Here is a 56,008-nt window from a genome sequence, read left to right as displayed (position 1 = left end):
CCCGGAGCTCCTGAAGGCGCTGGTTCAGCGCCTCGGAGACCGGAGCCTTGGTGCCGGTCTCGTAGGAGAACGTGACGATCAACGAGGTTCCGTCCGCCGCCACGGCGCCGTGCTGGTGGCTGACTGCCCGGTAGAGCATCTCGAACCGGTCCTCCCCGACCTCGCCGATCCGGGCGCCGACGGTGACGGTGTCGGGGTAGGTCAGCGGGATCCGGAACCGGCAGCTGGCCGAGTGCAGGATCGGCCCGACTCCTCCGGAGCTCTCGATCGCACCGAGGCCGAGCTCGCCGAAACAGCTGATCCGCGCGGTCTCGAAGTAGCGGAAGTACGTCGTGTTGTTGACGTGTCCCATGGCGTCCATGTCGCCCCAGGCAACGGGGATCACGACGCGGACCGGGAAGTCGGCCAGCAGCTCGGTGATGCGGTTCTCGTCGGTCACGCGGACAGGCTAGAGCAGCGGCTTGAGCGCCAGCAGCGCGATCACGATCGCGGCGACGACACCGGTCGCGCGTCGTCCGCGCGGACCTGAGATCCACCTGCCCAGGCCGGATCCGAGGCTGGCGACGAAGACCTGCCAGCTGGCGCTCGCGACGAACGCGGCCGCGACGAAGACCGTGCCCTGACCCGGCCCGTCGATCTCGACGGTGCCGCCGAGCACGATCGCCGCGAAGTAGATCACCGTCGCCGGGTTCACCGCGGTGATGCCCACGAAGGTCACCCAGGCCTTGACGGCCGACCAGGCCGGCGCCTCGCTCTCGTCGGCGGCGGACGGCCGCAGTGCGTGCACGAGCGTGAGTGCCGCGATGCCGAGCAGCGCGACGATCGAGATGACCTGCAGGGTGTCCTCGATCGGCCCGAGCGCATCGGCGACGGCCTTGCCTGCCAGGACCGCGACGAGCGCGTAGACGCCGTCGACCGTGGCGACCCCGAGTCCGGCTGCTGCGCCGACACGCCAGCCGTCGCGTGCCGAGAGTGCGACGATCAGCGCGGCCACCGCCCCCACCGGGACGGCGATCGCGTAACCGGTCACCAGGCCGGAGATCAGGACGTCGAGCATGCGGGAGATGTTTGCGGTCCCGAAATCGGTTGCGCAACGGGTTTGCCCAGATCGCGGGCGCCCGGAGGGCCGGGCTTGCGGGGCCAGGGGTCTGGGTAGGTAGAGGATCGACGAAAGGGACGGGTTCACCGTGAGCCACCAGCGAGGTCGTACGACGCAGCACCCTGCCACGGCGATTGCCGGCGTTCTGCTAGCGGCGCTGGCCGTCGTGCTGGCGACCACCGCGGGTACTCCCGTGACGGCTGCGGCGCCGACGGGAGCAACGCCGTCGGCTGATGTCTGGCAGCCCCGCACGGTCCTGCTGGGTCGTTCGGTCCAGGGTCGCGGCTTCTACGCCTACCAGGTGGGTGATCCGCAGGCCTCGGAGACGATGGTCATCCTCGGCCAGATGCACGGCGATGAGCACGCCGGCGTCGACATCACCCAGGCCATCCGGCACGGGGCCCAGGTCCAGGGCATCAACCTGTGGGTCGTCCCGACGATCAACCCCGACGGCAACGCCGGTCACGTCCGGAGGAACGCTCACGGCGTCGACCTGAACCGCAACTGGTCGTGGTCGTGGAAGAGCTCGGGCAGGTCGTCGGCGTACTACTCCGGCCCCAAGCCCTTCTCCGAACCCGAGACCCGCGAGCTCGCGGCTTTCCTCCGCTACGTCAAGCCGCACTGGGTGGTCTCGCTGCACCAGCCCCTGTACGGCGTCGACAGCAACGGCGTGAAGAGCCTGACCCTGTACCGGCACCTGATCGACGAGCTGGGGCTTCCCGCCAAGCCGCTGCGCTGCGAGGGCGTGTGCCACGGCACGATGACGGGCTGGTTCAACCACACCCAGTCCGGCGCGGGGATCACCGTCGAGCTCGCGCGCACTCCGTCACAGAGCTTCCTCCAGCGAGCCCCGACGGCGCTGGTGACGGCGCTCCTGGGCCACTACTGACCGGCTGGGCGGAAGGTTTCGACAGGCTCAACCAGCAACCAGCAACCAGCAAGCAGCTGGTCAGGCGAAGGCGTAGTCGGTGAGCGAGAAGCTCTCCACGGACTTGCGGGCGTTGCCCGACGAGGTCGGCCGGAGCAGCACGGCGTCGCCCTCGTTCGTGTAGTAGTAGCTGCGCGCGGTGCCGCACGAGCCCTGGTTGAACACGGTGTCGTCCATCCGCTCGAGCATGTGCTCGAGGAACTCGGCGTCGGCCTGCGGGGTGACCTCGAAGGTGTCGGCGTTGCGATCCTTGAGCTCCCCGAAGAGCCGCTCGATGTGCCGCATCTGTACCTCGATGGTCATGAAGTAGCTCAGGCCCGAGTACGAGTACGGCGAGTTGAGGCTGACGAAGTTCGGGAAGCCGGAGACGGTGACGCCCTCGAACGCGTGGTAGCCGGCGCTCCGCCAGGACTTCCCGAGGTCCTTGCCCTCGCGCCCGATGATCTCGATCGCCGGGAAGTTGGTGTCCCAGAGGTTGAAGCCGGTCGCGAGCACGAGCACGTCGATCTCGTGCTCGACCCCGTCCTTGGTCACGATCGAGGTGGGCGTGATCCGCTCGATCGCCGTGGTCTCCAGCGCGACGTTCTCGCGGTTGAACGTGGGGTAGTACTCGTTGGAGAACGTGGGCCGCTTGCAGCCGAAGCTGTAGTCCGGGGTGAGCTTGGCGCGGGTCTCCGGGTCGTTCACCTGGCGACGCAGGTGCGCGGTCGCGAGGCGGGCCGCACCCTGGTTGAGGAACTTGGCCTGCTTGTAGTGCAGGACCGCGGTGACCATCATCCCCTCGAGCCAGAGGCTGTTGGCCTTGCGTGCGGCGCGCTGCGTCCACGGCGCCGAGGCGAAGAGCTGCTGCACCGGACGCGGGATCTTGAAGTCGGTCTTGGGCGTGACCCAGATCGGCGTGCGTTGGAAGACGGTGAGGTGGCGGGCGCGCTTGGCGATGTTCGGGATCAGCTGCACAGCGGTGGCGCCGGTGCCGATCACCGCGATCCGCTTTCGGTCCAGGTCGACGGAGTCGTCCCACTTGGCGGTGTGGATGACGGTGCCGGCGAAGTCCTCGACGCCGTCGATGTCCGGGAGCTTCGGTTGGGAGAGGAAGCCGGTCGCGGTCATCAGGTGCTTGGCGGTCCGGGTCCGGCGACGGCTGCCCTTGGCCAGGCCCTTGGTCGTCAGCACCCAGTGCTGCTCGTCCTCGTCCCAGCGGGCGCCCTCCGCCAGGACTCCGAACTCCATGTGCCGGCGCAGGTCGTACTTGTCGGCCACGTGCTCGGCGTACTGCTTGAGCTCGGCCCCGCGCGCGAACCAGTGCTTCCAGTACGGGTTCGGCTCGAACGAGTAGGAATACGTCACGCTGGCGATGTCGACGGCGAGCCCGGGGTAGTGGTTCACGTGCCAGGTGCCCCCGAGGTCGTCCTCACGCTCGAGGATCGCGATGTCGGAGTAGCCCAGGCGCTTGAGGCTGATGGCCGCCCCCATGCCGCCGAAGCCGGCTCCGATGATGATGACGTCGTGGTCTGCCATGGGTCCTACTCCTTCTTGAACCAAGTTCAATAAGCGCACCCTAGTCTGGCGGTATGCGGATCATCAAGCACGGGCATGCCTGCGTGACGCTGGCCACAGCGACCGCGACGATCGTCATCGACCCCGGGGTCTTCACCGCTCCGGGGGCGCTGGACGGGGCCGACGCGGTACTGATCACGCACGAGCACCCGGACCACTGGACCGCCGAGCAGCTCGGGGCGTCCGACGCGCCGATCTTCACGATCCAGGCGGTGGCCGATCAGATCCGCGCCGCGGACCCGGCGATCGCCGAGCGCGTGGCCGTGGTCGGTCCGGGTGACCGCTTCGAGGCGTTCGGCACGGCGGTCACCGTGATCGGTCAGAAGCACGCAGTGATCCACCCCGAGCTGCCGCACTTCGACAACAGCGGCTACCTGGTCGAGGCGGACGGGGTCAGCGTGTTCCACCCCGGCGACGCGCTCACGACCCTGCCGGCCGCGCCCGACGTGCTGCTCCTGCCGGTGAGCGCCCCCTGGCTGAAGATCAGCGAGTGCATCGACTACGCCCGCGAGGTCGCTGCGCCGACCTCGGTCGCGATCCACGACGCCGTCTACTCGGAGGCCGGTCTCGGGATCGTCGACGGCCACCTCGCGCGGTTCCTGGAACCGCGCGAGGCGACCTACCGACGGTTGAAGGTCGGTGACGAGCTGACCCTCGGCGGTTAGAAGCCGCCGAGGCCGTTCGGCACGCCGAGCCCGGTCGGACCGTCCCAGCCGGCGCGGGCGTTGCACCACTGAGTGGTCGGGCACGAGCCGTTGCTGCCGGCCGTCACGTCGCGCAGCGAACCGGAGTGCGCGTACGGGACGCTGTTCGCCTGGACGCCCGCACCCGGGCCGCCGGCCAGGGCGAAGACAGCGGCGATGATCGGCGACGACTCGCTGGTGCCACCGACCTGTGCCCAGGTCGAGTTGCGCGAGCTGGTCGGGTAGTACACCGCCATGCCGCCCTTGCCCGGGTCGGCCGCTGCGGAGACGTCGGCGATCGCGCGCTTGGCGCACCCGGTCGCGAAGCTCGCGGCGCCCGCGAGCGCGGTGTTCACCGTCGAGCAGCCGCTGCCGGCTCCGCTCCACGCGGTCTCCGAGACCCGGGTCGTGCCCGACATCGTCAGCGAGGTGCCGCCGACCGCGACGACGTACGCGGAGGAAGCCGGGAAGCTGCCGCCCTTGTAGCCGTTGTCACCGGTCGAGGCGGTCACCGCGATGCCCGGGTGGTTGTAGTAGCTGCCGTAGCTGGCGTCGGACAGGTCGCCGCCGCCGTAGCTGTTGCTGATCGCCACCACGCCGGCCTGGCGCGCAGCGGTGGCCGCAGCGGCACCGAGGTCCGGGATGTTCGCGGACTTCGCCTGCACCACGACGATCTTGCAGCTCGGGCAGATCGCCGAGACGGCGTCCACGTCCAGCGCGGTCTCGCCGGCCCAGCCGGTGTTGAACCGCGGCAGGTTGGTGCCACCGTTCTGGTCGAGGATCTTCAGGCAGCCGTTCGCCTTGGTGCACGCGGGCAGGCCGAACTGGGTCCGGTAGACGCCGAGGTCGCGCTCGAGGTTCGGGTAGCCGTAGGCGTCGACGATCGCGACCGTCGAGGTCGAGTCGGTCGTCAGCCCGTACGCCGCGCGCAGCTGGGTCGGGGTCAGGGCGCTGGCGGCCGGGGTCGTCGAGGCCGGCACAGCACCGGTCTTGTCGTTGACCATCACCTTGGCGCTGCACGAGGCAACCGTCGCCTTGGTGGAGGCGGCGCAGACACGGGTTGCGTGCCGGCCGTTGCCCGCGGCGTCCGCGGGCGACGTGGCGGCGAGGACTCCGGCGACCAGGGTGATGGCGCCGAGGCTCGCGGCCAGGATGGATTTCTTCACGAGTGCTCCCACTTACTACTCAGGTCCGGTCCCTCGGCCGGACGACCAGGACAACTGTGCGCCTGTTCGGGCGTAGTGATGAGGGGAACCGATAGGTCCGAAATACGTAGTGCAGGAAAATGCAGGAATTGCGGCTCAGGCGCCGGCCAGCGAGTCCCGCACCGGGACGAATTTCGCCTGCGCCTCGGCCAGCTCGGCCTCGGGGTCGGACCCGGCGACGATGCCGCACCCGGCGAAGAGCCGGACCCGGGCGCCGTCGATCTCGGCCGAGCGGAGGGCGATACCGAACTCGCCGTCGCCGTGGGCGTTCATCCAGCCGACCGGGCCGGCGTAACGACCGCGGTCCATGCCCTCGATCTCGGCGATCATCTCGACCGCCAGCTTCGTCGGCGTTCCGCCGACGGCAGCCGAGGGGTGCAGCGCGGCGGCCAGCTCCAGCACGCTCGCGCCGCTGTCGTGGGCGACGCCGGCAACGTCGGTGGCCAGGTGCATCACGTTGGGCAGGTGCAGCACGAACGGAGTCTCCGGCACGTTCATCGACGTGCAGTACGGCTCCAGCGCCTCGGCGACCGAGCGGACGGCGTACTCGTGCTCCTCGAGGTCCTTCGAGGACCGGGCCAGGGTCGCCGCCAGCGTGAGGTCGTGCTCGTCGTCCCCGGTACGCCGGATCGTGCCGGCCAGCACCCGGGAGGTGACCAGGCCCTTCTCCCGGCGTACCAGCAGCTCGGGGGTGGCGCCGAAGAGGCCGTCGACGTGGAAGGTCCAGCACATCTCGTACTCGCTGCCGAGGCGACGCAACGGCCAGCGGACGTCGATCGGCGCATCCGCGGTGGCGATCAGGTCGCGGGCGAGCACCACCTTGTCGAGCTCGCCGGCGTTCAGGTGCAGCACGGCCTCCCAGACCACGCCCTCCCACTCCGCGCCGGAGAGCGCGCCGTCGGCGAAGACCAGGTTCACCGGCGGTTCTGGTGCGTCCTGCGTCTCCAGCCTCGGGGTCTCCACGGCAGCAGAGCCGATGGTGGTCACCCAGAACCGGTCGCCACGACGGCCGACGACCACCCGCGGGATCACCAGGACCGAGTCACCGGGCTCGTCGGCGAACGCGAAGCTGCCCAGGCAGATCAGGCCGCTGCCCGGAACCTCGACCTCGTCCGCGACGGCGGCCACCCGGACCACGTTGCGCCACCAGGTGGAGGCGTCGGAGAACCGGGCCTCTCCTGAGGTGCGGCACTCGGCCGCAACGCCCCAGGTGATCACACCCTCGCCGCGACGCAGCCAGGTCATCGGCGCGTCGACAGGAAGCAGGTCGAGCAGCGGACCCGGGTCGCTGATCTCCTGGGTGCGCGCGACCAGCCGCGGCACGGGGGAGGGCTCGTGGGTCACGCCACCAGACTACGACCAGTAAATAACCACCTTGTCGCCGACCTTGACCTGGTCGAAGAGCCACTTGATCCCGTCGTAGTCGCGGACGTTGACGCAGCCGTGGCTGGCGCCGGCGTACCCGCGGGCGGCGAAGTCCGAGGAGTAGTGCACCGCCTGGCCGCGGCTGAAGAACATCGCGAACGGCATCGAGGAGCCGTACAGGCTGGAGACGTGGTCGCGCGACTTCGACTCGACGTGGAACAGGCCCTCGCGGGTCGGGGTGTAGGCCGCGCCGAACCGCACCGCCATCGTCCGCTGGACGTCGCCGTCGATCACCCAGCGGATGGTGCGGCTGGTCTTGTCGATGCACAGCACGCGGCCGGTCAGGCAGCGGGCGTCGAGCGGGGCATCGGTCCAGCTGCCGTCGGTCGGGCGGTTCTCGAGCTCGGCCTTGGTCGGCGTGTGGGTCATCTGCACCAGCCGGTTCATCGTGGTCCGGTCGACCGCACCGGTGACCGCGAAGCCGCGCTTGGCCTGGAAGCCCTTCACCGCCGCGGTGGTCTTGGGTCCGTAGCTGTCGGTGACGTCGCCGAAGTACCACTGGAGCTGCTTGAGGCGGGCCTGCACGGCCCGCACCTGCGGTCCGGAGTCGCCGGTCTTCAGCAGTGCGGGGCCGGCCGTCGGCGTCGGCGTCGGGGTGACCTCCGGCGACTCGCTCTGCGTCGGCGTCGGGGTTTCGACAGGCTCGACCGGCACGACAGGGGTCGGAGTCACGACCGGCGTCGGTGTCGGAGTGACCGGCACGGTCGTCTGGGTTTCGACAGGCTCAGCCAGCGAAGATGGGCGGTTCGAAGCCCCGTTCGCCGTGCCCAGGTAGCCCGTGGCGCGGCCGACGCCGAACCCGAGCGCGCCGATCGCGAGCACCAGCACGGCGAACATCACCACACTGGTCCCTCTGGACACTTCCTTCGCCACCGTTACAGGGTGCCTGTTCCCGAGCCTCATGCCTGTCAAGACGCTCCAGCAGCCTGCGAGGTTGCATCGGCTGCGTCGTCTTCTGGGAGGTCACCTAGGGTTACGCCCGTGACCCGCGCTGACCTGGAGAAGAAGCCCGCCGAGGTGCAGGCGATGTTCGACGACGTCGCCGCCCGGTACGACATCACCAACGACGTGCTGTCGCTGGGCCAGGACCGCCGCTGGCGCAAGATCGTGCTGGACGCGGTCGACCCGAAGCCGGGGGAGCTCGTGCTCGACCTGGCCGCCGGAACCGGCACCTCGAGCCAGCCCTTCGCGGACCGCGGCGCCACCGTGCTGCCGTGCGACTTCTCGGTCGGCATGCTCGCGGTCGGCAAGCGCGCGAAGCCGCACCTGCCGTTCGTCGCCGGCGACGGCACGAAGCTGCCGTTCGCCGACAACACCTTCGACGCGGTCACCATCTCCTTCGGGCTGCGCAACATCGTCGATCCCGACGCCGGCCTGCGTGAGCTGCTCCGTGTGACCAAGCCGGGTGGCCGGGTGGTCGTGTGCGAGTTCAGCTCGCCGACCTGGAGCCCGTTCCGCACCGTGTACATCGAGTACCTGATGAAGGCGCTGCCCGCGGTGGCCCGCGCCGTCTCGTCCTCGCCGGACGCCTACGTCTACCTGGCCGAGTCGATCCGGGCCTGGCCCGACCAGGCCGGACTCGCCGCTCGGCTCCAGAAGGCCGGCTGGGGCACGGTGAAGTGGCGCAATCTGTCGGGCGGGATCGTCGCCCTGCACCACGGCACCAAGCCCTGATCCAGACCCTGATTTAGGCAACGTCCCTGTTGCTTAAATGCCCAGGTCAGAGCCGTTTTCACGAGTTCTGACCCCGGGGTCGCGGACTGTGACGCACGCCTCTATGCTGCGTAGGTCACAGTTCGTGAAGTTGTTCACAAGGGCACAAACAGGCCCTCGGTGAGCACCGCAGGAGGGTGAGGGATGGAGCTCTACACACCGGTTCTCGCACTGCTGATCCTGGCGTCCTTGTTCGCCATCGGCTCCGTCGCGATGAGCGCCGGCGTCGGCCCCAAGCGGTACAACCGGGCCAAGCTCGACTCCTACGAGTGCGGCATCGAGCCGACCCCCCAGCCGGTCGGCGGCGGTCGCTTCCCGGTGCGCTACTACATCACCGCGATGCTCTTCATCGTCTTCGACATCGAGATCGTGTTCCTCTACCCGATCGCCGTGGCCTTCGACGCGATGGGCACCTTCGCCCTCGTCGAGATGATCCTCTTCATCGTCCCCGTCTTCGTCGCCTACTGCTACGTGTGGCGCCGCGGCGGACTCGACTGGGACTGACAGGAGTTAGCGAAAACCAATGGGTCTGGAAGAGAAGCTCCCCTCCGGCGTCCTGCTGACCACCGTCGAAGGTGTCGCGGGCTACATGCGCAAGGCGTCGTTCTGGCCGGCCACCTTCGGCCTCGCCTGCTGCGCGATCGAGATGATGACCACCGGCGGTCCCAAGTACGACCTGGCCCGCTTCGGCATGGAGGTCTTCCGTGCCAGCCCGCGCCAGGCCGACCTGATGATCGTGGCCGGCCGGGTCAGCCAGAAGATGGCCCCGGTCCTGCGCCAGATCTACGACCAGATGCCCGAGCCCAAGTGGGTGCTCGCGATGGGTGTCTGTGCCAGCTCCGGTGGCATGTTCAACAACTACGCCGTCGTCCAGGGCGTCGACCACGTCGTGCCCGTCGACATGTACCTGCCGGGCTGTCCGCCGCGGCCGGAGATGCTGATCGACGCGATCCTCAAGCTGCACGACCAGGTCCAGCACACCAAGCTCGGTGCGAACCGCCTGGCCGAGATCGAGGCCAACGAGGCCTCTGCCCTCACCGCGCTGCCGACCAGCCAGATGAAGGGCCTGCTGCGATGAGCGAGGCTTCGACAGGCTCAACCGACGAGGGCAGCAAGGACGTCGTCGCCGCCGCGACCTCCGGCGAGGCGCCTGGCGAGGTCATCGCCCGGCACGAGGGCATGTTCGGAGTCTCCGGCACCGGCGACACCTCCGGGTACGGCGGGCTGACCCGCACCGTCGAGCTCCCGGGCTCGACCCCCGGCCCGTACGGCGGCTGGATGGACACCGTCGCCGAAGCGCTCGCACCGTCGACGGAGAAGGTGGTCGTGCACCGCGGCGAGATCACCTTCTTCATCCGCCGCGAGGACCTGCTCGCCGTGGTGAAGCTGCTCCGCGACGAGGAGAAGCTGCGCTTCGAGCTGTGCTCCAGCGTCAGCGGCGTGCACTACCCCGACGACGCCGGTCGCGAGCTGCACGCGGTCTACCACCTGCTCTCGATGACCCACAACCGCCGGATCCGGCTCGAGGTCACCTGCCCGGACGCCGACCCGCACATCCCCAGCGTGTGCGCGACGTACCCGACGGCCGACTGGCACGAGCGGGAGACGTTCGACTTCTTCGGGATCGTCTTCGACGGTCACCCGGCGCTGACCCGGATCCAGATGCCCGACGACTGGCCGGGTCACCCGCAGCGCAAGGACTACCCGCTCGGCGGCATCCCCGTCGAGTACAAGGGCGGCACCGTCCCGCCGCCCGACCAGCGGAGGTCATACAACTGATGGTTTCGACAAGCTCGACCAACGAGACTTCTGACCCGTACGCCGCCACCGAGTCCGAGACGACCGAGGGCAAGGTCTACACGGTCACCGGTCAGGACTGGGACACGATCGTCTCCGGCATCGCCGAGGACCACGACGACAAGGTCGTGGTCAACATGGGCCCGCAGCACCCGTCGACCCACGGTGTGCTCCGCCTGATCCTCGAGCTCGAGGGCGAGACGGTCACCGAGGCCCGCTGCGGCATCGGCTACCTGCACACCGGCATCGAGAAGAACATGGAGTTCCGCTCCTGGACGCAGGGCGTGACGTTCTGCACCCGGATGGACTATCTCTCGCCGTTCTACAACGAGATGACCTACGTGCTCGGCGTCGAGCGGCTGCTCGACATCGAGGACCAGATCCCGGAGAAGGCCCAAGTCATGCGGGTCTTGCTCATGGAGCTGAACCGGATCTCGAGCCACCTGGTCTGCATCGCCACCGGCGGCATGGAGATCGGCGCGCTGACGGTGATGACCATCGGCTTCCGCGAGCGTGAACTGGTCCTCGACCTGTTCGAGCTCATCACCGGCCTGCGGATGAACCACGCCTTCATCCGGCCCGGTGGCGTCGCCCAGGACATGCCCGCCGGGGCGCTGGACGAGATCCGCGACTTCGTGGCGCTGTTCAAGAAGCGCCTGCCGGAGTACGCCGACCTCTGCAACGCCAACCCGATCTTCAAGGCCCGCCTCGAAGGCGTCGGCCACCTCGACCTCGCCGGCTGCCTGGCACTCGGCATCACCGGCCCGCCGCTGCGCTCGACCGGCTACCCGTGGGACCTGCGCAAGATGCAGCCCTACTCGGGCTACGAGGACTACGACTTCGAGGTCCAGACCTGGGACACCGCCGACTCCTACGGCCGCTTCCGGGTGCGCCTGAACGAGATGCACGAGTCCCTCAAGATCGTCGAGCAGTGCGTCGAGCGCCTCGCCGGCCTCGAGGGTGCGCCGGTGATGGTCGCGGACAAGAAGATCGCCTGGCCGAGCCAGCTCGCCATCGGCAGCGACGGCATGGGCAACAGCCTGGACCACATCAAGCACATCATGGGTGAGTCCATGGAGGGCCTGATCCACCACTTCAAGCTGGTCACCGAGGGCTTCCGGGTCCCGGCCGGCCAGGCCTACGTGCCGATCGAGTCGCCGCGCGGTGAGCTCGGTGCGCACGTCGTCTCCGACGGCGGCACCAAGCCGTTCCGGGCGCACTTCCGCGACCCGTCGTTCACGAACCTGCAGGCGACCTCGGTGATGAGCGAAGGCGGCATGGTCGCCGACGTCATCGTCGCGATCGCGTCCATCGACCCCGTCATGGGAGGCGTCGACCGGTGATTGATCAGAAGACGCGGGACGAGCTCGCGGAGATCGCGGCCCGCTACCCGGAGAAGCGCTCCGGCCTGCTGCCGATGCTGCACCTGGTGCAGAGCGTGCTGGGCCAGGTCACCCCCGAGGGCATCGAGGCGTGCGCGGAGATCCTGGAGATCACCCCGGCCGAGGTGAGCGGCGTGGCGACCTTCTACACGATGTACAAGCGTCGTCCGGTCGGCGACTACCACGTCGGCGTCTGCACCAACACGCTGTGCGCGGTGATGGGGGGCGACGCGATCTTCGCTCGTCTCAAGGACCACCTCGACGTCGGCAACGACGAGACCACCGAGGACGGCAAGGTCAGCCTCGAGCACATCGAGTGCAACGCGGCCTGCGACTACGCGCCGGTGATGATGGTCAACTGGGAGTTCATGGACAACCAGACCCCGTCCTCGGCGGTCCAGCTGGTCGACGACCTGCGCGCTGGCAAGGAGGTCCGGTCCACCCGCGGCCCGAAGATCTGCACCTGGCGCGAGGCCGAGCGCGTGCTCGCGGGTTTCTCTGACGGGCTCGTCGACGAGGGACCTGCTGCGGGTGAGGCCTCCCTGGTCGGCCTGAAGCTGGCCGCCGACAAGGGCTGGACCGCGCCGAAGGGAGCTGACCAGTGACCACAGCGCCCAACCAAAGCGTCTTGACTCCCGTCCTCACCAAGAACTGGGGCGACGAGCAGAGCTGGAAGCTGTCGGCCTACGGCGACTACGCCGCCGCCAAGAAGGCCTTCGGCATGCAGCCCGACGACGTCATCACCGCGGTCAAGGACTCCGGTCTGCGCGGTCGTGGTGGCGCCGGCTTCCCGACGGGGATGAAGTGGTCCTTCATCCCGCAGGACAACCCAAAGCCGAAGTACCTGGTGGTCAACGCCGACGAGTCCGAGCCGGGCACCTGCAAGGACATCCCGCTGATGATGGCCAACCCGCACGTGCTGGTCGAGGGCGTGATCATCAGCTCCTACGCCATCCGCGCGAACAAGGCCTTCATCTACATCCGCGGCGAGGTGCTGCACGTGATCCGCCGGGTCCAGGCGGCGGTTGCCGAGGCCCACGCGGCCGGCCACCTCGGCAAGGACATCCACGGGTCGGGCTACGACCTCGACATCGTGGTGCACGCCGGTGCCGGCGCCTACATCTGCGGTGAGGAGACGGCGCTGCTCGAGGGTCTCGAGGGCCGTCGCGGACAACCGCGGCTGCGTCCGCCGTTCCCCGCCGTCGCCGGCCTGTACGCGAGCCCGACGGTCATCAACAACGTCGAGTCGATCGCCTCGGTGCCGAGCATCATCGCCAACGGCGCCGACTGGTTCTCCTCGATGGGCACCGAGAAGTCCAAGGGCTTCGGCATCTTCTCGCTCTCGGGTCACGTCGCGAAGCCGGGCCAGTACGAGGCTCCGCTGGGCATCACGCTGCGCAAGCTGATCGAGCTGGCCGGCGGCATGCGGGCCGGCCACGAGCTGAAGTTCTGGACCCCCGGTGGTTCGAGCACGCCGCTGCTGACCGCCGAGCACCTCGACGTCCCGCTCGACTTCGAGGGCGTCGGGGAGGCCGGCTCGATGCTCGGGACCCGCGCGCTCCAGCTCTTCGACGAGACCACCTGCGTGGTCCGTGCCGTGCTGCGCTGGACCGAGTTCTACAAGCACGAGTCCTGCGGCAAGTGCACCCCGTGCCGCGAGGGCACCTGGTGGCTGACCCAGACGCTGAGCCGTCTGGAGCAGGGCCAGGGCTCGGCCGAGGACCTCGACCTGCTGGTCGACCAGTGCGACAACATCCTGGGTCGGTCGTTCTGCGCCCTCGGCGACGGTGCGACCAGCCCGATCACCTCCTCGATCCAGTACTTCCGCGAGGAGTACCTGGCCCACCTCGAGCAGGGCGGCTGCCCGTTCGACCCGGAGGCCAGCACGGTGTTCGCCACGGCAGGAGCGAAGGCATGACCGCGACCCAGGACGCAGGAGCCGTCGTCAAGAGCGACGAGGTCACCCTGACGATCGACGGGATCCAGGTCAGCGTCCCCAAGGACACCCTGGTGATCCGTGCCGCCGAGGAGATCGGCGTGCAGATCCCGCGGTTCTGCGACCACCCGCTCCTCGAGCCCGTCGGCGCCTGCCGCCAGTGCCTGGTCGACGTCCCGGACGCCGGCAACGGTCGCGGCTTCCCGAAGCCGCAGGCCTCCTGCACGCTGCCGGTCGCCGAGGGCATGGTCGTCAACACCCAGGCCACCAGCCCGGTCGCGGACAAGTCGCAGCAGGGCGTCATGGAGTTCCTGCTCATCAACCACCCGCTGGACTGCCCGGTCTGCGACAAGGGCGGCGAGTGCCCGCTGCAGAACCAGGCGATGAGCAACGGGCGCGGCGAGTCGCGGTTCGCCGAGAGCGGTGGCGTCAAGCGCACGTTCCCGAAGCCGATCAACCTCTCGCCGCAGGTGCTGCTGGACCGCGAGCGCTGCATCGTCTGCCAGCGCTGCACCCGGTTCTCCGCCGAGATCGCCGGCGACCCGTTCATCGAGCTGATCGAGCGCGGCGCGCAGCAGCAGATCGGCATCGCCGAGGGCGCCGAGTTCCTCTCCTACTTCTCCGGCAACACGATCCAGATCTGCCCGGTGGGTGCGCTCACCTCGGCGGCGTACCGGTTCCGCTCGCGGCCGTTCGACCTGGTCTCCACCCCGTCGATCACCGAGCACGACGCCTCCGGCTCCGCGATCCGCGTCGACCACCGTCGCGGCAAGGTCATGCGTCGCCTGGCCGGCAACGACCCGCTGGTCAACGAGGAGTGGATCACCGACAAGGACCGGTTCGGCTTCACCTGGGCCCGCCAGGACGACCGGTTGACCCACCCGCAGGTCCGTGACGAGGACACCGGCGAGCTGCGCGCGGCTTCCTGGCCCGAGGCGTTCGCCGTCGCGGCGCGAGGTCTGAAGAAGGCCAAGGGCAAGGTCGGTCTGCTCCCCGGGGGTCGGCTGACCGCTGAGGACGCCTACGCCTGGAGCAAGTTCGCCCGGGTCACGGTCCGCACCAACAACATCGACTTCCGCAGCCGGCCGCACTCGGCCGAGGAGGCCGCGTTCCTGGCCTCGACGGTCGTGCTCAGCACCACCGTGACGTACGCCGACCTGGAGTCGGCCAAGCGCGTGGTGCTTGTCGGGCTGGAGCCCGAGGACGAGGCCGGTTCGATCTTCCTCCGGCTGCGCAAGGCGAACCGCGCGACCGGCCTGGAGGTCGTCTCGATCGGTGCGGTGAACACCCGCGGCCTGCGCAAGGTCAACGGCACGCTGGTGCCGACCCGTCCGGGTGACGAGGCCAAGGCGCTGACCGACCTGACCGACCTGGACTCCTCGACGGTGATCCTGGTCGGCGAGCGCCTGGCAGGAGTCCCGGGTGCGCTGTCGGCTGCTGCCGCGGTCGCTCAGCGGACCGGTGCCAAGCTCGCCTGGGTCCCGCGTCGCGCCGGTGACCGCGGTGCGGTCGAGACCGGCTGCCTGCCGGCCCTGCTGCCCGGCGGTCGCCCGGTCGCCGACGCCGCCGCGCGCGTCGACCTGGCTGCTGCCTGGGACGTCGAGCAGGTTGCCGACGCCGAGGGCCTGGACGCCCACGGCATCGTGGCGGCTCTCGAGGCCGGCGATCTGGAAGCCCTGGTCATCGGCGGTGTCGACCCGGCCGACCTCGGCATCAGGAAGAAGGCGCTGAAGAAGGCCTTCGTGGTCGCGCTCGAGGTCCGCTCCTCGGCCTACACCGAGCTCGCCGACGTGGTCTTCCCGGTAGCCCCGGCCAGCGACAAGGCCGGCACCTTCGTGAACTGGGAGGGCCGGGTCCGCAGCTTCGGCAAGGTCCTCGACAACCCGCACTCGCTGCCCGACGTACGGGTCCTGGCCGGCATCGCCGAGGAGCGGGGCCGCGCGATCGGCTTCCGGACCCCGGAGGCCGCCTGGGCCGAGATGACGCAGGTCGGCCCGTGGACGGGTGCTCGCGCGTCGGCTCCTGAGGTTTCGACAGGCTCACATTCGACAGGCTCAGTACAAGCAACCAGCACGGGGCTCGTGCTCGCGAGCTGGAAGCAGCTGCTCGACGACGGTCGGCTCCAGGACGGCGACCCGCACCTGGCGGCGACCGCCCGCCCGGCGGTCATCCTGGCCAGTGCGGCCACCCTCGCGGGTGCCGGTCTCGCCGACGGCGACCGGGCGACCCTGACCGGTCCGCTGGGCAGCATCACCCTGCCGGTCGCGGTGGGTGAGGTCGCCGACGGTGTCGTCTGGGCACCGGCCAGTGCCCCGGGAGCATCGGTCCGCCACGCGGTCGGTGCAGCCGGTGACGCCGTGACGATCGGAGGAGCGAAGTGACTCTCCTGGACACCGCCAAGGGACTGAGCGCATTCGGTCACGACCCGGTCTGGATCGTGATCGTGAAGTCGGTGCTGATCTTCCTGATCCTGGTCCTGCTGACCCTGTTCAACATCTGGTGGGAGCGCCGGGTCGTCGCCCGGATGCAGCACCGGATCGGCCCGAACGTGCACGGCCCCTTCGGCCTGCTGCAGAGCCTCGCCGACGGCGTGAAGCTGGCGCTCAAGGAGGACCTGACCCCGAAGGCCGCCGACAAGCTCGTCTTCATCCTCGCGCCCGTGCTGGCCGCGGTCCCTGCGTTCCTGACGTTCTCGGTGATCCCGTTCGGGCCGGTCGTGAACTTCTTCGGCCACCAGACCCCGCTGCAGCTCACCGACATGCCGGTGGCGGTGCTGTTCGTGATGGCGATCGCCTCGATCGGCATCTACGGCATCGTGCTCGGCGGCTGGTCGTCCGGCTCGACGTACTCGCTCCTGGGTGGTCTGCGCTCGAGCGCGCAGATGATCTCCTACGAGGTGTCGATGGGCCTCGCCCTGGTCGCCGTCTTCCTCTACGCCGGATCGATGTCCACCTCGGAGATCGTCGCCGCGCAGGACAAGCTCTGGTACGGCCTGATCCTGGCGCCGTCGTTCGTGATCTACGTGATCTCGATGATCGGCGAGACCAACCGCGCGCCGTTCGACCTCCCGGAGGCCGAGGGCGAGCTCGTCGGCGGTTTCCACACCGAGTACAGCTCGCTGAAGTTCGCGCTGTTCTTCCTCGCCGAGTACATCAACATGGCGACGGTCTCAGCGCTGGCCACGACGCTGTTCCTCGGCGGCTGGCACGCCCCGTTCTGGATCGACAACGTCTGGGAGGGCGCGAACCACGGCTACTGGCCGTTCCTGTGGTTCATGGGCAAGGTGCTCAGCTTCATCTTCGTCTTCATCTGGCTGCGCGGCTCGCTGCCGCGGCTGCGCTACGACCAGTTCATGGCGTTCGGCTGGAAGCGACTGATCCCGATCTCGCTGATCTGGATCATCGCGGTCGCGACCATCCGCACCGTGAACCTGAACGGCGGCTTCGACCGCACCTACCTGTACGCCGCGATCGGGGTGCTGGCCGCGCTGCTGGTGGTGCTGTTCTTCATCGACGAGAAGAAGAGCGCCGAGGACGCCGAGACCGCGGCCGACGAGCCGTTCGACGCGTTCGCGGGCGGGTACCCGGTGCCGCCGATGCCCGGGATTTCGACAAGCTCAATCAGCACGGCGGGCTCAACCAACGTCGAGGGAGGGGCAGCCTGATGCCCACGCTCAAGGAGCAGTTCTGGGACCCGGTAGCCGGGTTCGGGGTCACCTTCCGGACGATGTTCCGCAAGGTCGTCACCGAGCAGTACCCGTTCGAGAAGCTGCCGACCGCGCCGCGCTTCCACGGCCGGCACCAGCTCAACCGCTGGCCCGACGGCCTGGAGAAGTGCGTCGGCTGCGAGCTGTGCGCGTGGGCCTGCCCGGCGGACGCGATCTACGTCGAGGGTGACTCCAACACCGACGACGAGCGCTTCAGCCCCGGCGAGCGCTACGGCCGCGTCTACCAGATCAACTACCTGCGCTGCATCCTGTGCGGGCTCTGCATCGAGGCGTGCCCGACCCGCGCGCTGACGATGACCAACGAGTACGAGCTCGCCGACACCAGCCGGGAGAGCCTGATCTACGAGAAGTCCGACCTGCTCGCGCCGCTGCTGCCGGGCATGGTCCAGCCGCCGCACCCGATGCTGCTCGGCGAGGACGAGGGCGACTACTACCGCGGCAACCTGCACAAGCGCGACGAGGAGGGCGACGCCTGATGGTTGCGTTCTGGATCCTCGCTCCGGTGATGGTGGCAGCGGCCCTCGGCCTGCTGTTCGCCCGCAAGGCCGTGCACGCCGCGCTGCTGCTGGCCGTCGTGATGATCTCGCTGGCCGTCCTGTACGCCGTCCAGGACGCCCCGTTCCTGTTCGCGGTGCAGATCATCGTCTACACCGGCGCGATCCTGATGCTCTTCCTGTTCGTGCTGATGCTCGTCGGCGTCGACGCCTCCGACTCGGTGGTGGAGACGATCCGCGGGCACCGGTTGTTCTCGACGATCGCCGGGCTGGCTTTCGGTCTGACCCTGGTGCTCGGGGTCGCGCAGGTCTCCTTCGGCACCGTGATCGGGCTGGACTCCGCGAACAAGGACGGCAACGTCCCGTCGATCGCCCAGATCCTCTTCACCCGCTACGTCTTCGCCTTCGAGGTCACCTCGGCGCTGCTCATCACCGCCGCGCTCGGTGCGATGGTGCTGGCCCACCGCGAGCGCCTCACCCCGAAGCCGACCCAGGCGCAGCTGGCTGCGCAGCGGATCAAGGACTACGCCGAGCACGGCAAGCACCCCGGACCGCTGCCGCCGCCGGGTGTCTTCGCCCGGCACAACGCGGTCGACACCCCGGCGCTGCTGCCCGACGGCACCGCGTCCGAGGCCTCGATCTCCCGCGTGCTGGCGGCCCGCGGCACGGTGAAGTCCGCTCCGGACATCGCGGCCGACATCAACGAGCTCGACACCCCGGGAGGTGACGCATGAGTGTCACGCCGTTCATCGTGCTCTCCGCGATCCTGTTCACCATCGGCTGCGTCGGGGTGCTGACCCGCCGCAACGCCATCGTGGTGTTCATGTGCGTGGAGCTGATGCTCAACGCGAGCAACCTCGCGCTGGTGACCTTCTCCCGCGCCAACGGCAACCTCGACGGCCAGATCGCGGCGTTCTTCGTGATGGTCGTCGCGGCTGCCGAGGTGGTCGTCGGTCTCGCGATCATCATGACCATCTTCCGCTCCCGTCGTTCGGCCTCGGTCGACGACGCGAGCCTGCTGAAGTACTAAGGGGTCCTCGTGCACGTGACAGCTGTTCAGACCGACGGGGTGTTCTCCATCCTGTGGCTCGTGATCGCCCTTCCGGCGCTCGGTGCCCTGGTCCTCCTCGCCGGTGGCAAGCGCACCGACAAGTGGGGCCACTGGCTCGGCGTCGCCACGGTGGCCGCGTCCTTCGTGCTCAGCCTGATCCTGTTCTTCGCCCTGCTCGGCAAGGACGAGGGTGAGCGCCAGTACACGCAGCACCTCTGGAACTGGTTCAGCGCCGGTTCGTACTCGGTGAACATCGACCTGCTCTACGACCCGCTCTCCGCGGTGTTCCTGCTGCTGATCACGGGTGTCGGCGCGCTGATCCACGTCTACTCCGTGGGCTACATGGAGCACGACGAGCGCCGCCGCCGGTTTTTCGGCTACCTCAACCTGTTCGTCGCCTCGATGCTGGTGCTGGTGCTGGCCGCCGACTACGTCGGGGTGTTCCTCGGCTGGGAGGGCGTCGGCCTCGCGTCGTACCTGCTGATCGGCTTCTGGCAGCACAAGCCGTCCGCGGCCGCGGCAGCCAAGAAGGCCTTCGTCATCAACCGCGTCGGTGACATCGGCCTCTCGCTGGGCGCCTCCCTGATCTTCGTCACCTTCGGCTCGACCTCGTTCGCGGTCGTCTCCGCCCACGCGGACAAGGCGAGCGGTGCGACGTTGACCGCGATCGGCCTGCTGCTGCTCCTGGCCGCCTGCGGCAAGTCGGCGCAGTTCCCGCTGCAGACCTGGCTGCTGGACGCGATGGAGGGTCCGACGCCGGTCTCCGCGCTGATCCACGCCGCGACGATGGTGACCGCGGGGGTCTACCTGATCGTCCGCTCGAACTTCATCTTCAGCCTCACCGAGGACGCCCGCACGGGCGTGATCATCGTCGGCACGATCACGCTGCTGATGGGTGCTGTCATCGGTTGCGCGAAGGACGACATCAAGAAGGCGCTCGCCGGTTCGACGATGAGCCAGATCGGCTACATGGTGCTCGCCGCCGGCCTCGGCCCGGCCGGGTACGCCTTCGCGATCTTCCACCTGCTGACCCACGGCTTCTTCAAGGCCAACATGTTCCTCGGCGCCGGTTCGGTGATGCACGGCATGGACGACGACGTGAACATGCGGCACTACGGAGCGCTGCGCAAGGCGATGCCGATCACCTTCGCCACCTTCGGCATCGGCTACCTCGCGATCCTCGGTGTCCCGCCGTTCGCCGGGTTCTGGTCGAAGGACAAGATCATCGAGACCGCGTTCGGCGACAACTTCTTGGTCGGCATGTGCGCCCTCATCGGCGCCGGCGTCACCGCCTTCTACATGACGCGCCTGATGCTGCTCACCTTCGGAACCACCAAGCGGTGGGAGAAGGGCGTGCACCCGCACGAGTCGCCGAAGGTGATGACCTACCCGCTGATCGCGCTGGCGGTGCTGTCCGCGGGCGGCGGTCTGCTGCTCGCTGGTGACTGGATCGTCGACTGGCTGACCCCGGTGGTCGGCGAGCACGAGGAGCACCACCTCGCGGTGGGTGCCGTCGGGATGAGCCTGATCGCCCTGGCCGTGGTGGCCGCCGGGGTGGCCGTTGCCTGGTTCCTGGTGGGCAAGCGCCCGGTGCCGAAGGAGGCGCCGAGCAAGGTGTCGGTCTTCACCCGGGCAGCCCGCGCCGACCTGTACGGCGACGCGTTCAACGACGAGGTCATCATCAAGCCGGGTGTCGTCGGCATCCGCGGCCTGGCGACCGTCGACCGCAGCGTCGTCGACGGTCTCGTCGAGGGACTTGCGGTCGCGCTGACCGCGATCTCCGCGACCTTCCGCCGGGTCCAGAACGGACTGGTCCGGTCCTACGCCCTAACCCTTCTGGGAGGAGCTGCTCTCGTGCTGCTGACCCTGCTGGCGGTGAACTTCGGATGAGCGACTTCCCGTGGTTGACCGTGATGCTGGTGGTGCCGTTCCTCGGCGCCGTGGCCATGCCGCTGCTCCCCAAGAGCCTGTCCGTCGAGAACGCCAAGCGCTTCGCCCTCAGCGTCGCCGGCGTCGAGCTGGTCCTCGGCGTGATCATCGGGCTGAAGTTCCACAACGACGGTGGCGTGCAGTTCACCGAGAACCACGAGTGGATCAAGGCGTTCGGTGCGCACTACGCGCTCGGCGTCGAGGGCCTCGGACTCTCGCTGGTGCTGCTCACCGTGATCCTCACGCCGATCGTGATGCTGGCCGGCTGGAACGACGGTGACGAGGGTCGCTGGAGTCCGCGGGCGTTCTTCGCCTGGATGCTGGCGCTCGAGGCACTGGCCGTGGGCGTCTTCTCGGCGACCGACGTGTTCCTCTTCTACGTCTTCTTCGAGGCCACGCTGATCCCGATCTATTTCCTGGTCGGCGGCTACGGCGGCCCGAAGCGGGCCAAGGCTGCGGTCAAGTTCCTGCTCTACAACCTGTTCGGCGGCCTGGTCATGCTGGCCGCGGTCATCGGCCTGTACGTCGAGTCCGCGAAGGCCGGGCATCCGTCGTACCTGATCTCGGACCTGGCCAAGCTGGACATCAGCACCGACGTCGGCCGCTGGCTGTTCCTCGGCTTCATGGTCGCGTTCGTGGTCAAGGCGCCGCTGTTCCCGGTGCACACCTGGCTGCCGGACACCTCCGAGTCCGCGACCCCGGGCACCTCGGTGCTGCTGGTCAGCATCCTGGACAAGATCGGCAGCTTCGGCATGGTCCGGTTCTGCCTCTCGCTGTTCCCGGAGGCCTCGCACTGGGCCACGCCGGCGGTCGTCGTGCTGGCGATCATCAGCATCATCTACGGCGCCCTGATGGCGATCGGCGAGGACGACATCCTGCGCCTGATCGCCTACACCTCGGTGTCGCACTTCGGCTTCATCGTGCTCGGCATCTTCGTGCTGAACAGCCAGGGCCTCCAGGGGTCGAACCTCTACATGTTCAACCACGGCCTCTCCACCGCGGCGCTCTTCCTGGTGGCCGGCTACCTGATCAAGCGGCACGGGTCCGCCTCGATCCGCGACTACGCGGGCGTCGAGAAGGCCGCACCGCTGCTCGCCGGGTTCCTGCTGATCTCCGGACTGGCGGTGCTCTCGCTGCCCGGCCTCTCGCCGTTCGTCTCGGAGTTCCTCGTCATCGTCGGCGCGTTCGTCTACTCGCCCTGGGCGGGTGCGTTCGCCGTCACCGGCATCGTGCTGGCCGCGATCTACGTGCTGCTGATGTACCAGCGCACGATGACCGGCCCGCTGCGCGAGGACAACGCGACGATCACCGACCTGAACCTCCGGGAGAAGGTCGCGGTCGTCCCGGTGCTGCTCCTGATGATCATCCTGGGGCTGTTCCCGAAGCCGCTGGCCGACATGCTCAACCCGAGCACCGACCACTCGCTGTCGCAGGTCGGCGCGAAGGACCCCGCCCCGACGGTCTCCGACTCTGCTGAAGGGAGCGCGCAGTGAAGTTCGATGCTCCGCACCTCGAGTACTCCCAGCTCGCTCCGCTCCTGATCGTCCTCGGCGTCGCCACCATCGGCGTGCTGGTCGAGGCCGCTGTCCCGCGTACGCAGCGGTACGCCGTCCAGGTGGGCCTTGCGATCGCCGGAACGGTGGCCGCGATCGCGGACACCATCTGGGTCTTCAACAAGCTGCACCCGTGGAGCGGCGAGGCCAAGCCCGGTCGCATCGTCGCCGAGTCGGCGCTGACCCTGGACGGTCCCGCGATCTTCTGCTGGATCCTGGTGCTGGTCTTCTCGCTGCTCTCGATCCTGCTCTTCGCCGAGCGCCGGCTCGAGGGCGGCGTGACCGCGTTCGCCGGTCAGGCGGCCGCGCTGCCGGGCACCGAGGCCGAGCGTGAGGCCTCGACCCGCGGCCTGGAGCACACCGAGGTCTTCCCGCTGCTGATGTTCGCGGTCGCGGGCATGATGATCTTCCCCGCGGCCAACGACCTGATCACCATGTTCGTCGGCCTGGAGGTGCTCTCGCTGCCGCTGTACCTGCTCTGCGGTCTGGCGCGTCGTCGCCGCCTGCTGAGCCAGGAAGCGGCGCTGAAGTACTTCATGCTCGGTGCCTTCAGCTCCGGCTTCTTCGTCTACGGCATGGCCCTGGTCTACGGGTACGCCGGCTCGATGCAGTTCGACAAGATCGCGTTCGCCGTCTCCGCAGGCAGCGGCTCGCACGCGCTGCTGCTCGGCGGCATGGGCATGCTGCTGGTCGGCCTGCTGTTCAAGGTCGGCGCCGCACCGTTCCAGGCGTGGGTGCCCGACGTCTACCAGGGCGCCCCCACCTCGGTGACCGCGTTCATGGCCGCCGGCACCAAGGTCGCCGCGTTCGGCGCGTTGTTCCGGCTCTTCTACGTCGCCTTCGGCGGTGCTCGCTGGGACTGGATGCCGGTCGCGTGGGGCGTCGCGATCCTGACCATGGTGGTCGGTTCGGTGATGGCGCTGAGCCAGACCGACGTGAAGCGGCTGCTGGCCTACTCCTCGGTCGCCCACGCCGGCTTCATGATGACCGCGTTCCTGGGTGCGCGTTCGCTGGCCGACATCGGTCCGGGCGAGATCCAGCCCGTGCAGGCGGTGCTGTTCTACCTGACGACGTACGGCCTGACGAACCTGGCTGCCTTCGCGATCGTCACGCTGGTGCGCGACCCGAGTGGCGAGGCGACCTCGATGTCGGCGTGGACCGGCCTGGGCAAGCACTCCCCGCTGGTGGCCGGCATCTTCTCGTTCCTGCTGCTCGGCCTGGCCGGCATCCCGTTGACCAGCGGCTTCACCGGCAAGTGGGCGGTGTTCACCTCCGCCGCGAGCGCCGGCGCGTGGCCGGTGGTCATCGTGGCCGTGCTCGGTTCGGCGGCGGCGGCGTTCTTCTACGTGCGCATCATCGTGCTGATGTTCTTCACCGACCCGGTCGGCGAGACGAGCGTCGCGATCCCCAGCGTCATGACCTCCTCGGTGATCGCGATCGGTGCCGCCGGAACCCTGGTTCTGGGCGTGGTTCCGGGCCCGTTGCTCGATCTGCTCGGTCGTGTTGCAGAATTCGTCCGGTGAGCTCCCCTCTGGCCCTGCCCATCCTCGACGCTGAGCTCGAGGAGCGCCTCCGCTCGACCATGGTCGAGGTCGAGGAGGCGCTGCTGGGCCACGTCGAGAGCGAGGCCCCGTTTGTCACCAAGGCGGCGCGCCACCTCATGGAGGCCGGCGGCAAGCGGTTCCGTCCGCTGCTCTGCTTCCTGGGTGCCGAGACCGGCTCCGGAGCGACGCCCGAGGTGCTCACCGCGGCCTGCGTGGTCGAGCTGACCCACCTGGCCTCGCTGTACCACGACGACGTGATGGACGAGGCCGCGCTGCGCCGCGGTGCCGAGTCCGCCAACGCCCGCTGGGACAACCTGGTCGCCATCCTCACCGGCGACTTCCTCTTCGCGAAGTCCTCCGAGCTGACCGCCGACCTCGGGCCCGAGGCAGTGCGCATCCAGGCGCAGACGTTCTCCCGCCTGGTCGAGGGCCAGATCCTGGAGACGCTCGGCCCCGGTGCCGAGGACGACCCGCTCGAGCACTACCTGCGCGTGGTCGCCGGCAAGACCGGCTCGCTGATCGCCACCTCCGCCCGGTACGGCGCCATGTTCGGGGGCGCGACGCCTGAGGTGGTCGACGCGCTGACCGAGTACGGCGAGCGCATCGGCGTCGCCTTCCAGCTCGCCGACGACATCCTCGACATCGCCTCGGAGAGCGAGGAGTCCGGCAAGACCCCGGGCACCGACCTGCGCGAGGGCGTGCCCACGCTGCCGACGCTCTACGCGATGCGCAGCACCGACCCGGCCGACGCCCGGCTGGTCGAGCTGCTCAAGCAGCCTCTCACCGACGACGCCCTGCACGCCGAGGCCCTGGGTCTGCTGCGGGCACACCCGGCGATGGACGAGGCGCGGGCCTACGTCGCCGGCGAGGCCGCGGCGGCCAAGGAGCTGCTGAGCGTGCTTCCCGAGGGTTCGGCGCGGGACGCGCTCGAGGCCTTCGCCGATGTGGTGACCGACCGCTCGTCATGAGTGCGCCCACCCGCGCCTCGGTCGTCTGGACGGCGACAGGGGTCGGTGCTGCGACGCTGCTGGTCGCGGCGGTGAACCCGAACGACCAGGGTCACTACCCGACCTGCCCGCTGCTGGCGCTGACCGGCATCTACTGCCCGTTCTGCGGCGGCCTGCGGGCGGTGCACGACCTGGCGCACCTCGACATCGCGGGCGCGTTCGCCCGCAACCCGGTGGCAGCCCTCGCGCTGCCGCTGATCGCGGTCGTCTGGGCGCTCTGGGCGCAGCAGGCGTTCACCGGGCGTCGGCTGCTCCGCATCCAGTCCAAGCCGTGGTGGGGTTGGGCGGTCGTCGGGTTCCTGGCGGTGTTCATGGTGGCCCGGAACCTGCCGGGAGCGGGCTGGCTCTCGCCGGCCTAGGCGCACCGCTAGGCAGGAACCGTCACCGCGCGCCAGCAGGCGGCTGCGATCTCCTCGAGCTGAGCGGGGGTCGTGACGGCACCGGCAGCGGCGAGACGGACCGCCGGCCCGAGCGCCAGGTCGTAGAGCACCTCGTCGGGGAGCGGGAGCAGGAGCGCGAGCAGGTCCGATGCCGTCACCTGGGCCACCAGCGGGTCGTCCTGGTCGGCCAGGGCTGCGTCGTGGGCGGGGCCACGGTACGGCGAGTGCTCGACCTGGAGCAGGAACCGAGCGTGCTCGGGGTGCGAGCGCAGGAAGTCGTGGTAGGCCAACCACAGAGCCCGGAACCGCTCGCCCGGCGGCAGGCTCCGGTCGATCCCGCTGGCCGCTGCCCGCCCCAGCTCGGACTTCGTCTCGCAGTACGTCGCGATGACCAGTGCGTCCTTCGAGGCGTAGTGGGTGTACGCGGTGCCGGTGGCGACGCCGGCTACCTGCGCGACCGCGCTCATCGATGCGCCGTGGAAGCCGTGCTCGGCCACCACGGTGCGCATCGCCGCGCGGACGGCCGCAGCGCGGTCCGTGGGGGTGGTGGTCACCCCGTGACCGTACCGAGGTCCAAGGAGACCCCGGTCTCGGCCTCGGACACCTGCCACAACGCCGACACGGCCCGGTTCATCCCGAGGCGTCGGAAGATCGGCTTGCGCACCGGGCGGCCGTTGTTGACGAAGAGAGGTCCGTAGAACCCGCCACCCGGGGCCGTGGGATCGGTCGCCGCCCTGAGCTGGGAGAGGGCGCCGTCGTCGGCCGACATCCCGGTGCGCTGGGCGAGGGTCTGGAAGAACTTCTGCGACGCGCCGCCCCCGGACTCCTCGACGCTGACGGTCTGCAGGTCGGTGTTGGACAGACCGGGGTGGGCGATCAGGCTCGTCGTCTCCGCCCCGGCCGCCGCGAGATCGCGCTGCAGGCCGAGCCCGAAGTGGAAGTTCGCCAGCTTGGCCTGGCCGTAGGCGCGCCAGGCCCCGTAGTTCCCTTCGAGGTGCGGGTTCTCCGGGTTCACGGCCCGGCCCATGTGGTGCGCCGTGCTCGTCACGGTGACGACCCGCGACCCTGGCGTACGGAGCAGGGCGGGGAGCAGCAGCGCGGTGAAGGTCCAGTGCCCGAGGTGGTCGACGCCGAACTGCATCTCGTAGCCGTCGACGGTCCTCGACTCGGGGATGCCCATCACGCCGGCGTTGTTGATCAGCAGGTCCACCTGCTGGTGCGCGGCCAGGATCTGTGCGGCCGACTCCTTCACCGACGCCTGGGAGGACAGGTCCAGGGTGACCACCTCCAGGGAGGCGCCCGGTACCGCGGCACGGATCGCCTGCACGGCGGCCTCGGTCTTCGCCGGATTGCGTGCGGCGAGCACGACGTGCGCGCCCTTCGCCGCGAGCTCGCGGGCCGTCACCAGACCGAGCCCGCCGTTGGCCCCGGTGACGACGGCGGTGCGGCCGCTCTGGGAAGGGATGTCGTCTGCGTTCCAGCCCATGGAAACTCCTCCGAATGAATGTTCATTCAGTCTGCCGCAGAAGACCGGCCCTGACAAGGGAGCAGAAAACCCCGGTTCAGCACCGAGGTGCGGAACCGGGGTTCTGGGGCAACCACCGAGTCGGTCGCCGGCGCTCCTCGCGCCTCGACCGGCGACAGGTCAGAGGACGGTCCAGGTGTCCTTGCCGTTGATCAGCGTCGCGAGGGCGGCGTTGGCGTCCTCCTGGCCGGCCTGCGCGGTCGCGATCTGCTGGCGGGCGCCGTCGTCGTACGTCGGGCGGCTGACCGAGCGGAAGATGCCGATCGGTGCCTGGTGCAGGACGCCGGCGTCGGTGAGCCGGGAGAGCGCGAAGGCCGTCGTCGGGTCCGGGTTGTGCGCGTCGTGGACGAGCACGTCGGGGGAGTTGCCCGCGACGACCTCGACACCACCGGAGGACGAGCGCGCGATGCCCTTCGTGCCGAGCCCGTCCTCGCCGAGCGCGCCGAAGCGGATCGGCTGGCCGTGCTCGAGCGGGATGATCGCGTCGGCCTTGGTGTCGTTCTCCTTGACCGCGTCGAAGGCGCCGTCGTTGAAGATCGGGCAGTTCTGGTAGATCTCGACCAGCGACGTACCGCGGTGGGCGGCGGCCGCGGACAGCACCGCGGTGAGGTGCTTGCGGTCGGAGTCGATGGTCCGCGCGACGAACGAAGCCTCGGCACCCAGGGCGAGCGAGACCGGGTTGAACGGGTGGTCCACCGAGCCGACCGGGGTCGACTTGGTGATCTTGCCCGGCTCGGAGGTCGGCGAGTACTGACCCTTGGTCAGGCCGTAGATCCGGTTGTTGAACAGCAGGATCGTCATGTTCACGTTGCGGCGCATCGCGTGGATCAGGTGGTTGCCACCGATCGAGAGCGCGTCACCGTCGCCGGTGACGACCCAGACGTTGATGTCCTCGCGGGCGGTGGCGATACCGGTGGCGATCGCCGGGGCGCGGCCGTGGATCGAGTGCATCCCGTAGGTGTCGAGGTAGTACGGGAACCGGCTGGAGCAGCCGATGCCGGAGACGAACACGATGTTCTCGCGGCGCAGCCCGAGATCGGGCAGGAAGCCCTGGACCGCGGCGAGGATCGCGTAGTCACCGCACCCGGGGCACCAGCGCACCTCCTGGTCCGCGGTGTACTCCTTGCGGTTCTGCGGCTCGTCCTTCGTCGGGACGCCGGCCAGGCCGGGGAAGGGCAGCTCGACGGTGGTCACTTGACCGCCTCCATCTCACCAGTGCTGTCGGTCGTGGGAACGTCGCCCGTGGTGTGGGCGATCAGGTCGGTGATGGCCTCGGCCAGCTCGGCCGCCTTGAGCGGCATGCCGTTGACCTGGTTGTAGCCGACGACGTCGACGAGGTACTTGGCCCGGATCAGCAGCGAGAGCTGGCCCAGGTTCATCTCGGGGATCATCACGGCGTCGTAGCCCTTGAGGATCTCGCCGAGGTCCTTCGGGAACGGGTTCAGGTGGCGCAGGTGCACCTGGGCGACGTCGTGACCGGCCTTGCGGACGCGACGCGCAGCGGCACCGATGGGGCCGTACGTCGAACCCCAGCCCAGGACCAGGACCTTCGCCTTGCCGGACGGGTCGTCGACCACGAGCGGCGGCAGCGACTCGGCGATCCGGTCCACCTTGGCCTGGCGGGTCCGGACCATGAAGTCGTGGTTGGCCGGGTCGTAGGAGATGTTGCCGTGGCCGTCGCCCTTCTCCAGACCACCGATGCGGTGCTCCAGGCCCGGCGTACCGGGGATGGCCCACGGACGCGCCAGGGTCTCCTCGTCGCGCAGGTAGGGCCAGTACTCCTCGGAGGTCTCGCCGTCCTTGCTGGTGACCGTCTTGTTGGTCTCGGTCGCGAAGTTCGGGTCGATCTTCGGCAGGTCCGCGACGTCCGGGATCGACCACGGCTCGGAGCCGTTGGCCAGGTAGCCGTCGGAGAGCAGCATCACCGGGGTGCGGTAGGTGACCGCGATCCGGGCCGCCTCGAGCGCGGCGTCGAAGCAGTCGCCGGGGGACTGTGGCGCGATCACCGGGACCGGGGACTCGCCGTTGCGGCCGAACATCGCCTGCAGCAGGTCGGCCTGCTCGGTCTTGGTCGGCAGACCGGTCGAGGGGCCACCGCGCTGGACGTCGACGATGAGCAGCGGGAGCTCGGTCATCACTGCCAGGCCGATGGTCTCGGACTTCAGCGCGATACCCGGACCGGAGGTGGTGGTGATGCCCAGCGAGCCGGCGAAGCTGGCGCCGAGGGCGGCGCCGATACCGGCGATCTCGTCCTCGGCCTGGAACGTCGTGATGCCGAACTTCTTGTGCTTGCTCAGCTCGTGCAGGATGTCGCTGGCCGGGGTGATCGGGTAGGTGCCGAGGAAGATCGGCAGGCCGGACTGCACACCGCCGGCGATCAGGCCGTAGGAGAGCGCCAGGTTGCCGCTGATGTTCCGGTAGGTGCCCGGCTTCATCGCCGCCGGCTTGATCTCGTACTGGACGACGAAGGCCTCGGTGGTCTCGCCGAAGTTCCAGCCGGACTTGAACGCGGTGATGTTGGCGTCGCGGATGTCCGGGGCCTTGGCGAAGCGAGCCGTGAGGAAGTCGATGGTGGTCTCGGTCGGGCGGCCGTACATCCAGGACAGCAGGCCGAGGGCGAACATGTTCTTCGCGCGGGCGGCGTCCTTGCGGGAGAGGCCGAACTCCTTGACCGCCTCGACGGTCATGCCGGTCAGGTCGAGGACGGAGAGGTTGTAGTCCTCGGCGAGCGAGCCGGCGCCCTCCTCCTCCAGCGGGTTGCCCTCGTAGCCGGCCTTGATCAGGTTGCGGCTGGTGAAGTCGTGGCTGTCGACGATGATCGCGGTGCCCGGCTTCATGTCGGACAGGTTGGCCTTGAGCGCGGCCGGGTTCATCGCCACCAGGACGTCCGGGGCGTCGCCGGCGGTGAGGATGTCGTGGTCGGCGAAGTGCACCTGGAAGGACGAGACGCCCGGGAGCGTGCCCTGGGGGGCGCGGATCTCCGCGGGGAAGTTCGGGAAGGTCGCCAGGTCGTTACCGAACGCGGCGGACTCCTGGGTGAACCGGTCTCCGGTGAGCTGCATGCCGTCGCCGGAGTCGCCTGCGAAACGGATGATCACTCGGTCGAGCTGCTGGACCTCTTTGGCCACGACAAACGCCTTCTGTTCTCGGTCAGGGACCGCCCATTCTACGCGGAAAGTAGAACGTGTTCTAGGGGTCAGCGATCCACCGAACACGATAGTCCCGGAACGGTTGAAAAGCGCCGGATTCTCAGCCCGCGAAAGCGGGGTGACGGGAGTCACTCTTCTGAATATTTGGCATAAAGCCAGTGAAGTGTAGTAAGTTTCTCGACATTACAAATCCAACGCACTTCCCTGACCAAGGAGTCGTCATGCCCGAGAACACGTCCCGACCCACGGGGTCCCGCCGCCGATGGGTGGCGCTGGCCGCCGCCCTCACCGTTGGTGCCGTCGCGCTGACGGGCTGCGGCTCCAGCTCCGGGGGCGGCTCGGGCTCCACGATCAACCTCGTCGCCTACTCGACCCCGTCGGCGGCGTTCAAGTCGATCGAGGCCGCCTTCAAGAACACCTCCGAGGGCAAGGGCGTGACCTTCAAGGAGTCCTACGGCCCGTCCGGCGACCAGAGCCGCGCGGTGGCCGGTGGCCAGCCCGCCGACTTCGTGAACTTCTCCCTCGAGGGTGACGTCACCCGCCTGGTCGACGCCGGCCTGGTGGCCTCCGACTGGAACGCCGACGCCCACAAGGGCATCGTCGCCGACTCGGTCGTCGTGATCGTGGTCCGCAAGGGCAACCCGAAGCACATCACCGGCTGGGACGACCTGATCAAGAAGGGCGTCGGCATCGTGACGCCGAACCCCGCCTCCTCCGGCGGTGCGCGCTGGAACACCCTGGCGGCGTACGGGCACGTGCTCGCCCAGGGCGGTTCCGAGGCCGACGCCGAGGCGTACCTGACCCAGTACTTCAAGCACGCGGTGGCGCTGCCGGGCTCGGCCCGCGACGCGCTGACCTCGTTCACCAGCGGCAACGGTGACGCCCTGATCTCCTACGAGAACGAGGCGATCCTGGCCAAGCAGAACAACCAGGACGTCGACTACATCGTCCCGGACCAGACCCTGCTCATCGAGACCCCGGCCGCGGTCACCAAGAAGGCCCCGGCCGCGGCTCAGGACTTCCTGAAGTTCCTGTGGAGTGACGAGGCGCAGACCGACTTCGCCAAGTCCGGCTACCGCCCGGTGGTCGACGGCATCAAGACCGACGTCCAGGGTGCCAACGACCCGTCGAACCCGTTCCCGACCCCGGCGAAGCTGCTGACCATCGAGAAGGACTTCGGCGGCTGGCCGGCCGCCCAGAAGAAGTTCTTCGACGACGGCGGCATCGTCCCGAAGATCCAGGAAGCGACCGGCAAGACCGGATGAGTCGCAAGGTCAACTCCCTCGGACGGGGGAGCGGCCTGGCCCTCGGCATCTCGCTGACGTGGTTCAGCCTGCTGGTGCTGATCCCGCTGGCCGCCGTCGTGGTGAAGTCCACGGCCGGCGGCTGGTCGGGTTTCACCCACACCCTGTCCAATCCGCAGACCCAGGCGGCGTTGCGCCTGACGATCGGCGACTCGCTGCTCGTCACGGTGCTCAACGTCGTCATGGGCACGGTCATCGCGTGGGTCCTGGTCCGGGAGCGCTTTCCCGGGGCAGCGATCCTCGACGTGATCATCGATCTCCCGTTCGCCCTGCCCACGATCGTCGCCGGTCTGGTGCTGCTGTCCCTGTACGGACCGCAGAGCCCGTTCGGCGTCAACGAGGCCAACACCAGGAACGCTGTGTTCCTGGCGCTCGCCTTCGTGACGCTGCCGTTCATCGTGCGGACCGTGCAGCCGGTGCTGGAGGAGCTCGACAAGGACGTGGAGGAAGCGGCGTCGTCGCTGGGCGCCAACGGCTTCACCACGTTCCGCCGGGTGATCCTGCCGAGCCTGGTGCCGGCGATCGCCGCTGGCGCGGGCCTGTCCTTCGCCCGGGCGATCAGCGAGTACGGGTCCCTCGTGCTGCTCTCGGGCAACCTGCCGTTCAAGACCGAGGTCGCCTCGGTCCGCATCGTCGGCTTCATCGAGGGTGACAACACCGCGGCGGCCTCGGTCATCGCGGTCGTGCTGCTGGTCGCGGCCCTGGTCGTGATCGTCGCCCTCGACGTGGTGCAGAGGCGGGTGTCGCGCCGTGGTTAGGACCCATCCCGCCCTGCGTCTGGTGCTGCGCCTGCTCGTCGTCGGCTACCTGGTGATGCTCGTCGCCTGGCCGGTCGGCCTGGTGGTCACGCACACCTTCGACCACGGCTTCACCGCGCTGGACAACGCCTTCGCCGACCCGAACGTGGTGCACGCGCTGAAGATGACCGCGATCGTCTCGGTGATCTCGGTGCTCATCAACCTCGTCTTCGGCGTGACGATCTCGATCCTGCTGGTGCGCTACGAGTTCTGGGGCAAGCGGGCGCTCTCGGCCCTCATCGACGTCCCGCTCTCGGTCTCGCCGGTCGTCGTCGGCCTGTCGCTGCTGCTCGTCTACAACCCGATCAACGGGTGGTTCGGCGCCGGACTGGCCGATGCCGGGATCAAAATCATCTTCTCCACGCCCGGCATGATCATGGCGACCACCTTCGTGGCCCTGCCGCTGGTGATTCGCGAGGTCGTCCCGGTGCTCGAGGAGATCGGTGACGACCAGGAGTGGGCGGCGCGCAGCCTCGGCGCCAGCCCGGTCCAGGTGCTGCGCCGGATCACGCTTCCGAGCATCAAGTGGGCGATCGTCTACGGCGTCGTCCTCGCCCTGGCCCGGTCGATCGGTGAGTTCGGTGCCGTGAAGATCGTCTCCGGCAACATCGTCGGCTCCACACAGACGGCCACCACCGTGGTCGAGGAGCGGTACCAGAACTTCGACCAGCCCACGGCGTACGCGATCTCCTTCCTGCTCGCGTTCGCCTCCGTCATCTGCATCGTGGTCGTCGCCGTGCTGCGACCCAAGAACGAGTCGTGAGGACCAGCTCATGAGCATCGAGATCACTGGCGTCAACAAGCGCTTCGGCGACTTCGTGGCGCTCGACAACGTCAACCTGTCCATCCCGACCGGCCAGCTCACCGCGCTGCTCGGCCCCAGCGGTGGCGGCAAGTCCACCCTGCTGCGGATCATCGCGGGGCTGGAGAACGCCGACAGCGGCTCGGTCGTGATCGAGGGCACCGAGGCCACGAACCTGCCGGCGCAGAAGCGCAACGTCGGCTTCGTGTTCCAGCACTACGCCGCGTTCAAGCACATGTCGGTGGCGAAGAACGTCGCCTTCGGCTTGGAGATCCGCAAGCGCCCCAAGGCCGAGGTCAAGGAGAAGGTCGAGGAGCTGCTCGGGCTCGTGCACCTCTCCCAGTTCGCCGACCGGCTGCCTTCGCAGCTCTCCGGCGGTCAGCGCCAGCGGATGGCGTTGGCGCGTGCGCTCGCGATCGAGCCGTCGGTGCTGCTGCTGGACGAGCCGTTCGGTGCGCTGGACGCGAAGGTCCGCAAGGAGCTGCGCGAGTGGCTGCGCCGGCTGCACGACGAGGTCCACGTGACCACGGTCTTCGTCACCCACGACCAGGAGGAGGCCCTCGAGGTCGCCGACGAGATCGTGGTGATCAACGAGGGTCGGATCGAGCAGATCGGCAGCCCGGACACGCTGTACGACGCCCCCTCGAACGACTTCGTGATGTCGTTCCTCGGCCCGACGACCCAGCTGAACGGCGCCCTGGTGCGCCCGCACGACATCGAGGTGTTCGCGCACCCGGTCGAGAACGGCATCCCGGCCCGGATCGCCCGTGAGCTGCGGGTCGGCTTCGACGTGCGGCTCTGGGTCGAGCTGCTCGACGCCGCGCACGAGGAGATCCAGGTGACCGTCACGCGGGCCACGCAGCGCTCGCTGGCCCTCGCCGAGGGCAACGATGTCTGGCTGGTGCCGACCTCGGCCTAGTCGAGTCGGTCGAGCTCGGCTCGGATGATGGCCACGATGCCGGGAAGATCGTTCCTGGCGGCCTCGATCACCGTTGTTGTGTCCGTGAGGATGTACGCGTGCGACAAGCGGTTGCGCATGCCCCACATGTGCGGCCACCGGTTGAAGAGTGATTCGAGGTACGTCCGGTCGAGGTTGCTCATCGCCTCGATGCCTGCGGCCATCCTCATGGCGACGGCGTCGACGACGATCAGGCCTGTCAGGTCCTGCGCGAGATGCTCCGACGCGATGCCGAAGTGAACAGCGCGACTGCAAACGCTTCCTCCGGCTTTCGACTCACAGGCTTACGGCCGCTGCGAGCACCCGCTCCTTGATGGGAGGAATGAGGTCTTGATCGGGAATGAGATCCACCTCGTACCCGACGGCCACGGTGATGTCGTGCTCCAGCCGACTGATGTCGATCAGGCTGAGGCGGCGCCCCATGGAGAACAGCAGATCGATGTCCGAGTTCTCGCCGTCCTCACCCGACGCGACGGAGCCGAAGACCCGGACGTCGCTCCCGCCCGCGGCCTCGACCAGCGCGATGACCTGCCTGCGAACTCGACGCAGAGCCAGGGCTCGCGGGCTGTTGCCGTGGAAGTGCAGGAGCCGGGAGACCTCGGGCTGGCTGCGGCCGATCTGAGCTGCGATCTGGGACTGGGTCATGCCGTTCGCGGCGGCCTGGCGGACCGCGGCGACGAGCTCCGCCCGGGCGCTCTCGATCGCATCGTCACACCGTCGGGCAACCTCTGACAGACCCTCCATCCCTGGACTATAGCAATTGCTATACCTGATCCTCGATCACGATCTCAGGCTGTGGATTCAGCGCGTGACTTCAGGCTCTCGGCGTGGACCTTGAACCCGGCTTCGACCCGCGCGGGGCCTGCCAGCTTCACCAGCGGGCCGGAGAACTCCTCGACGGTGTCGTAGACCGTCGGTCCGCCCGGTTCCTGGGTCAGCCGCTGGTAGCGGCGGCCCTTCACCAGGCCGAGCTTGGACGGCAGACCCTCGTAGTCGTAGGCGAGGGTGGCCCGCCGGACGCCGTCCACGTCGGCCGGGTGCTCGACGAGGTGGATGCGCTCGGGTGAGGTGGTGACCTTGCCGTTCGGCCAGCGCACGTGCAGCGTGATCGGGTCGCCCGGCTTCGGCGGACTGGCGCACTCGGCCTTGAACAGGAAGGGGTTCCACTCGCCGTAGGCGTCCACGTCGAGCATCACCGCCCAGACGGTGTCCAGAGGCGCGTCGATCTCGATCCGTGCGCGAGGATGGGCCATGCGGGGAAGAGTAGTGCGCAGGGAGGCGTTGGGGTGAGCGTGAAGAAGATCGGGTTCCTGTCCTTCGGTCACTGGTCGGCCTCGCCCGGGTCGCAGGCGCGGTCCGCGGCTGACGTGCTGACCCAGTCGATCGAGCTCGCCGAGGCGGTCGAGGAGCTCGGCGGCGACGGCGCGTACTTCCGGGTGCACCACTTCGCCCGCCAGCTCGCCTCGCCGTTCCCCCTGCTCGCCGCCATCGGTGCCCGGACCAGCCGGATCGAGATCGGGACCGGCGTGATCGACATGCGCTACGAGAACCCGCTCTACATGCTCGAGGACGCCGGCGCCGCGGACCTCATCTCCGGCGGCCGGCTCCAGCTCGGCATCAGCCGGGGGTCACCGGAACAGGTCATCGACGGCTGGCGCTACTTCGGTTACCAGCCGGGCGAGGGTGAGACCGAGTCCGAGATGGCCCGCCACCACACCGAGGTGTTCCTCGAGCTGCTCAAGGGCGAGGGCTTCGCGCAGCCGAACCCGCGCCCGATGTTCGCGAACCCGCCCGGGTTGCTCCGCGTCGAGCCGCACTCCGAGGGCCTGCGCGACCGGATCTGGTGGGGCGCCGCGTCCGACGCCACCGCGCGCTGGACCGCCGAGCAGGGCATGAACCTGATGAGCTCCACCCTCAAGGTCGACGAGACCGGCGAACCGTTCCACGTCCAGCAGCGCAAGCAGATCGAGGCCTTCCGGGAGGCGTGGAAGGAAGCCGGCCACGAGCGCGAGCCACGCGTCTCGGTCAGCCGCAGCATCTTCGCGCTGGTCGACGACCGGGACCGTGCGTACTTCGGGGGCGACAGCGGCTCGAGCGACCAGATCGGACAGATCGACAACTTCCAGGCCATCTTCGGACGCAGCTTCGCGGCCGAGCCGGAGATGCTGGTGAAGCAGCTCGCCGAGGACGAGGGCATTGCCGCCGCGGACACGCTGCTGCTCACCGTGCCGAACCAGCTGGGCGTCGAGTACAACGCCCACGTGGTGGAGAGCATTCTGAAGTACGTCGCCCCCGAGCTGTCCTGGCGCTAGCTGCTGTTCAGTCCCAGTTCAGTTTGAACGAGGACCGTAGGTGCCATGAGAAGGGCGCCTGTGGTGGCTGCGCTCGCCACCGCCGCGGTGCTGCACGTCGTGTGGCTGGTGCTGATCGCCAACGGTGGTGGTGACCTCGCTGCGCAGGACGCGTGGGCCGCGTTCGCCCGCGCGCACCCCGGCTCGGCGTACGACCTGGCCTGGTACGGCGGCATGCACCCGGGGTCCTACAGCGTGCTCTCCCCGTACGTGATGGCCCTGATCGGCGTCCGCACCACGATGGTGCTCGCCGGCGTGGTCGCCTCCGGTCTGCTGGCCCTGATCCTCGCGCGGACCGAGGCGGTCCGCCGCCCGATGCTGCCCGCCCTCTACGGCGCCTTCGCCATTGCCGGCAACACCTTCTCCGGCCGGGTGACGTTCGGACTGGGGCTCGCCTTCGGACTGGCTGCCGTCGCCGTCGTCTTCGCCCCGGGAGCCACACGTCCCGGGCGACCGGTCGCGCGCGGGCTGGCGGCCGGGCTGCTCGCCGCTCTGGCCACCGCGTCCAGCCCGGTCGCCGGACTGTTTCTCGGGGTCGTTGCCGCGGCCCTCTGGCTGTCCGGTCGCCGCGGTACCGCGATCGCGGTCGGCATCCCGCCGGTCGCGGTGATCCTGATCGCCTCGGCGCTCTTCCCGTTCTCCGGGGAGCAGCCGATGAAGCCGGTCACGGCGATCCTGCCGATCCTCGTCGGCCTCTGCTGCGCGATGCTGCCACCGCGCAGCTGGCGGGTGGTCCGACGGGGCGCCGCGTTCTACGCCCTCGGCGTCGTCGCGGTGCTGCTGATCCCCTCGCAGATCGGCAGCAACGTGGCTCGCTTGGCCCTGATCTTCGGGGGCGTCGTGCTCGTCGCGGTCGCGGCCGAGCACCTCGCCGTGACCCGTCGCGTCACCTACGCGGCGGTGGTCGCCGTGCTGATCTCGACGGTCTGGCAGGCCGGGATCGCGACCGCGGACGTGGTCAACACCCGATCGGCCTCCACCTGGTCCCACGAGGTGCAGCCACTGGTCCGCCAGCTGCTCGACCGGCACGCCGAGCTCGCTCGCGTCGAGGTCGTTCCTTCGCGCAGCCACCGCGAGGCCTCCGCGCTGGCGCCGTACGTGAACCTCGCCCGGGGCTGGAACCGCCAGGCGGACGCCGGCCGGAACCCGCTGTTCTACGGCGACGTGCCGCTGGACTCGACCGCGTACCGGGCTTGGCTCGACCGCTGGGCGGTCGGCTTCGTGTTCCTGCCGACCACCGAACCCGACCCGGCCGCCGTCGACGAGGCGAACCTGATCCGCGGCGGTCTGTCGTACCTGAAGCTCGTGTGGTCCGGGTCGTTCGGCCGCTTGTACGCCGTGCAGGACCCGACTCCGCTGATCAGTGGAAACGCGAAGGTCGTGCAGTTCGGCGCCGGCGAGATCGTGGTCGACGTACCGAAGCCGGGGGACTACCGGCTCCGGGTGCTCTCCTCGCCGTGGTTGGCGCTGCTCGACGAGGACGGCTCGGTGATCAGTGCGCCGTCAGCGCCGACCGAGGGGTCGTTCCCGGTCAACGTCGACGGGTGCCTGAGCACCTCCGACGACTGGGCGGTGCTGCGGGCGCCGGCTGCCGGCCGCTACCGCATCTCCACCCCGTACGCCGTCCCGCGGGGAACGGCCTGCCCGAGCGTGACCGCGGATCAGCGGTAGCTCCTCGTACCTGCCCTCGCGTTGCCCCAGAATCTGGGGGGCCTGGCGACCTCTGTCAGCACACGTTCAAGGTTGTGCACCTAACCTCCGCAGGTGACCAGCACCGTCGTCGAATCTCCCGAGCGAGTCAGTCGCGGGTATTTCGGTCCAGCCGCACGGCTCTGGGCGCTGGTCCTCACCTTCGTGGCCGTCGGGATCGCGCGATCGGCAGTGGTGGGTGTCCCGTTCCGTGATCCTCGCGGTGAGTACTTCCGGGGGCGGCTGGCACTGACCGTCGGAGTCTTCGTGCTCTTCGTCGTCGCCGACGGTGTCATCCGGGCTCGCAGACGAAGCGATCTGCGCAGCGTGCTGGCCTCGATCCGGCGCCGCTGGGATGCTCGGCGCCTGGCGGCAGCTGCGGTGGCGCTCCTGGCCTACGACGTCACGTACCACAACCTGAAGAGCTGGGACGCCTTCAACAAGCCGCGGGACGCGATGCTCGAGAGCTGGGATCGCTGGATCTTCGGTGGCCACTCGCCGGCCGTCCTGCTGCACCACCTGCTCGGCGTCGGGAGCTCGGCGCACGCCATCATGCTCTGGTACTCGTCGTTCGCGCTGCTGGCGATCCTGGCGTTCCCCGCTGCTGTTGCGCTCGCGCGCAGGACGCGCGATGCGTACGTCGGGATCGCGTCGCTGTGCTGGGTCTGGATCCTCGGGACCGGGACCTACTACCTGATTCCCTCCCTCGGACCGTTCCACGAAGCGCCGCAGGACTTCGCCTCACTGCCAACCATGACGGCGCAGCGCACCCAGCGGACCTACCTGGCCGAGCGTGCACAGCTGCTCGCTCACCCGGGTACCCACGACGCGTTCGCCCAGGTCTCGGCGTTCGCCAGCCTGCACGTCGGCGTGACGGCGACGATCATCGGGCTCGCGTGGTGGCACCGCCTGCGGAGGACGGTGATCGCGCTCTCCGTCTACCTGGTCGGCACGATGATCGCCACCGTCTACCTCGGTTGGCACTTCTTCGTGGACCTCCCGGCCGGTCTCGTCATCGCTGGCTTGGCCTGGATCCTCGGTCCCTTGACCATCGGAGTTCGAACCAGGCCGACCGCGAAGCCGGGTTTGCTCTGAGCGGAGCTGTGCCCGCGCAACTGCCTCGGTCATCGCTGGGCGCGGCCGTTGTCAGGTTCTGTTCAACCTGCTCCACCTAGCGTGCAGCGATGGGCAGACCGAAACGCGACTCGCGGATCGGGTCGGAACCGCCGTCCCGACGGTTCTGGAACGTCGCCTGGATTCCCGCAGTCCTCGCCAGCGTAGCCATCCTCCTCCAGCCCTTCGTGGACGAGTTCCCGCTGGGCGTCCTCATCCTCGTGCTCGCCCTGGTTCTCATCGACCTCCACGACTCCTGAGACCGGGTCGGCGTGGCATCGAAGCAGGTTAGGCTTGCCTTTCCTATGAGAGCTTGAAGGACACCGACATGAACTTGGGCACCACGCTGCTGCTGGGCACGATCGCCGGCATCACCATCCTCCTCGGCATGCCTGTGGGCCGGATGCGTGGTAACCGACCGGTCCTCCAGCTGTTCCTCAACGCGATCGCGATCGGCGTGCTGCTGTTCCTCGTCTGGGACGTGCTCTCAGGCGCCTGGGAGCCTCTCGACGCACGGCTTGCCGCGGTGCACGAGGACACCGGCGGGATGGGACCGGTGTTCGGCTACGGCGCTCTTTTCGTCGGTGGCCTGACGGTCGGTCTCCTCGGCCTCGTCGGTTACGACCGCTACCTGCACACCAAGGCAGGGTCGGCACCCGAGGTCGGACCTGGTGCTGCGTCGGTGAAGGAGAGCCTCCCCGCGAGCGGAATCGCGAGCTGGTCCGCTGGCCGGCGCCTGGCGCTCCTCATCGCGGTCGGGATCGGCCTGCACAACTTCGCGGAGGGGCTGGCGATCGGTCAGTCCGCGGCCCGCGACGAGGTCGCGCTCGCCACCGTCCTGGTGGTCGGCTTCGCGCTGCACAACGCGACCGAGGGCTTCGGCATCGTGGCTCCGCTGGCCGCCGCGGGAGAGCGGGCGTCGTGGGGCTTCCTGCTCACGATGGCGCTGATCGGCGGCGGTCCGACCTTCGTCGGTACCTGGATCGGCCACGGGTTCACGAGTGATCCGGTCAGCGTCGTGTTCCTGACCCTGGCTGCGGGCTCGATCGTGTACGTCGTCTGCCAGCTGCTCGGAGTCGCCTCTCGCGCCCGTCGCATGGACGTGCTGGCCCTGGGCATCCTGGTCGGCATGGTGGCCGGGTTCGCCACCGACGCGATCGTGACGATCGGCGGCGCCTGACCCGCCTGGATCAGGCTGTGTCAGCGGTAGTTGACGAACTGCACCGGGAAGTCGAGGTCCTCGCCCTTGACCAGCGCCTGGACGGCCTGCAGGTCGTCGCGGCTCTTGGAGGAGACCCGGAGCTCGTCGCCCTGGATCTGCACCTTGACGCCCTTGGGCCCCTCGTCGCGGATCAGCTTGCCGACCTTCTTGGCGTCCTCGGAGCTGATGCCCTCCTTGAGGGCGACGGTGATCTTCGACTCGCGGCCGGACTGGCGGACCTCGCCCGGGTCCAGGACCTTCAGCGACTGCTGCCGCTTGATCAGCTTCTCCTTGAAGACGTCGAGGACCGCGTTGGCGCGGTCGTCGGCACTGGCAGAGATCTCGATGACGTCGCCGGACCACTTGATCTCGGCCCCGGTGCCCTTGAAGTCGTAGCGCTGAGCCAGCTCCTTGGCGGCCTGGGAGAGGGCGTTGTCGACTTCCTGGCGGTCGAGCTTGCTCACGATGTCGAACGATGAGTCGGCCATGGTCCTGCTACCTCCTGGTGCGATTTATCCCTACCGCCGGTGCTGCGCTATCCTCGGCTGCGCTGCTCACCCTAACGGGCGGGTGGCAGACCCTGGCAGGTTGCCCGAGCGGCCAATGGGAGCGGACTGTAAATCCGTCGCGAAAGCTTCAGAGGTTCGAATCCTCTACCTGCCACTGGAACAGGTCTCCAGTCGCCGGACCCCCACCACGGTGGGGGTCTCGTGCGTTTCCGGCCGATGCGGTAGAAACGGGCGATGACCAGGAGTCGGACCGGGACCTCGCTGCTCGCCGCGGCACTGCTCGCGGCGGTTCTGCTCGCGCCGCAGCACGCCGCCGCGGAGGTCAGCCCGGGCGGCCGGTACGTCGCACTCGGTGACTCCTACTCCGCCGACTCCGGCGTCGGGCCGCTGGCCAAGGGCAGCTACCCGTTCTGCCTCCAGTCCGCCCGCAACTACCCGAAGCTCGTCGCCGCTGATCTCGGGCTCTCGCTCACCGACGTCACTTGTGGGGGCGCCACGACCGGCAACCTGACCAAGTCCCAGTACCCGGGAGTGGCCCCGCAGCTCGACGCGCTCAACGGGACCGAGTCGGTGGTCACCCTCGGGATGGGTGGCAACGACAGCTTCCTGTTCGCCGGGGCGATCGCCGCCTGCGGTGCGTTCGCGCCGGTGGCCCTGCTCGACCTCGGGGCGCCCTGCAAGCAGAAGTACGGCGACCGGTTCGACCGGCTCATCGAGGCGGATGCGCCCGCGATCGGTGCTGCCCTCGACGCCATTCACCAGCGCTCGCCGCACGCCGTCCTCTACGTCGTCGGCTACCTCGACATCCTTCCGCAGTCCGGACGGTGCTACGCCAAGATGCCGCTCACGACCGGCGACACGGCGTACATGAACGGGGTGGAGAAGCACATCAACACGATGCTGGCGCAGCAGGCTGCGCTGCACGGTGCCCGGTTCATCGACACCTACGCCCCGTCGATCGGTCACGACGTGTGCCAGCCCGCCGGCGTGCGGTGGATCGAGCCGCCGCTGTCCGGCCAGCCGATCCACCCGGGTCCGGACGGCGCCGCCGGTCAGGCCCGGATCGTGGCCGCGGCGATGAGGTCCTGACGACCTCAGCCGTGCGAGGAGACCTGGTCACCCCAGGCGGCGCGCGCCCCTGAGTCGCCGACCCGGTAGACCTGCACGCCGGCGGCGACCGCCGCCACGATGCTCAGCGCAGCGACGGCTTTGAGCGCGGTGCCCTTGGCCGGCGGGCGCCGGGTCAGGTAGACGAGCGCCAGGTCGAGCGCCAGCAGCGGCAGGGCGAACCAGATCAGCTGGTCGCCGAGCTGGGCGTGCTTGCCCGGGTCCCCGACGTGCTTCTCCAGCGCCTCGCCGCTCGAGGTGGCCACCGGGATCAGCGCGGTGGCGACGGCTGCGCAGGCCAGCACCAGGTGGCCGTAGGCCTTTCGCCAGGTCTCGCGGAACGCGATCGCGATGGTGCCGAGGATCGCCAGCGGCAGCAGCACGACCACCGCGTGCACCACGAGCGGGTGGATGGGAATGCCGTTGATGAGGTCGAACATGCGCCCAGGATGCCCGACCGAACCTGACTTGCTCCTGACCGGTGCCAGACTGTGCGGGTGCGCGTCCGTGAGGCCCTGACCCTGGCCAAGGCCCTGGCCGTGGGCGGGGAGCGCCGCGAGGCCGCGGTTGCGATCATCACCAAGCCGAAGAACCTCTTCCAGCCGTACACGACGACCTCGGCGAACCGGTACCCCGACGAGTTCCGGGCCGTCGCCGACGCACTCACGACCGAGACTCCGCGGATCCTGTCCTTCGGCTGCTCGACGGGTGAGGAGCTGGTCAGCCTGCGTGCGGCGTTCCCGGGCGCGAGCATCCACGGCGTCGACGTCAACCCGCTGGCGGTGCGCAAGGCACGGCGTCGCGTCGCCGGGGATGCGCGCACCACCGTGGCGCGCGGCGGCGAGGCGCCGGACGCCTCGTACGACGTGGTGCTGGCCCTGGCCGTGTTCCGGCACGCCGCCCTCAACGATGCGCCCCCGAGCTGTGCCGGGGTGCTGGCGTTCGCCGACTTCGACCGCACGGTCGGCGGGCTGGCCGCGAGTGTGCGACCCGGTGGGCTGCTGGTGATCCGGCACGCGAACTTCCGGTTCTCCGACACCTCGGCGGCGGCTGCGTTCGAGGTGGTGAGCACCGGGTACGCCTCGGCGGGTGAGGGCGGCTTGCCGACGCCGTTGTACGACCGGGACGACCGCCTGATCGGCGTCGAACCCCGGGACGACGGGGTCTACCGCAGGCTTTCTTAGGTTTCGTTCAGTCAGGTTGCGGTCAGGTCGCAGCACCTACGGTCGGCGACCATGACGTCTCGAGTGTTCCGCGCGCCGAAGGTGCCTGAGGTCTTCCTGCTCTTCTGGGTGGTCAAGCTGCTCACGACCGCGATCGGTGAGTCCGGTGCCGACTTCCTGGGCACGGTCAGCATCCCGCTGGCCGCACTGGTCGGCATCGGCGGCTTCTTCCTCGCGCTGCGGTACCAGCTGAAGGCGGAGACGTACCACCCGGTGCGCTACTGGGTGACGGTGCTGATGGTCGCGCTGTTCGGCACGATGATCGCGGACGGCCCGCACGTCGCCCTCGGGACGCCGTACTACGTCGACTCGGTCCTCTACTTCCTCGCGCTCTGCGGTCTGCTGACCTGGTGGAAGCGCAGCGAGGGCACCCTGTCGGTGCACTCGATCACCACCGCCCGTCGCGAGCGCTTCTACTGGGGCACCGTGCTGCTCACCTTCGGGCTCGGTACGGCGCTCGGTGACACCACCGCGATCAACATCGGCCTGGGCTTCGACTGGTCGATCGTGCTCTTCGGAGTGGCCATTCTGGTGCCGCTGGTCCTGTGGCGCCGCGGTCTGGACGCCACCGTCGCCTTCTGGGGTTCCTACGTGCTGACCCGCCCGCTGGGCGCGTCGGTCGCCGACTACCTCGGCAAGCCGCCGCACGCCGGTGGCCTGAACTGGGGCGACGGCGTGGTCACCGGACTCGGCCTGCTGCTCTTCGCCGGCTTCGTCACCTACCTGACGCTGACCCACAGCGACGAGGAGGGCGCCCACGCGGCCCACAAGAGCCACCTCGACGAGGCCGAGATCGACCTACTGCTTGACGGCGACGCCGTCGGGATCGACGAGCGGCCGTCGTGACGTCCTGATCGGGTAGATCCGTCCGCCGACGTTCACCTCGAACTCGCCGTCCTCGAAGTCCCAGAGCAGCGCCAGCCCCACGGCCGCACCAACGGTCGCACCCCAGGCGGCCGAGGTGACCTGGCCTGCGGGACGGCCCTCGCGGAGGACCAGTTCGCCACCCCAGAGCATGGGGTCTGGGTCCTCCAACGCGAAGGAGACGAGTCTCCTTCGGGCTCCCTCGGTCCGGGCCCTCCCCAGAGCGGCCCGGCCGAGGAAGTCGAGGTCGGTGCCGAGCTTGCAGGTGAACAGCAAGCCCGCCTCCAACGGGTTGAGGTCCGGGTTGATGTCACGCGGGAACGCCCGGTACCCCTTCTCGAGTCGTAGGGAGTCGATCGCGTAGTAGCCGCCGGGCATCACCCCGAGGCCGGCACCGTGCTTCATCAACGCGTCGTACACGTCGGACGCCACGGCTGACGGCACGTACAGCTCCCAGCCGAGCTCGCCGACGTAGGTGATCCGGGTGGCGCGCAGCGTCGTACCGGCCAGGGTGATCTCGCGGCTGGTGCCGAACGGGAAGTCGACCAGGTCGGCCTCGGTCAGGCGGGAGAGCAGGTCGCGCGACCGCGGCCCCATCACCCCGAAGACGGCGTAGTCGTCGGTCACGTCGGCGATGACCGTCCTCGATCCGGCGGGAAGGTTGCGGCGCACGTGGTCCTGGTCGCGCTCGGTGGTGGCTGCGCTGCTGACGACGAAGTACTCCTCCGCGCTGATCCGGGTCACGGTCACGTCGGACTCGTAGGTGCCACGTGAGTTGAGGATCCCGGTGTAGACGGTGCGACCGGGCTCGACCGCGACGTCGCCGGTGCACAGCCACTGCAGGGCGGCCTCGGCGTCGGGACCGGTGACGCGGTACTTGGAGAACGAGGTCTGGTCGAAGACGGTGACGTTCTCGCGGGTGTTGCGGTGCTCGGCGCTCGACCACTCCAGCCAGACCGGCTTGCCCCAGGTGTAGCCGAGGGCTGGGATGGCATCGGAGGGGGCGAACACCAGCGGTCGCTCCCAGCCCATCTTGGTGCCGAAGACCGCGCCCGCCCCCGCCGTCGCGTCGTACGCCGGGGAGGTGCGCAGCGGCCGGGCCGAGGACATCTCCCGGTTGGGCCACGGGATCTCGTAGTGGAGTCCGAGGACCTCGCCGACCCGCTCGCGCAGCCAGCCGTTGTCGCCGTTGAACGGGGCGAAGCGTCGGATGTCGACGGCGGTCAGGTCGCTCGGCGCCTCGCCGCCCACGATCCACTCGGCCAGCGCACGGCCGGCCCCGCCGGCACTGGCGATGCCGACCGAGTTGAAGCCCGCGCCGACGTAGAAGTTGCGCACCTCGGGGGCCGCACCGAGCAGGAACTGGTTGTCCGGGGTGAAGCTCTCCGGTCCGTTGTAGAACTTCCGGACGCCGGTCTCCGCCAGCACGGGGATGCGCAGGATCGCCTGGTCCATGAGGAACGAGAAGTGCTCCCAGTCCTCCTCGAGCAGCTGGAACTCGAAGGGGTAGGGGATCTCGTCCGGGGAGACCCACGGCTTCGCCTCGGGCTCGAAACCGCCGACCACCAGGCCGCCGGTCTCCTCCTTGAAGTAGGTGTAGCCGTCGGGGTCGCGCAGGATCGGCAGCCCCGGCACGATCCCGGCGAACGGCTCGGTGACGACGTAGAAGTGCTCCGCGGAGTGCAGCGGCACGTTGACGCCGGCCATCGCGCCGACCTGCTTGGCCCACTGCCCGGCGCAGTTCACGACGACCTCGGCCTCGACGTCGCCCTGGTCCGTCCGTACGCCGACCGCGGTGCCATCGGTGACCAGGACGTCGAGCACCCGGACCTTCTCGACGATGGTGGCGCCACCCATCCGGGCGCCCTTGGCCAGCGCCTGGGTCAGGTCGGTCGGGTCGGCGCGGCCGTCGTCGGGGAGCCAGATCGCCCCGGCGAGGTCCTCGGTCGCGATCACCGGGAACCGGTCCAGCGCCTGTGCCGGGGTGAGCAGCTCGCAGTCGAGCCCGTAGGCGTCGGCGTTGGCCGCGGTCCGGCGCAGCTGGGTCATCCGGTCCTGGCTGCGCGCGACCGTGACCCCGCCGCAGCGCCGGTACCCGGTGGACAGTCCGGTCTCCGCCTCGAGCCGCTCGTAGAGCGCGGTCGAGTACTGCACCAGCCGGGTCCCGCTCTCCGAGGCGCGGAGCTGGCCGACCAGACCGGCGGCGTGCCAGGTGGTGCCGGAGGAGAGCCGGCCCTGCTCGAGCAGCAGCACGTCGGTCCAGCCGAGCTTCGTCAGGTGGTACGCGACGCTGGTGCCGATCACGCCGCCGCCGACGATGACGACCTGCGCGCGCTGGGGAAGCTCAGCCATCGACGACCTCTCCGAGAAGACGGTCGAAGGACGGGTCCTCGAACGTGGCCGCGGCCCGCTCGAAGCGCTCGAGCCCCCAGGACCAGAAGTCGAAGTCGAGGTCGCTGGTCGCGGACTGGATGAAGCCCCACAACGACCAGCCGTAGGCGCTGCACAGCGCCTGCAACCGTACGCGGGCGCGATCGGCCGGGGTCGGGTCGCCGAAGTACGCCTCGGTCCACGCCTCGGTGAGCTCGGCGCTGAACTGGCACTCGTTGGCGGTGTTGCCGAGCTCGAAGCAGGCGTCGTTGTTGCCGGAGTACTCGTAGTCGATCAGCCAGACCTTGGTGCCGTCGTCGATGAAGTTCGCGGCGAGCAGGTCGTTGTTGCACGGCACCGTCGGCCGGGGCTGGGCGGCCAGCGCGAGTTGCACCTCGGTCCAGTCCTCGGCGTAGGCGTCGTACGACGAGGGCAGCCGGTAGCCGCGCTCCTTGATGGTCGCCAGGTAGCCGGCCTGGCGGGCGAACATGTCGAAGTCGTTCACGAAGCGCGGACCTTCGTGCAGGGCCCGCACCGCCGTCGCCGCGCGGGTGAGCACGTCGGTGTCGGAGAAGTCGGCGTCGACCAGCGCGTGCCCGGGCAGGAACCCGATGGCCAGCATGTGCAGGTCCTCGCGGTACTCCAGCACCGGAGCGCCGACCCCGGCCTCGGCCGCCGCGGCGGTGTTGCGGTGCTCGGCGTCGCGGTCGATGTCGAGCAGACCGGGGTCGTTGCCGGAGCAGCGGACGACCAGGTCGAGCGGCGGGTCGACCTCGTCGGTGCTCTGCACCCGGACGTTCACGTTGGTCAGTCCGCCGGGCAGATCGGTGACCGTGAACGACCTGCCCGCCAGGACGGCCAGACGGTCGAGGGGGAGATCCGCCACGCGACCGTCCTTTCCGTCGAGGTGCTTGTTAAAGGTCTAAGGTCATGCCATTGTCAGCATAGTGTGACTCGGACCACACCTGGCAAGAGCGGTCCCCCGGCGAAAGAGGAACGTGTCATGGCTGTCACCGAAGACCCGAACCTGGACGCGGACGCGAAGCGCCTCGCAGAGCTTGGCTACAGCCAGGACCTGTCGCGCAGCTGGTCCGGCTTCTCGAACTTCGCGATCTCCTTCTCGATCATCTCGATCCTGGCCGGCTGCTTCACCAACTTCGGTGTGGCCTGGTACTCCGGCGGCCCGGTCTCGATCTCGTGGTCGTGGCCGATCGTCTCGATCTTCATCCTGATCATCGGGTTCACGATGTCCGAGCTGGTCTCGGCGTACCCGACCTCGGGTGGCATCTACTGGTGGGCCTCCAAGCTCGGCGGAGCGCGCGCGGGGTTCTACACCGGCTGGCTCAACCTGGTCGGCCTGGTCGCGGTGACGGCGGGTGTGGCCTACGGCTGCGCCACCTTCATCGACCTGACCCTGGACACCTGGTCCACGTCGTGGAGTGACAACTACTCGTTGACCCGGGTCTTCATCATCTTCGTGATCGTGCTCCTGATCGCCGCGGTGCTGAACATCTTCAGCGGTCACCTGATGGCGATCCTCAACAACATCTCGGTGTGGTGGCACGTGGCCGGTGCGACGGCGATCGTGGCGATCCTGCTGATCGTCCCGGACACCCACCAGGACTTCGGCTACGTGTTCGCGCACCGGATCAGTGCCGGCGGCTACGGGCACGGGACGTCGAGCTCGTTCTTCTTCTTCGTCGTGATCCCGATGGGCTTCCTGCTGACGCAGTACACGATCACCGGCTTCGACGCCTGCGCGCACCTGTCCGAGGAGACCAAGAGCGCCTCGATGGGCGCGGCCAAGGGCATCTGGCAGTCGATCCTGTACTCGGCGGTCGGCGGCTACATCCTGCTGCTCTGTGTCGTGTTCGCCGTCCCGAACATGGCGAACGGCAAGCCGAACGACGCTCTCGGCAATGCTGGTGTCCAGCCGATCTTCGTCGCCGCGATGGGGACGAACTGGGCCGGCACGGTTCTGTTCATCTCTGCGGCCGGTCAGCTGTTCTGCGCGGTCTCGTGCATGACCTCGGCCTCGCGGATGACCTACGCCTTCAGCCGTGACGGTGCGGTGCCGGGTCACCGGCGCTGGTCGCAGCTCTCGGCCAACAAGGTTCCGGCGAACGCAGTGATGCTGGTCGGCGTGCTTGCGATGCTGCTGACCCTGCCGGCGCTCATCAAGGTCGACGTCGGCGGCGTGCCGCTCCCGATCGCCTTCTTCGCGGTCACCTCGATCGCGGTGCTCGGGTTGTACCTGTCGTTCGCGATCCCGATCTGGCTGCGCTACCGGCACGGCGAGAACTTCGAGGCCGGCGAGTGGAACAACGGGTCGAAGTACAAGTGGATGAATCCGGTCGCCGTGGCTGAGATCGTCATCGTCTCGATCTACCTGATGCTCCCGAACGTCAACACCGGCAACCCGTTCGACGACAACTTCACCTGGAAGTCGGTGAACTACTCGCCGATCGTGCTGGTCGCGGTTCTCGTGGGCATCACGATCTGGTGGCAGGTCTCCGCCAAGAACTGGTTCAAGGGCCCGATCCGCACGGTGGACGAGCCCGGCGCCGGAGTTCCCACGTCGACCTAGGCTCGAAAACATGAATGCGGTCAACAAGGCCCGGGGGACAGCCTCGGACCGCCTCGGGAACGTCGTACTGCGGCCCGTCCGCGGACACCACGCCTTCGAGGGCTGCGTCGAGCAGCTCGCGACGGCGATCCGGCTCGGCGCGTTCTCCTACGGTGCGGCGCTGCCGCCCGAGCGGGAGCTCGCCGAGCGGATGGGGGTGTCCCGGGCAACGCTGCGGGAGGCGATCGCAGGCTTGCGCACGGCGGGGATGGTGCGCACGACACGGGGGCGCGGCGGCGGAACGGTGGTCTCCTACCGGCCCGCCATCCCGGCGCTCGGCGGTTCCCCGGGGATCGCCGATCGCCGGGAGCAGCTGCTCGACTCGCTCGTCTACAGGCGGGTGGTCGAGCCGGGGGCGTGCTACGTCGCCGCCGGCCGGAAGCTGAGCGCCACCGAGAAGATGCTGCTGACGACCTCGCTCGCCGAGGTCGACGCGGCCGAGGACCCGGCCACCCACCGGCAGGCCGACTCGCGACTGCACCTGGCCATCGCGAGCGTGACGGCCTCGCCGATGACCATCGAGGCGGTGACCGAGGTGCAGGCCTGCCTGCACGACATGCTCCAGGCGATCCCGGTCCTCGAGGTCAACATCGACCACTCCAGCCGCCAGCACCGCGCCATCGTCGAGGCGATCATCGCCGGCGACGCGACCAAGGCGCGGCGGGCGATGGAGCAGCACTGCGACGACACCGCTGCGCTGCTGCGCGGCCTGCTGGGTTAAGGAGCACCATGACGCGCAACGACAGGCACCTCTCACTGGACGCGCTGCGGGCGGCGGTCGCCGACGGCAGCGTCGACACCGTGGTGGTCGCCTTCACCGACATGCAGGGACGGCTCCAGGGCAAGCGGCTGCACGGGCAGTACTTCCTCGACGTCGTCGTCGAGCACGGCACCGAGGGCTGCAACTACCTGCTCGGCGTCGACATCGACATGAACACCGTCGGCGGCTACGCGATCACCTCCTGGGAGCGCGGGTACGGCGACATGGAGTTCGTCCTGGACCTCGACACCCTCCGGGTGCTCAGCCACCTGCCCGCGACCGCGATGGTGCAGTGCGACCTGGTGTGGCCCGACCACCGTCCGGTGGTGCAGTCGCCCCGCGGGATCCTCAAGGCACAGCTGGAACGGGCGCGCGAGCTGGGCTTCACCGCCCTGGCGGGGACCGAGCTGGAGTTCATCCTCTTCGAGGACACCTACGAGGAGGCGTCGTACGCGCACTACCATGACCTGACGCCGGCCAACCAGTACAACGTCGACTACTCGATCCTCGGTGGCACCCGGATCGAGCCGGTCATCCGCGACATCCGCAACCACATGTACGCCGCCGGGATGAACGTCGAGGGCTCCAAGGGCGAGTGCAACTTCGGTCAGCACGAGATCGGGTTCCTCTACGACGAGGCGCTGGTCACCGCCGACAACCACGCCGTCTACAAGACCGCTGCCAAGGAGATCGCGGCCGCGCACGGCAAGTCGCTGACCTTCATGGCCAAGTACAACGAGCGCGAGGGCAACTCCTGCCACATCCACCTGTCGCTGCGCGGACTCGACGGCGGACTGGTCTTCTGGGACGAGGGCGCCGGCACCCGCAGCGCGCTGTACGACCACTTCGTCGCCGGTGTGCTCGCCACGATGACCGAGCTGACGCTGCTCTACGCCCCGAACATCAACTCCTACAAGCGCTTCGCCGACGGCTCGTTCGCGCCGACCACGATCGCCTGGGGCGAGGACAACCGGACCTGTGCGGTGCGGCTGGTCGGTCGCGGCGCCGGCGCGCGGATGGAGAACCGGGTTCCGGGCGGTGACGTGAATCCCTACCTGGCGCTGGCCGCGATGCTCGCCGGTGGCCTGCACGGCATCGAGAACGAGCTCGAGCTCGAGCCGGCGCTGGAGGGCAACGCGTACGCCGCCACCGGTCGCGGCAAGGTGCCGGGGTCCCTGCGCGACGCCCGGGAGGCCTTCGTATCCTCGGCGGTCGCACGCAAGGCGTTCGGCGACGAGGTCGTCGACCACTACACGAACATGGCCGACGTCGAGCTGGCCGCGTTCGGTGCCGCCGTCACCGACTGGGAGCTCAAGCGGAGCTTCGAGCGGATGTAGTGCCTTGTTCGTCGAGCTTGTCGAGACGTCGCAACCCGAAAGAGAGAGATGAGCAGCTTCACTGTCATCAACCCGGCCACCGGCCAGGCGTTGACCGACGTACCCGAGGCCTCCCGGGAGGAGGCCGACGCCGCGATCGCGCGAGCCGCCGAGGCCTTTCCGGCCTGGCGCGACGTCGCACCCGGCGAGCGGGCCCGGCTGCTGCGGTCCTTCGCCGCGGTCGTGGATGCGCACCTCGAGGAGCTCGCCCTGCTCGAGGTCGCGAACTCGGGTCACACGATCGGCAACGCGCGCTGGGAGGCGGGCAACGTCCGTGACTGCCTGAACTACTACTCCGCGGCACCGGAGCGACTCTTCGGCCGGCAGATCCCGGTCGCCGGAGGAGTCGACCTGACCTTCCACGAGCCGCTCGGCGTGGTCGGGATCATCGTCCCCTGGAACTTCCCGATGCCGATCGCGGGCTGGGGCTTCGCGCCGGCGCTGGCGGCCGGCAACACCGTGGTGCTCAAGCCCGCCGAGATCACGCCGCTGACCGCGATCCGCCTGGCCGAGCTGGCGCTGGAGGCCGGGCTGCCTGAGCACGTCTTCACAGTGATCCCCGGCAAGGGCTCGGTCGTCGGCGACCGGTTCGTCACCCACCCGGCCGTTCGCAAGGTCTGCTTCACCGGCTCGACCGAGGTCGGCAAGCAGATCATGCGCGGCTGCGCCGACCAGGTGAAGCGGGTGACCCTCGAGCTCGGCGGCAAGAGCGCGAACATCGTCTTCGCCGACGCCGACGTCGCGAAGGCGGCCGCCACCGCGCCGTACGCGGTCTTCGACAACGCCGGCCAGGACTGCTGCGCCCGGTCGCGGATCCTGGTCCAGCGCTCGGCGTACGACGAGTTCATGGCGGGCCTGGAGACCTCGGTCAAGGCGCTGAAGGTGATCGACCCGTCCGACCCGGCCAGCGAGATGGGGCCGATGGTCTCGGCGAAGCAGCAGGAGTCGGTGCAGGCCTACCTCGACGCCATCACGCCGGCCTTCACCGGCAGCATGCCGGCGGGCACGGATGGCTTCTGGTTGCCGCCGACAGTGGTGGAGGCGCACGACACCGCGATGCCGGTCTGGCGCGAGGAGGTGTTCGGCCCGCTGGTCGCGGTGATGCCGTTCGACGACGAGGCCGACGCGATCCGGCTGGCCAACGACACCGAGTACGGGCTCTCCGGCTCGATCTTCACCCGCGACGTCGGTCGTGCGCTGCGGGTCGCGCGCGGGGTCGAGTCCGGCAACCTGTCGGTCAACTCGCACTCATCGGTTCGCTACTGGACGCCGTTCGGCGGCTACAAGCAGTCCGGCCTCGGCCGGGAACTCGGTCCGGACGCACCCAACGCGTTCACCGAGGAGAAGAACGTCTTCATCGCTCAGGACTAGAGGGGGATCACCACCATGCCCGGACCACGTCTCGAAGGCCGCACCGCCGTCATCACCGGCGGCTGCTCCGGTATCGGACTCGCCACCGTCAAGCGCTTCCTCGAGGAGGGCGCGAACGTCGTCATCGGCGACCTCGACGACGCGCGGGGAGCCGAGCTCGCAGCAGAGCTCGGCGTCACCTACGTGCACACGAACGTGACCAGCAAGGACGAGGTCGACGCGCTGTTCAAGACGGCCAAGGACACCTACGGGTCCGTCGACATCGCCTTCAACAATGCGGGCATCAGCCCCCCGGAGGACGACTCGATCCTGGACACCGACCTGGACGCCTGGCGCAAGGTCCAGGAGGTCAACCTGACCAGCGTCTACCTGTGCTGCAAGGCCGCGCTGCCCTACATGCTCGAGCAGGGCAAGGGCTCGATCATCAACACGGCATCGTTCGTCGCGGTGATGGGTGCGGCCACCTCGCAGATCTCCTACTCCGCCTCCAAGGGCGGCGTGCTGTCGATGACCCGCGAGCTCGGCGTGCAGTTCGCCCGCCAGGGGGTGCGGGTCAACGCGCTCTGCCCCGGACCGGTGAACACGCCGCTGCTGCAGGAGCTGTTCGCCAAGGACGAGGAGCGCGCCGCCCGTCGTCTGGTGCACGTGCCGATGGGTCGCTTCGGTGAGCCCGAGGAGATGGCGAACGCGGTGCTGTTCCTGGCCTCGGACGAGTCCTCGTTCATGACCGCCAACACCTTCCTGGTCGACGGCGGCATCTCCGGCGCCTACGTCACGCCGCTCTGATCGTCACGCCATGACCCGTCCGCTGATCGGCCTGAGCACGTACCGGGAGCAGGCACGCTGGGGTGTCTGGGACCAGCCCGCAGACCTGCTGCCGAGCGACTACGCGCTCGCGGTCGAAGCCGCCGGTGGGACGCCGGTGCTGCTCCCGCCCTCGCTCCCGTACGCCGAGTCCGCAGCGGCTGTGGTCACCCGGCTGGACGGCCTGGTGATCAGCGGGGGAGCCGACGTCGATCCGGCGCGCTACGGCGAGGACGCGCTGCCGACGACCTTCCGCCCGCGACCGGACCGGGACGCCTGGGAGTGGGCGCTCCTCGATGCGGCGTACGGGCGTGACCTGCCGGTGCTCGGGGTGTGCCGGGGCATGCAGGTGATGGCCGTGCACGCGGGCGGGACGCTGGACCAGCACGTGCCGGACCTGATCGGCACCGAGACGCACGACCCCGGGGGCGACACCTTCGGCGACACCACGGTGCGAGTCGCCCCCGGGAGTCGGCTCGAGACTGTTCTCGGCGGTGCCGAGCCGGTGGCCTGCCACCACCACCAGTCGGTGCGCGAGCACCCCGGCTTCACCGCGGTCGCCTGGGCCGACGACGGGTTGCTCGAGGCGATGGAGGCACCGGGGGACACCCTGCGGATCGCGGTGCAGTGGCACCCCGAGGTCCGCGCCGACCGGGGTCTGTTCAAGGCCCTGGTCGAGGCAGCGTCCTAGCGGATCGTCCCGACGCCCGGGATCAGCGGCAGGTCGAGCGCGGTGACCCAGCCGGCCGGAAGGTCGTTGACCGCGGGCACGGCGTTGAGCGCGCGCAGGCCGGTGGCCAGGCAGCCGGCGACGGCGGGCGCACGACCCGAGCCGTCGGTGAACCGGAACGCCGTCTCCTGCGAGATCGACGGCGACCCGATGATGTCGACCCGGTAGACGTCGTCGGCCGAGCCGGCCGGCCACTCCGGTGCTGCATCCAGGCCGATCCGGTTGACGTGCTCGAGGGAGATGACCTCGCGGCCCTGGTAGACGCCGTTGATGGTGAACCGGATGGCCGCCACGTTGCCGGCCTCGATGACGCCCTTGGCGGTCTTGCGGTCGGTCGGGGTGACCCACTTCTCCCAGGTCGTGGTGATGTCGTCGAGCTCGATGCCGGCAGCGTGCGCGATCATCGGCACGGTCGCACCCCAGGCCATGATCAGCAGGTCCGGGATCTCCAGCAGCGGGGTGTACTCCGGCGGACGGCCGATACCCATCTCGTCCTCGTAGTCACCCTCGTAGTCGGTGTAGTCGAGGAGCTCGGAGGCGCGCACGGACTCGACCTCGCCGCACAGTCCCATCAGGGTCAGCGGGAACAGGTCGTTGGCGAAGCCCGGGTCGATGCCGGTGGTGAAGCAGGACGCGTTGCCGGCCTCGCAGGCCTCGGTGATCGGGTCGATCCAGTTCGGCGGGTTCTGCTTCATCGTCGGCCAGACCCACGGGGTCATCGCGGTCGAGCAGACGTCGATGCCGGCGCGCAGGAAGGAGGACATGACCCGGATGTTCTCGTCGGCGTACTGGGCCGTCGGGCCGTAGTGCACCAGGGCGTCCGGCTTCAGCGCGATCAGCGCGTCGACGTCGTCGGTGGCGATCACGCCGGTCGGGTCGATGCGTGCGATCTCACCGGCGTCCTTGCCGACCTTGGCCGGGTTGCTCACGCCGACACCGACCAGCTCGAACGCCGGGCTCTTCATGATCTCGGCGATCACCATCGTCCCGACGACACCGGTTCCCCACACCACCACACGCTTCGTCATGCAGGCATTCGACCATCATTCTGCGCGCAAAACAAGAACACGTTCTAGTTCTGAAGACGTCTTCAGACCGCGGGTCAATGATCTCGTGCGTCACAGTCAGTACCTACGACGCTTGGTAACACCTACCCTTCCAGCATGGACCTGTCAGCCCGCGGCATCGCCAAGAGCGTCGTCAAGCGCGCCAACTCCTTCGGCGCCACCCCGATCAGCTCGCGCGGAGTGCTCAACCGCGCCCTCGGTCCCGGTGCGCTGAAGAAGGCCGCCGGCGGCAAGGTCGTGCTCGTCACCGGTGCCTCGACCGGCATCGGTCGCGCAGCCGCCGTGAAGCTCGCTGCAGCGGGAGCCCAGGTGCTCGTGGTCGCGCGCAGCGAGGACCTGCTCACCGAGCTCGTCCACGAGATCACGCGGGAGGGCGGCACGGCGTTCGCCTACCGCTGCGACATGACCGACCTCGAGCAGATCGACGCCCTGGTCTCGAAGGTGCTCGACCGGCACGGCCACGTCGACGTGCTCGTCAACAACGCCGGCATGTCGATCCGGCGCAAGGTGCGGCACTCGGTCGACCGGTTCCACGACTTCGAGCGCCCGATGCACCTCAACTACTTCGCCGCCGTACGACTGACGATGGGCCTGCTGCCCACGATGGTGGAGCGCGAGAACGGCCACGTCATCAACATCTCCAGCTGGGCCGCGATGCTGCACCCGGCACGGTTCTCCGGCTACACCGCGTCCAAGGCGGCGCTCGAAGCGTGGTCGGACTGCGTCCAGGGTGAGGTGCTCGACGACGGCGTCGTGTTCACCAACGTGCGGATGCCGCTGGTGCGCACCCCGATGATCACCCCGACCAAGCTCTACAGCCGGATGCCGGCGCTCAGCATGGACCAGGCGGCCGACGTCGTCTGCGACGCGGTGGTCAGCCGTTCGCGCCGGGTCACCCCGCT

The 56,008-nt window shown here is 69.0% G+C and carries 56 protein-coding genes and 1 tRNA gene (2 of these 57 only partly in view); 39 read left to right on the top strand and 18 right to left on the bottom strand.

What is annotated here, in order from left to right; genetic code table 11:
- Together EFL95_RS02015 and EFL95_RS02010 are read right to left on the bottom strand one after the other, a co-directional pair.
- On the bottom strand, positions 1 to 439 hold the 5' portion of the coding sequence (locus tag EFL95_RS02015; protein WP_221176288.1) for an acyl-CoA thioesterase. It extends 8 nt beyond the left edge of the window; only the first 439 of its 447 coding nucleotides appear in the window; its start codon is at positions 437 to 439; its stop codon lies off the left edge, out of view.
- Between the two features lie 9 nt (positions 440 to 448).
- Positions 449 to 1,057: a LysE family translocator gene (locus EFL95_RS02010; RefSeq protein ID WP_123232375.1), complete on the bottom strand. Its 609-nt coding sequence runs from the start codon at positions 1,055 to 1,057 to the stop codon at positions 449 to 451.
- A 130-nt stretch (positions 1,058 to 1,187) separates the two neighbouring features.
- Here EFL95_RS02010 and EFL95_RS02005 point away from each other — a divergent pair, with 130 nt between their 5' ends.
- On the top strand, positions 1,188 to 1,988 hold the full coding sequence (locus EFL95_RS02005) for a M14 family zinc carboxypeptidase (RefSeq protein ID WP_183406977.1): 801 nt from the start codon (positions 1,188 to 1,190) through the stop codon (positions 1,986 to 1,988).
- A 60-nt stretch (positions 1,989 to 2,048) separates the two neighbouring features.
- On the opposite strand, the gene EFL95_RS02000 is transcribed toward EFL95_RS02005, so the two are convergent.
- Positions 2,049 to 3,545 carry a flavin-containing monooxygenase gene (locus EFL95_RS02000; protein ID WP_123232373.1) on the bottom strand — a complete coding sequence of 499 codons (1,497 nt, stop codon included), beginning with the start codon at positions 3,543 to 3,545 and terminating at the stop codon, positions 2,049 to 2,051.
- Positions 3,546 to 3,598: 53 nt separating this feature from the next.
- Between EFL95_RS02000 and EFL95_RS01995 the strand changes: the two genes are divergently transcribed.
- Positions 3,599 to 4,249, top strand: coding sequence for an MBL fold metallo-hydrolase (locus EFL95_RS01995; protein WP_123232372.1), 651 nt, complete (start codon positions 3,599 to 3,601; stop codon positions 4,247 to 4,249).
- Here the strand turns inward: EFL95_RS01995 and EFL95_RS01990 are convergent.
- From EFL95_RS01990 to EFL95_RS01980, 3 genes are all read right to left on the bottom strand, one after another.
- Positions 4,246 to 5,433: a S53 family peptidase gene (locus tag EFL95_RS01990; RefSeq protein ID WP_123232371.1), complete on the bottom strand. Its 1,188-nt coding sequence runs from the start codon at positions 5,431 to 5,433 to the stop codon at positions 4,246 to 4,248. The two genes, EFL95_RS01995 and EFL95_RS01990, sit on opposite strands and share 4 nt — an antisense overlap.
- Before the next feature lie 135 nt (positions 5,434 to 5,568).
- Entirely contained in the window at positions 5,569 to 6,816 is a 1,248-nt protein-coding gene (locus tag EFL95_RS01985; protein ID WP_246004750.1) for an isochorismate synthase, read from the bottom strand.
- 9 nt (positions 6,817 to 6,825) lie between these two features.
- Entirely contained in the window at positions 6,826 to 7,770 is a 945-nt protein-coding gene (locus tag EFL95_RS01980; RefSeq protein ID WP_246004749.1) for a L,D-transpeptidase family protein, read from the bottom strand.
- Between the two features lie 108 nt (positions 7,771 to 7,878).
- On the opposite strand from EFL95_RS01980, the gene EFL95_RS01975 reads away from it, so the two are divergent.
- The 17 genes from EFL95_RS01975 (at position 7,879) to EFL95_RS01895 (ending at position 25,389) form a co-directional block, all read left to right on the top strand.
- Complete coding sequence (locus EFL95_RS01975; protein WP_123232369.1) at positions 7,879 to 8,571, top strand: demethylmenaquinone methyltransferase; 693 nt, start codon at positions 7,879 to 7,881, stop codon at positions 8,569 to 8,571.
- 183 nt (positions 8,572 to 8,754) lie between these two features.
- Positions 8,755 to 9,114 (top strand): NADH-quinone oxidoreductase subunit A, encoded by a 360-nt coding sequence (locus EFL95_RS01970; protein ID WP_123232368.1) that lies wholly within the window; start codon positions 8,755 to 8,757, stop codon positions 9,112 to 9,114.
- 19 nt (positions 9,115 to 9,133) lie between these two features.
- Positions 9,134 to 9,688, top strand: a complete 555-nt coding sequence (locus tag EFL95_RS01965) for a NuoB/complex I 20 kDa subunit family protein (protein WP_123232367.1) — start codon at positions 9,134 to 9,136, stop codon at positions 9,686 to 9,688.
- On the top strand, positions 9,685 to 10,389 hold the full coding sequence (locus EFL95_RS01960) for an NADH-quinone oxidoreductase subunit C (protein WP_123232366.1): 705 nt from the start codon (positions 9,685 to 9,687) through the stop codon (positions 10,387 to 10,389). Before EFL95_RS01965 ends, EFL95_RS01960 begins: the two co-directional genes overlap by 4 nt.
- Positions 10,389 to 11,750, top strand: coding sequence for an NADH-quinone oxidoreductase subunit D (locus tag EFL95_RS01955; RefSeq protein WP_123232365.1), 1,362 nt, complete (start codon positions 10,389 to 10,391; stop codon positions 11,748 to 11,750). Before EFL95_RS01960 ends, EFL95_RS01955 begins: the two co-directional genes overlap by 1 nt.
- Positions 11,747 to 12,394: an NADH-quinone oxidoreductase subunit NuoE gene (gene nuoE / locus EFL95_RS01950; protein ID WP_123232364.1), complete on the top strand. Its 648-nt coding sequence runs from the start codon at positions 11,747 to 11,749 to the stop codon at positions 12,392 to 12,394. The genes EFL95_RS01955 and nuoE overlap by 4 nt, the downstream gene beginning before the upstream one ends.
- Before the next feature lie 23 nt (positions 12,395 to 12,417).
- Positions 12,418 to 13,707 (top strand): NADH-quinone oxidoreductase subunit NuoF, encoded by a 1,290-nt coding sequence (gene nuoF, locus EFL95_RS01945; protein WP_246004748.1) that lies wholly within the window; start codon positions 12,418 to 12,420, stop codon positions 13,705 to 13,707.
- Entirely contained in the window at positions 13,704 to 16,106 is a 2,403-nt protein-coding gene (locus EFL95_RS01940) for an NADH-quinone oxidoreductase subunit G (protein WP_123232362.1), read from the top strand. Before nuoF ends, EFL95_RS01940 begins: the two co-directional genes overlap by 4 nt.
- Complete coding sequence (gene nuoH / locus EFL95_RS01935) at positions 16,103 to 17,389, top strand: NADH-quinone oxidoreductase subunit NuoH (protein WP_123232361.1); 1,287 nt, start codon at positions 16,103 to 16,105, stop codon at positions 17,387 to 17,389. The genes EFL95_RS01940 and nuoH overlap by 4 nt, the downstream gene beginning before the upstream one ends.
- The gene (nuoI, locus tag EFL95_RS01930) at positions 17,389 to 17,928 is read left to right on the top strand and encodes an NADH-quinone oxidoreductase subunit NuoI (RefSeq protein WP_123232360.1); all 540 of its coding nucleotides are present in this window, start codon (positions 17,389 to 17,391) and stop codon (positions 17,926 to 17,928) included. The genes nuoH and nuoI overlap by 1 nt, the downstream gene beginning before the upstream one ends.
- Entirely contained in the window at positions 17,928 to 18,680 is a 753-nt protein-coding gene (locus EFL95_RS01925; protein WP_123232359.1) for an NADH-quinone oxidoreductase subunit J, read from the top strand. The genes nuoI and EFL95_RS01925 overlap by 1 nt, the downstream gene beginning before the upstream one ends.
- A complete protein-coding gene (nuoK, locus tag EFL95_RS01920) occupies positions 18,677 to 18,976 on the top strand; it encodes an NADH-quinone oxidoreductase subunit NuoK (protein WP_123232358.1) in 300 nt (99 codons plus the stop codon). The genes EFL95_RS01925 and nuoK overlap by 4 nt, the downstream gene beginning before the upstream one ends.
- 15 nt (positions 18,977 to 18,991) lie before the next feature.
- Complete coding sequence (gene nuoL / locus EFL95_RS01915) at positions 18,992 to 20,887, top strand: NADH-quinone oxidoreductase subunit L (RefSeq protein WP_221176287.1); 1,896 nt, start codon at positions 18,992 to 18,994, stop codon at positions 20,885 to 20,887.
- Positions 20,884 to 22,419: an NADH-quinone oxidoreductase subunit M gene (locus tag EFL95_RS01910; RefSeq protein WP_123232357.1), complete on the top strand. Its 1,536-nt coding sequence runs from the start codon at positions 20,884 to 20,886 to the stop codon at positions 22,417 to 22,419. Before nuoL ends, EFL95_RS01910 begins: the two co-directional genes overlap by 4 nt.
- Entirely contained in the window at positions 22,416 to 24,002 is a 1,587-nt protein-coding gene (gene nuoN / locus EFL95_RS01905) for an NADH-quinone oxidoreductase subunit NuoN (RefSeq protein WP_123232356.1), read from the top strand. Before EFL95_RS01910 ends, nuoN begins: the two co-directional genes overlap by 4 nt.
- Positions 23,990 to 24,991, top strand: a complete 1,002-nt coding sequence (locus EFL95_RS01900) for a polyprenyl synthetase family protein (RefSeq protein ID WP_246004792.1) — start codon at positions 23,990 to 23,992, stop codon at positions 24,989 to 24,991. The genes nuoN and EFL95_RS01900 overlap by 13 nt, the downstream gene beginning before the upstream one ends.
- On the top strand, positions 24,988 to 25,389 hold the full coding sequence (locus EFL95_RS01895) for a DUF2752 domain-containing protein (RefSeq protein ID WP_123232355.1): 402 nt from the start codon (positions 24,988 to 24,990) through the stop codon (positions 25,387 to 25,389). The genes EFL95_RS01900 and EFL95_RS01895 overlap by 4 nt, the downstream gene beginning before the upstream one ends.
- 8 nt (positions 25,390 to 25,397) lie before the next feature.
- Here EFL95_RS01895 and EFL95_RS01890 read toward each other — a convergent pair whose 3' ends face one another.
- The 4 genes from EFL95_RS01890 to EFL95_RS01875 form a co-directional block, all read right to left on the bottom strand.
- A complete protein-coding gene (locus tag EFL95_RS01890) occupies positions 25,398 to 25,964 on the bottom strand; it encodes a TetR/AcrR family transcriptional regulator (RefSeq protein ID WP_123232354.1) in 567 nt (188 codons plus the stop codon).
- The gene (locus EFL95_RS01885) at positions 25,961 to 26,896 is read right to left on the bottom strand and encodes an oxidoreductase (RefSeq protein ID WP_123232353.1); all 936 of its coding nucleotides are present in this window, start codon (positions 26,894 to 26,896) and stop codon (positions 25,961 to 25,963) included. The genes EFL95_RS01890 and EFL95_RS01885 overlap by 4 nt, the downstream gene beginning before the upstream one ends.
- Positions 26,897 to 27,055: 159 nt before the next feature.
- The gene (locus EFL95_RS01880; protein ID WP_123232352.1) at positions 27,056 to 28,129 is read right to left on the bottom strand and encodes a 2-oxoacid:ferredoxin oxidoreductase subunit beta; all 1,074 of its coding nucleotides are present in this window, start codon (positions 28,127 to 28,129) and stop codon (positions 27,056 to 27,058) included.
- Positions 28,126 to 30,063 carry a 2-oxoacid:acceptor oxidoreductase subunit alpha gene (locus tag EFL95_RS01875; RefSeq protein WP_183406976.1) on the bottom strand — a complete coding sequence of 646 codons (1,938 nt, stop codon included), beginning with the start codon at positions 30,061 to 30,063 and terminating at the stop codon, positions 28,126 to 28,128. Before EFL95_RS01875 ends, EFL95_RS01880 begins: the two co-directional genes overlap by 4 nt.
- Before the next feature lie 242 nt (positions 30,064 to 30,305).
- Between EFL95_RS01875 and EFL95_RS01870 the strand changes: the two genes are divergently transcribed.
- Genes EFL95_RS01870 through EFL95_RS01855 form a run of 4 tightly spaced genes read left to right on the top strand, consistent with a single transcriptional unit; the run spans position 30,306 to position 33,906 of the window.
- Positions 30,306 to 31,349 carry a sulfate ABC transporter substrate-binding protein gene (locus EFL95_RS01870; protein ID WP_123232351.1) on the top strand — a complete coding sequence of 348 codons (1,044 nt, stop codon included), beginning with the start codon at positions 30,306 to 30,308 and terminating at the stop codon, positions 31,347 to 31,349.
- On the top strand, positions 31,346 to 32,146 hold the full coding sequence (gene cysT / locus EFL95_RS01865; RefSeq protein ID WP_123232350.1) for a sulfate ABC transporter permease subunit CysT: 801 nt from the start codon (positions 31,346 to 31,348) through the stop codon (positions 32,144 to 32,146). The genes EFL95_RS01870 and cysT overlap by 4 nt, the downstream gene beginning before the upstream one ends.
- Positions 32,139 to 32,948, top strand: coding sequence for a sulfate ABC transporter permease subunit (locus EFL95_RS01860; protein WP_246004747.1), 810 nt, complete (start codon positions 32,139 to 32,141; stop codon positions 32,946 to 32,948). The genes cysT and EFL95_RS01860 overlap by 8 nt, the downstream gene beginning before the upstream one ends.
- Before the next feature lie 10 nt (positions 32,949 to 32,958).
- A complete protein-coding gene (locus EFL95_RS01855) occupies positions 32,959 to 33,906 on the top strand; it encodes a sulfate/molybdate ABC transporter ATP-binding protein (RefSeq protein WP_123232349.1) in 948 nt (315 codons plus the stop codon).
- On the opposite strand, the gene EFL95_RS01850 is transcribed toward EFL95_RS01855, so the two are convergent.
- From EFL95_RS01850 to EFL95_RS01840, 3 genes are all read right to left on the bottom strand, one after another.
- Positions 33,903 to 34,136: a HepT-like ribonuclease domain-containing protein gene (locus EFL95_RS01850; protein WP_484213807.1), complete on the bottom strand. Its 234-nt coding sequence runs from the start codon at positions 34,134 to 34,136 to the stop codon at positions 33,903 to 33,905. The genes EFL95_RS01855 and EFL95_RS01850 overlap by 4 nt on opposite strands.
- 85 nt (positions 34,137 to 34,221) lie before the next feature.
- On the bottom strand, positions 34,222 to 34,689 hold the full coding sequence (locus EFL95_RS01845; RefSeq protein ID WP_123232347.1) for a nucleotidyltransferase domain-containing protein: 468 nt from the start codon (positions 34,687 to 34,689) through the stop codon (positions 34,222 to 34,224).
- 44 nt (positions 34,690 to 34,733) lie between these two features.
- Entirely contained in the window at positions 34,734 to 35,198 is a 465-nt protein-coding gene (locus tag EFL95_RS01840; RefSeq protein WP_123232346.1) for an SRPBCC domain-containing protein, read from the bottom strand.
- 33 nt (positions 35,199 to 35,231) lie between these two features.
- Here EFL95_RS01840 and EFL95_RS01835 point away from each other — a divergent pair, with 33 nt between their 5' ends.
- From EFL95_RS01835 to EFL95_RS01815, 5 genes are all read left to right on the top strand, one after another.
- Positions 35,232 to 36,257: an LLM class flavin-dependent oxidoreductase gene (locus tag EFL95_RS01835; RefSeq protein ID WP_246004746.1), complete on the top strand. Its 1,026-nt coding sequence runs from the start codon at positions 35,232 to 35,234 to the stop codon at positions 36,255 to 36,257.
- A 45-nt stretch (positions 36,258 to 36,302) separates the two neighbouring features.
- Positions 36,303 to 37,967: an MFS transporter gene (locus EFL95_RS01830; RefSeq protein ID WP_123232345.1), complete on the top strand. Its 1,665-nt coding sequence runs from the start codon at positions 36,303 to 36,305 to the stop codon at positions 37,965 to 37,967.
- Between the two features lie 93 nt (positions 37,968 to 38,060).
- Complete coding sequence (locus EFL95_RS01825) at positions 38,061 to 39,080, top strand: phosphatase PAP2 family protein (protein WP_123232344.1); 1,020 nt, start codon at positions 38,061 to 38,063, stop codon at positions 39,078 to 39,080.
- An 89-nt stretch (positions 39,081 to 39,169) separates the two neighbouring features.
- On the top strand, positions 39,170 to 39,358 hold the full coding sequence (locus tag EFL95_RS01820) for a hypothetical protein (protein WP_123232343.1): 189 nt from the start codon (positions 39,170 to 39,172) through the stop codon (positions 39,356 to 39,358).
- Positions 39,359 to 39,426: 68 nt separating this feature from the next.
- Positions 39,427 to 40,278 (top strand): ZIP family metal transporter, encoded by an 852-nt coding sequence (locus EFL95_RS01815; RefSeq protein ID WP_123232342.1) that lies wholly within the window; start codon positions 39,427 to 39,429, stop codon positions 40,276 to 40,278.
- A gap of 20 nt (positions 40,279 to 40,298) precedes the next feature.
- On the opposite strand, the gene EFL95_RS01810 is transcribed toward EFL95_RS01815, so the two are convergent.
- Positions 40,299 to 40,787 carry a YajQ family cyclic di-GMP-binding protein gene (locus EFL95_RS01810; RefSeq protein WP_123232341.1) on the bottom strand — a complete coding sequence of 163 codons (489 nt, stop codon included), beginning with the start codon at positions 40,785 to 40,787 and terminating at the stop codon, positions 40,299 to 40,301.
- A 94-nt stretch (positions 40,788 to 40,881) separates the two neighbouring features.
- Here EFL95_RS01810 and EFL95_RS01805 point away from each other — a divergent pair.
- Both EFL95_RS01805 and EFL95_RS01800 read left to right on the top strand, forming a co-directional pair.
- A tRNA-Tyr gene (locus tag EFL95_RS01805) sits at positions 40,882 to 40,962 on the top strand.
- Between the two features lie 80 nt (positions 40,963 to 41,042).
- On the top strand, positions 41,043 to 41,897 hold the full coding sequence (locus tag EFL95_RS01800) for an SGNH/GDSL hydrolase family protein (protein ID WP_123232340.1): 855 nt from the start codon (positions 41,043 to 41,045) through the stop codon (positions 41,895 to 41,897).
- A 5-nt stretch (positions 41,898 to 41,902) separates the two neighbouring features.
- Here EFL95_RS01800 and EFL95_RS01795 read toward each other — a convergent pair whose 3' ends face one another.
- Positions 41,903 to 42,355, bottom strand: a complete 453-nt coding sequence (locus EFL95_RS01795; protein ID WP_221176286.1) for a DUF2231 domain-containing protein — start codon at positions 42,353 to 42,355, stop codon at positions 41,903 to 41,905.
- A 57-nt stretch (positions 42,356 to 42,412) separates the two neighbouring features.
- Between EFL95_RS01795 and EFL95_RS01790 the strand changes: the two genes are divergently transcribed.
- Positions 42,413 to 43,099 carry a class I SAM-dependent methyltransferase gene (locus EFL95_RS01790; protein WP_183406975.1) on the top strand — a complete coding sequence of 229 codons (687 nt, stop codon included), beginning with the start codon at positions 42,413 to 42,415 and terminating at the stop codon, positions 43,097 to 43,099.
- Between the two features lie 51 nt (positions 43,100 to 43,150).
- Positions 43,151 to 43,984 (top strand): COG4705 family protein, encoded by an 834-nt coding sequence (locus EFL95_RS01785; RefSeq protein ID WP_123232338.1) that lies wholly within the window; start codon positions 43,151 to 43,153, stop codon positions 43,982 to 43,984.
- Here EFL95_RS01785 and EFL95_RS01780 read toward each other — a convergent pair.
- The gene (locus EFL95_RS01780) at positions 43,937 to 46,354 is read right to left on the bottom strand and encodes a GcvT family protein (RefSeq protein ID WP_123232337.1); all 2,418 of its coding nucleotides are present in this window, start codon (positions 46,352 to 46,354) and stop codon (positions 43,937 to 43,939) included. The genes EFL95_RS01785 and EFL95_RS01780 overlap by 48 nt on opposite strands.
- The gene (locus EFL95_RS01775) at positions 46,347 to 47,258 is read right to left on the bottom strand and encodes a choline kinase family protein (RefSeq protein ID WP_123232336.1); all 912 of its coding nucleotides are present in this window, start codon (positions 47,256 to 47,258) and stop codon (positions 46,347 to 46,349) included. Before EFL95_RS01775 ends, EFL95_RS01780 begins: the two co-directional genes overlap by 8 nt.
- Positions 47,259 to 47,375: 117 nt before the next feature.
- Between EFL95_RS01775 and EFL95_RS01770 the strand changes: the two genes are divergently transcribed.
- From EFL95_RS01770 to EFL95_RS01745, 6 genes are read left to right on the top strand one after another with little or no spacing between them, the layout of a single operon-like run.
- Positions 47,376 to 48,959, top strand: coding sequence for an amino acid permease (locus tag EFL95_RS01770; RefSeq protein ID WP_123232335.1), 1,584 nt, complete (start codon positions 47,376 to 47,378; stop codon positions 48,957 to 48,959).
- A gap of 10 nt (positions 48,960 to 48,969) precedes the next feature.
- Positions 48,970 to 49,719, top strand: coding sequence for a FadR/GntR family transcriptional regulator (locus tag EFL95_RS01765; RefSeq protein ID WP_123232334.1), 750 nt, complete (start codon positions 48,970 to 48,972; stop codon positions 49,717 to 49,719).
- A gap of 8 nt (positions 49,720 to 49,727) precedes the next feature.
- Positions 49,728 to 51,095 (top strand): glutamine synthetase family protein, encoded by a 1,368-nt coding sequence (locus EFL95_RS01760; RefSeq protein ID WP_123232333.1) that lies wholly within the window; start codon positions 49,728 to 49,730, stop codon positions 51,093 to 51,095.
- Positions 51,096 to 51,143: 48 nt separating this feature from the next.
- On the top strand, positions 51,144 to 52,505 hold the full coding sequence (locus tag EFL95_RS01755) for an aldehyde dehydrogenase family protein (protein WP_123232332.1): 1,362 nt from the start codon (positions 51,144 to 51,146) through the stop codon (positions 52,503 to 52,505).
- A 15-nt stretch (positions 52,506 to 52,520) separates the two neighbouring features.
- Complete coding sequence (locus EFL95_RS01750; protein ID WP_123232331.1) at positions 52,521 to 53,291, top strand: 3-oxoacyl-ACP reductase; 771 nt, start codon at positions 52,521 to 52,523, stop codon at positions 53,289 to 53,291.
- A gap of 10 nt (positions 53,292 to 53,301) precedes the next feature.
- Entirely contained in the window at positions 53,302 to 54,000 is a 699-nt protein-coding gene (locus EFL95_RS01745; RefSeq protein WP_123232330.1) for a gamma-glutamyl-gamma-aminobutyrate hydrolase family protein, read from the top strand.
- Here EFL95_RS01745 and EFL95_RS01740 read toward each other — a convergent pair.
- Complete coding sequence (locus EFL95_RS01740; RefSeq protein ID WP_123232329.1) at positions 53,997 to 55,067, bottom strand: NAD(P)H-dependent amine dehydrogenase family protein; 1,071 nt, start codon at positions 55,065 to 55,067, stop codon at positions 53,997 to 53,999. The genes EFL95_RS01745 and EFL95_RS01740 overlap by 4 nt on opposite strands.
- Before the next feature lie 135 nt (positions 55,068 to 55,202).
- Here EFL95_RS01740 and EFL95_RS01735 point away from each other — a divergent pair, with 135 nt between their 5' ends.
- Positions 55,203 to 56,008: the 5' portion of an SDR family NAD(P)-dependent oxidoreductase gene (locus EFL95_RS01735; protein WP_123232328.1), read on the top strand. The gene runs 76 nt beyond the window's last position; only the first 806 of its 882 coding nucleotides appear in the window; its start codon is at positions 55,203 to 55,205; the stop codon falls past the right edge of the window.

This window comes from Nocardioides marmorisolisilvae (assembly GCF_003725775.1).
GTDB lineage: Bacteria > Actinomycetota > Actinomycetes > Propionibacteriales > Nocardioidaceae > Marmoricola > Marmoricola marmorisolisilvae.
Note: the sequence above shows the minus strand (reverse complement) of the source record. Positions and strands in the feature narration are given on the sequence as shown.

Coding starts and splice junctions, on each gene's coding strand:
- EFL95_RS02010 (WP_123232375.1), bottom strand. CDS start 1,057: ATGCTCGACGTCCTGATCTCCGGCCTGGTGACCGGTTACGCGATCGCC.
- EFL95_RS02000 (WP_123232373.1), bottom strand. CDS start 3,545: ATGGCAGACCACGACGTCATCATCATCGGAGCCGGCTTCGGCGGCATG.
- EFL95_RS01995 (WP_123232372.1), top strand. CDS start 3,599: ATGCGGATCATCAAGCACGGGCATGCCTGCGTGACGCTGGCCACAGCG.
- EFL95_RS01970 (WP_123232368.1), top strand. CDS start 8,755: ATGGAGCTCTACACACCGGTTCTCGCACTGCTGATCCTGGCGTCCTTG.
- EFL95_RS01965 (WP_123232367.1), top strand. CDS start 9,134: ATGGGTCTGGAAGAGAAGCTCCCCTCCGGCGTCCTGCTGACCACCGTC.
- EFL95_RS01960 (WP_123232366.1), top strand. CDS start 9,685: ATGAGCGAGGCTTCGACAGGCTCAACCGACGAGGGCAGCAAGGACGTC.
- EFL95_RS01955 (WP_123232365.1), top strand. CDS start 10,389: ATGGTTTCGACAAGCTCGACCAACGAGACTTCTGACCCGTACGCCGCC.
- EFL95_RS01940 (WP_123232362.1), top strand. CDS start 13,704: ATGACCGCGACCCAGGACGCAGGAGCCGTCGTCAAGAGCGACGAGGTC.
- nuoI (WP_123232360.1), top strand. CDS start 17,389: ATGCCCACGCTCAAGGAGCAGTTCTGGGACCCGGTAGCCGGGTTCGGG.
- EFL95_RS01925 (WP_123232359.1), top strand. CDS start 17,928: ATGGTTGCGTTCTGGATCCTCGCTCCGGTGATGGTGGCAGCGGCCCTC.
- nuoK (WP_123232358.1), top strand. CDS start 18,677: ATGAGTGTCACGCCGTTCATCGTGCTCTCCGCGATCCTGTTCACCATC.
- EFL95_RS01910 (WP_123232357.1), top strand. CDS start 20,884: ATGAGCGACTTCCCGTGGTTGACCGTGATGCTGGTGGTGCCGTTCCTC.
- EFL95_RS01895 (WP_123232355.1), top strand. CDS start 24,988: ATGAGTGCGCCCACCCGCGCCTCGGTCGTCTGGACGGCGACAGGGGTC.
- EFL95_RS01885 (WP_123232353.1), bottom strand. CDS start 26,896: ATGGGCTGGAACGCAGACGACATCCCTTCCCAGAGCGGCCGCACCGCC.
- EFL95_RS01870 (WP_123232351.1), top strand. CDS start 30,306: ATGCCCGAGAACACGTCCCGACCCACGGGGTCCCGCCGCCGATGGGTG.
- cysT (WP_123232350.1), top strand. CDS start 31,346: ATGAGTCGCAAGGTCAACTCCCTCGGACGGGGGAGCGGCCTGGCCCTC.
- EFL95_RS01855 (WP_123232349.1), top strand. CDS start 32,959: ATGAGCATCGAGATCACTGGCGTCAACAAGCGCTTCGGCGACTTCGTG.
- EFL95_RS01845 (WP_123232347.1), bottom strand. CDS start 34,689: ATGGAGGGTCTGTCAGAGGTTGCCCGACGGTGTGACGATGCGATCGAG.
- EFL95_RS01840 (WP_123232346.1), bottom strand. CDS start 35,198: ATGGCCCATCCTCGCGCACGGATCGAGATCGACGCGCCTCTGGACACC.
- EFL95_RS01830 (WP_123232345.1), top strand. CDS start 36,303: ATGAGAAGGGCGCCTGTGGTGGCTGCGCTCGCCACCGCCGCGGTGCTG.
- EFL95_RS01820 (WP_123232343.1), top strand. CDS start 39,170: ATGGGCAGACCGAAACGCGACTCGCGGATCGGGTCGGAACCGCCGTCC.
- EFL95_RS01815 (WP_123232342.1), top strand. CDS start 39,427: ATGAACTTGGGCACCACGCTGCTGCTGGGCACGATCGCCGGCATCACC.
- EFL95_RS01810 (WP_123232341.1), bottom strand. CDS start 40,787: ATGGCCGACTCATCGTTCGACATCGTGAGCAAGCTCGACCGCCAGGAA.
- EFL95_RS01800 (WP_123232340.1), top strand. CDS start 41,043: ATGACCAGGAGTCGGACCGGGACCTCGCTGCTCGCCGCGGCACTGCTC.
- EFL95_RS01795 (WP_221176286.1), bottom strand. CDS start 42,355: ATGTTCGACCTCATCAACGGCATTCCCATCCACCCGCTCGTGGTGCAC.
- EFL95_RS01785 (WP_123232338.1), top strand. CDS start 43,151: ATGACGTCTCGAGTGTTCCGCGCGCCGAAGGTGCCTGAGGTCTTCCTG.
- EFL95_RS01780 (WP_123232337.1), bottom strand. CDS start 46,354: ATGGCTGAGCTTCCCCAGCGCGCGCAGGTCGTCATCGTCGGCGGCGGC.
- EFL95_RS01770 (WP_123232335.1), top strand. CDS start 47,376: ATGGCTGTCACCGAAGACCCGAACCTGGACGCGGACGCGAAGCGCCTC.
- EFL95_RS01765 (WP_123232334.1), top strand. CDS start 48,970: ATGAATGCGGTCAACAAGGCCCGGGGGACAGCCTCGGACCGCCTCGGG.
- EFL95_RS01760 (WP_123232333.1), top strand. CDS start 49,728: ATGACGCGCAACGACAGGCACCTCTCACTGGACGCGCTGCGGGCGGCG.
- EFL95_RS01755 (WP_123232332.1), top strand. CDS start 51,144: ATGAGCAGCTTCACTGTCATCAACCCGGCCACCGGCCAGGCGTTGACC.
- EFL95_RS01750 (WP_123232331.1), top strand. CDS start 52,521: ATGCCCGGACCACGTCTCGAAGGCCGCACCGCCGTCATCACCGGCGGC.
- EFL95_RS01745 (WP_123232330.1), top strand. CDS start 53,302: ATGACCCGTCCGCTGATCGGCCTGAGCACGTACCGGGAGCAGGCACGC.
- EFL95_RS01740 (WP_123232329.1), bottom strand. CDS start 55,067: ATGACGAAGCGTGTGGTGGTGTGGGGAACCGGTGTCGTCGGGACGATG.